Annotated in this window: 47 protein-coding genes and 17 tRNA genes (2 of these 64 cut by a window edge); 37 read left to right on the plus strand and 27 right to left on the minus strand. The window is 38.8% G+C overall.

The features are described 5' to 3' along the window. Positions 1 to 837, minus strand: partial view of a tRNA (N6-isopentenyl adenosine(37)-C2)-methylthiotransferase MiaB gene (miaB, locus tag I6E80_RS14780; RefSeq protein ID WP_024598305.1) — the 5' portion only. Its footprint begins 612 nt before the window's first position; only the first 837 of its 1449 coding nucleotides appear in the window; it begins with the start codon at positions 835 to 837; the stop codon falls past the left edge of the window. Positions 838 to 1081: 244 nt separating this feature from the next. Between miaB and I6E80_RS14785 the strand changes: the two genes are divergently transcribed. Both I6E80_RS14785 and I6E80_RS14790 read left to right on the plus strand, forming a co-directional pair. Further along, positions 1082 to 2263, plus strand: a complete 1182-nt coding sequence (locus tag I6E80_RS14785; protein WP_197185872.1) for an FAD-dependent monooxygenase — start codon at positions 1082 to 1084, stop codon at positions 2261 to 2263. A gap of 154 nt (positions 2264 to 2417) precedes the next feature. Beyond that, entirely contained in the window at positions 2418 to 4001 is a 1584-nt protein-coding gene (locus tag I6E80_RS14790; protein ID WP_197185873.1) for a bifunctional diguanylate cyclase/phosphodiesterase, read from the plus strand. Positions 4002 to 4042: 41 nt separating this feature from the next. Here the strand turns inward: I6E80_RS14790 and I6E80_RS14795 are convergent. The 14 genes from I6E80_RS14795 to lolB all read right to left on the minus strand — a co-directional run bounded on the left by I6E80_RS14795 (position 4043) and on the right by lolB (position 10330). Then, positions 4043 to 4117, minus strand: a tRNA-Gln gene (locus I6E80_RS14795). A gap of 40 nt (positions 4118 to 4157) precedes the next feature. Then, a tRNA-Leu gene (locus tag I6E80_RS14800) sits at positions 4158 to 4242 on the minus strand. Positions 4243 to 4313: 71 nt separating this feature from the next. Next, positions 4314 to 4388, minus strand: a tRNA-Gln gene (locus tag I6E80_RS14805). 38 nt (positions 4389 to 4426) lie between these two features. After that, positions 4427 to 4511: transfer RNA gene (locus tag I6E80_RS14810), tRNA-Leu, on the minus strand. Between the two features lie 90 nt (positions 4512 to 4601). Beyond that, positions 4602 to 4678, minus strand: a tRNA-Met gene (locus I6E80_RS14815). Positions 4679 to 4683: 5 nt separating this feature from the next. Further along, positions 4684 to 4758 (minus strand) — tRNA-Gln (locus tag I6E80_RS14820). Positions 4759 to 4797: 39 nt separating this feature from the next. Then, positions 4798 to 4882: transfer RNA gene (locus I6E80_RS14825), tRNA-Leu, on the minus strand. Positions 4883 to 4928: 46 nt separating this feature from the next. Further along, a tRNA-Met gene (locus I6E80_RS14830) sits at positions 4929 to 5005 on the minus strand. Between the two features lie 332 nt (positions 5006 to 5337). Continuing rightward, the gene (ychF, locus tag I6E80_RS14835; protein WP_007583951.1) at positions 5338 to 6429 is read right to left on the minus strand and encodes a redox-regulated ATPase YchF; all 1092 of its coding nucleotides are present in this window, start codon (positions 6427 to 6429) and stop codon (positions 5338 to 5340) included. 52 nt (positions 6430 to 6481) lie between these two features. Beyond that, positions 6482 to 7066: an aminoacyl-tRNA hydrolase gene (gene pth, locus I6E80_RS14840; RefSeq protein ID WP_024605251.1), complete on the minus strand. Its 585-nt coding sequence runs from the start codon at positions 7064 to 7066 to the stop codon at positions 6482 to 6484. 19 nt (positions 7067 to 7085) lie between these two features. Beyond that, on the minus strand, positions 7086 to 7697 hold the full coding sequence (locus tag I6E80_RS14845) for a 50S ribosomal protein L25/general stress protein Ctc (protein WP_008171830.1): 612 nt from the start codon (positions 7695 to 7697) through the stop codon (positions 7086 to 7088). 149 nt (positions 7698 to 7846) lie between these two features. Continuing rightward, positions 7847 to 8794 carry a ribose-phosphate pyrophosphokinase gene (locus I6E80_RS14850; protein ID WP_007583957.1) on the minus strand — a complete coding sequence of 316 codons (948 nt, stop codon included), beginning with the start codon at positions 8792 to 8794 and terminating at the stop codon, positions 7847 to 7849. Between the two features lie 88 nt (positions 8795 to 8882). Continuing rightward, a complete protein-coding gene (gene ispE / locus I6E80_RS14855) occupies positions 8883 to 9740 on the minus strand; it encodes a 4-(cytidine 5'-diphospho)-2-C-methyl-D-erythritol kinase (RefSeq protein ID WP_197185874.1) in 858 nt (285 codons plus the stop codon). 2 nt (positions 9741 to 9742) lie between these two features. Continuing rightward, the gene (gene lolB, locus I6E80_RS14860) at positions 9743 to 10330 is read right to left on the minus strand and encodes a lipoprotein insertase outer membrane protein LolB (protein WP_170072171.1); all 588 of its coding nucleotides are present in this window, start codon (positions 10328 to 10330) and stop codon (positions 9743 to 9745) included. Positions 10331 to 10413: 83 nt separating this feature from the next. On the opposite strand from lolB, the gene hemA reads away from it, so the two are divergent. The 14 genes from hemA (at position 10414) to I6E80_RS14930 (ending at position 25729) form a co-directional block, all read left to right on the plus strand. Beyond that, positions 10414 to 11670, plus strand: a complete 1257-nt coding sequence (gene hemA, locus I6E80_RS14865) for a glutamyl-tRNA reductase (RefSeq protein ID WP_024605248.1) — start codon at positions 10414 to 10416, stop codon at positions 11668 to 11670. Between the two features lie 7 nt (positions 11671 to 11677). Continuing rightward, positions 11678 to 12763, plus strand: a complete 1086-nt coding sequence (prfA, locus tag I6E80_RS14870; RefSeq protein ID WP_024597763.1) for a peptide chain release factor 1 — start codon at positions 11678 to 11680, stop codon at positions 12761 to 12763. Positions 12764 to 12765: 2 nt separating this feature from the next. Continuing rightward, complete coding sequence (gene prmC, locus I6E80_RS14875) at positions 12766 to 13605, plus strand: peptide chain release factor N(5)-glutamine methyltransferase (RefSeq protein ID WP_197185875.1); 840 nt, start codon at positions 12766 to 12768, stop codon at positions 13603 to 13605. Positions 13606 to 13659: 54 nt separating this feature from the next. Then, positions 13660 to 15204: a response regulator gene (locus I6E80_RS14880; protein ID WP_024597765.1), complete on the plus strand. Its 1545-nt coding sequence runs from the start codon at positions 13660 to 13662 to the stop codon at positions 15202 to 15204. Between the two features lie 29 nt (positions 15205 to 15233). Continuing rightward, on the plus strand, positions 15234 to 15608 hold the full coding sequence (locus I6E80_RS14885; RefSeq protein WP_024597766.1) for a SirB2 family protein: 375 nt from the start codon (positions 15234 to 15236) through the stop codon (positions 15606 to 15608). A gap of 147 nt (positions 15609 to 15755) precedes the next feature. After that, complete coding sequence (locus I6E80_RS14890; protein ID WP_197185876.1) at positions 15756 to 16583, plus strand: tetratricopeptide repeat protein; 828 nt, start codon at positions 15756 to 15758, stop codon at positions 16581 to 16583. A gap of 14 nt (positions 16584 to 16597) precedes the next feature. Further along, the gene (locus I6E80_RS14895; protein WP_076924831.1) at positions 16598 to 17851 is read left to right on the plus strand and encodes a DUF819 domain-containing protein; all 1254 of its coding nucleotides are present in this window, start codon (positions 16598 to 16600) and stop codon (positions 17849 to 17851) included. A gap of 9 nt (positions 17852 to 17860) precedes the next feature. After that, positions 17861 to 18715 carry a 3-deoxy-8-phosphooctulonate synthase gene (gene kdsA / locus I6E80_RS14900; RefSeq protein ID WP_024600663.1) on the plus strand — a complete coding sequence of 285 codons (855 nt, stop codon included), beginning with the start codon at positions 17861 to 17863 and terminating at the stop codon, positions 18713 to 18715. A 121-nt stretch (positions 18716 to 18836) separates the two neighbouring features. Next, positions 18837 to 19739 (plus strand): transcriptional regulator GcvA, encoded by a 903-nt coding sequence (locus I6E80_RS14905; RefSeq protein ID WP_024600664.1) that lies wholly within the window; start codon positions 18837 to 18839, stop codon positions 19737 to 19739. Positions 19740 to 19741: 2 nt separating this feature from the next. Continuing rightward, positions 19742 to 20377, plus strand: coding sequence for an alpha/beta family hydrolase (locus tag I6E80_RS14910; RefSeq protein WP_170072175.1), 636 nt, complete (start codon positions 19742 to 19744; stop codon positions 20375 to 20377). Between the two features lie 20 nt (positions 20378 to 20397). Further along, complete coding sequence (locus tag I6E80_RS14915) at positions 20398 to 20766, plus strand: DUF423 domain-containing protein (RefSeq protein ID WP_024600666.1); 369 nt, start codon at positions 20398 to 20400, stop codon at positions 20764 to 20766. Between the two features lie 17 nt (positions 20767 to 20783). After that, entirely contained in the window at positions 20784 to 21869 is a 1086-nt protein-coding gene (gene rlmM / locus I6E80_RS14920; protein ID WP_024600667.1) for a 23S rRNA (cytidine(2498)-2'-O)-methyltransferase RlmM, read from the plus strand. 16 nt (positions 21870 to 21885) lie between these two features. Then, positions 21886 to 25206 carry a hypothetical protein gene (locus tag I6E80_RS14925; RefSeq protein ID WP_197185877.1) on the plus strand — a complete coding sequence of 1107 codons (3321 nt, stop codon included), beginning with the start codon at positions 21886 to 21888 and terminating at the stop codon, positions 25204 to 25206. A 1-nt stretch (position 25207) separates the two neighbouring features. Beyond that, positions 25208 to 25729: a hypothetical protein gene (locus tag I6E80_RS14930; RefSeq protein WP_197185878.1), complete on the plus strand. Its 522-nt coding sequence runs from the start codon at positions 25208 to 25210 to the stop codon at positions 25727 to 25729. A gap of 73 nt (positions 25730 to 25802) precedes the next feature. On the opposite strand, the gene cysZ is transcribed toward I6E80_RS14930, so the two are convergent. Continuing rightward, positions 25803 to 26531 carry a sulfate transporter CysZ gene (gene cysZ / locus I6E80_RS14935; protein WP_331459339.1) on the minus strand — a complete coding sequence of 243 codons (729 nt, stop codon included), beginning with the start codon at positions 26529 to 26531 and terminating at the stop codon, positions 25803 to 25805. Positions 26532 to 26824: 293 nt separating this feature from the next. Between cysZ and I6E80_RS14940 the strand changes: the two genes are divergently transcribed. From I6E80_RS14940 to speB, 7 genes are all read left to right on the plus strand, one after another. Beyond that, a complete protein-coding gene (locus I6E80_RS14940) occupies positions 26825 to 29077 on the plus strand; it encodes an EAL domain-containing protein (protein WP_197185879.1) in 2253 nt (750 codons plus the stop codon). Between the two features lie 290 nt (positions 29078 to 29367). After that, positions 29368 to 29829 (plus strand): GNAT family N-acetyltransferase, encoded by a 462-nt coding sequence (locus tag I6E80_RS14945; protein ID WP_170072181.1) that lies wholly within the window; start codon positions 29368 to 29370, stop codon positions 29827 to 29829. Between the two features lie 280 nt (positions 29830 to 30109). Beyond that, positions 30110 to 30979: an MYG1 family protein gene (locus I6E80_RS14950; RefSeq protein WP_076924838.1), complete on the plus strand. Its 870-nt coding sequence runs from the start codon at positions 30110 to 30112 to the stop codon at positions 30977 to 30979. A gap of 62 nt (positions 30980 to 31041) precedes the next feature. After that, positions 31042 to 31374, plus strand: coding sequence for a YnfA family protein (locus tag I6E80_RS14955; RefSeq protein ID WP_197185880.1), 333 nt, complete (start codon positions 31042 to 31044; stop codon positions 31372 to 31374). A gap of 72 nt (positions 31375 to 31446) precedes the next feature. Further along, positions 31447 to 31944 carry a hypothetical protein gene (locus I6E80_RS14960; RefSeq protein WP_197185881.1) on the plus strand — a complete coding sequence of 166 codons (498 nt, stop codon included), beginning with the start codon at positions 31447 to 31449 and terminating at the stop codon, positions 31942 to 31944. A gap of 257 nt (positions 31945 to 32201) precedes the next feature. Next, positions 32202 to 34115 carry a biosynthetic arginine decarboxylase gene (gene speA / locus I6E80_RS14965; RefSeq protein ID WP_076924841.1) on the plus strand — a complete coding sequence of 638 codons (1914 nt, stop codon included), beginning with the start codon at positions 32202 to 32204 and terminating at the stop codon, positions 34113 to 34115. A 3-nt stretch (positions 34116 to 34118) separates the two neighbouring features. Continuing rightward, a complete protein-coding gene (gene speB, locus I6E80_RS14970) occupies positions 34119 to 35042 on the plus strand; it encodes an agmatinase (RefSeq protein WP_197185882.1) in 924 nt (307 codons plus the stop codon). A 54-nt stretch (positions 35043 to 35096) separates the two neighbouring features. Here speB and I6E80_RS14975 read toward each other — a convergent pair whose 3' ends face one another. Genes I6E80_RS14975 through I6E80_RS14985 form a run of 3 tightly spaced genes read right to left on the minus strand, consistent with a single transcriptional unit; the run spans position 35097 to position 37623 of the window. Further along, positions 35097 to 35495 (minus strand): DoxX-like family protein, encoded by a 399-nt coding sequence (locus I6E80_RS14975; RefSeq protein WP_197185883.1) that lies wholly within the window; start codon positions 35493 to 35495, stop codon positions 35097 to 35099. Further along, a complete protein-coding gene (locus I6E80_RS14980; protein ID WP_076924843.1) occupies positions 35482 to 36504 on the minus strand; it encodes a M48 family metallopeptidase in 1023 nt (340 codons plus the stop codon). Before I6E80_RS14980 ends, I6E80_RS14975 begins: the two co-directional genes overlap by 14 nt. Positions 36505 to 36513: 9 nt before the next feature. Continuing rightward, on the minus strand, positions 36514 to 37623 hold the full coding sequence (locus tag I6E80_RS14985) for a YjgN family protein (RefSeq protein ID WP_197185884.1): 1110 nt from the start codon (positions 37621 to 37623) through the stop codon (positions 36514 to 36516). A 234-nt stretch (positions 37624 to 37857) separates the two neighbouring features. Between I6E80_RS14985 and I6E80_RS14990 the strand changes: the two genes are divergently transcribed. From I6E80_RS14990 to msrB, 10 genes are all read left to right on the plus strand, one after another. Then, complete coding sequence (locus I6E80_RS14990) at positions 37858 to 38061, plus strand: DUF1656 domain-containing protein (protein ID WP_024600681.1); 204 nt, start codon at positions 37858 to 37860, stop codon at positions 38059 to 38061. A gap of 5 nt (positions 38062 to 38066) precedes the next feature. Then, positions 38067 to 38927, plus strand: a complete 861-nt coding sequence (locus tag I6E80_RS14995; protein ID WP_024600682.1) for an HlyD family secretion protein — start codon at positions 38067 to 38069, stop codon at positions 38925 to 38927. A 10-nt stretch (positions 38928 to 38937) separates the two neighbouring features. Then, a complete protein-coding gene (locus I6E80_RS15000) occupies positions 38938 to 40974 on the plus strand; it encodes an FUSC family protein (RefSeq protein ID WP_197185885.1) in 2037 nt (678 codons plus the stop codon). Positions 40975 to 41050: 76 nt separating this feature from the next. Further along, the gene (locus I6E80_RS15005) at positions 41051 to 41782 is read left to right on the plus strand and encodes an RNA methyltransferase (RefSeq protein WP_024600683.1); all 732 of its coding nucleotides are present in this window, start codon (positions 41051 to 41053) and stop codon (positions 41780 to 41782) included. Positions 41783 to 41850: 68 nt separating this feature from the next. Further along, on the plus strand, positions 41851 to 45252 hold the full coding sequence (locus tag I6E80_RS15010; protein WP_197185886.1) for a chromosome segregation SMC family protein: 3402 nt from the start codon (positions 41851 to 41853) through the stop codon (positions 45250 to 45252). 74 nt (positions 45253 to 45326) lie between these two features. Further along, the gene (gene zipA / locus I6E80_RS15015) at positions 45327 to 46094 is read left to right on the plus strand and encodes a cell division protein ZipA (RefSeq protein WP_197185887.1); all 768 of its coding nucleotides are present in this window, start codon (positions 45327 to 45329) and stop codon (positions 46092 to 46094) included. An 80-nt stretch (positions 46095 to 46174) separates the two neighbouring features. Beyond that, a complete protein-coding gene (gene ligA / locus I6E80_RS15020) occupies positions 46175 to 48193 on the plus strand; it encodes an NAD-dependent DNA ligase LigA (protein ID WP_170072197.1) in 2019 nt (672 codons plus the stop codon). 10 nt (positions 48194 to 48203) lie between these two features. Further along, entirely contained in the window at positions 48204 to 48722 is a 519-nt protein-coding gene (locus I6E80_RS15025; protein WP_076924847.1) for a DUF2919 domain-containing protein, read from the plus strand. Positions 48723 to 48724: 2 nt separating this feature from the next. Then, complete coding sequence (locus tag I6E80_RS15030; RefSeq protein ID WP_024600688.1) at positions 48725 to 49165, plus strand: hypothetical protein; 441 nt, start codon at positions 48725 to 48727, stop codon at positions 49163 to 49165. A gap of 147 nt (positions 49166 to 49312) precedes the next feature. Then, the gene (gene msrB, locus I6E80_RS15035; RefSeq protein ID WP_024600689.1) at positions 49313 to 49753 is read left to right on the plus strand and encodes a peptide-methionine (R)-S-oxide reductase MsrB; all 441 of its coding nucleotides are present in this window, start codon (positions 49313 to 49315) and stop codon (positions 49751 to 49753) included. A gap of 4 nt (positions 49754 to 49757) precedes the next feature. Here the strand turns inward: msrB and I6E80_RS15040 are convergent, their stop codons facing one another. The 7 genes from I6E80_RS15040 to I6E80_RS15070 form a co-directional block, all read right to left on the minus strand. After that, positions 49758 to 51404, minus strand: a complete 1647-nt coding sequence (locus I6E80_RS15040) for a tetratricopeptide repeat-containing response regulator (RefSeq protein ID WP_029750967.1) — start codon at positions 51402 to 51404, stop codon at positions 49758 to 49760. Between the two features lie 523 nt (positions 51405 to 51927). Continuing rightward, positions 51928 to 52003 (minus strand) — tRNA-Val (locus tag I6E80_RS15045). 61 nt (positions 52004 to 52064) lie between these two features. Beyond that, positions 52065 to 52140, minus strand: a tRNA-Val gene (locus I6E80_RS15050). Between the two features lie 33 nt (positions 52141 to 52173). Then, positions 52174 to 52249 (minus strand) — tRNA-Val (locus tag I6E80_RS15055). A gap of 48 nt (positions 52250 to 52297) precedes the next feature. Beyond that, positions 52298 to 52373 (minus strand) — tRNA-Val (locus I6E80_RS15060). 154 nt (positions 52374 to 52527) lie between these two features. After that, positions 52528 to 52603 (minus strand) — tRNA-Val (locus I6E80_RS15065). Positions 52604 to 52652: 49 nt separating this feature from the next. Further along, a tRNA-Val gene (locus I6E80_RS15070) sits at positions 52653 to 52728 on the minus strand. Between the two features lie 1259 nt (positions 52729 to 53987). Between I6E80_RS15070 and I6E80_RS15075 the strand changes: the two genes are divergently transcribed. From I6E80_RS15075 to I6E80_RS15090, 4 genes are all read left to right on the plus strand, one after another. After that, positions 53988 to 54063: transfer RNA gene (locus I6E80_RS15075), tRNA-Ala, on the plus strand. A 37-nt stretch (positions 54064 to 54100) separates the two neighbouring features. Next, a tRNA-Glu gene (locus tag I6E80_RS15080) sits at positions 54101 to 54176 on the plus strand. Between the two features lie 90 nt (positions 54177 to 54266). Continuing rightward, positions 54267 to 54342: transfer RNA gene (locus I6E80_RS15085), tRNA-Glu, on the plus strand. Between the two features lie 382 nt (positions 54343 to 54724). Beyond that, positions 54725 to 57592 (plus strand): pitrilysin family protein, encoded by a 2868-nt coding sequence (locus I6E80_RS15090; protein ID WP_197185888.1) that lies wholly within the window; start codon positions 54725 to 54727, stop codon positions 57590 to 57592. A gap of 21 nt (positions 57593 to 57613) precedes the next feature. On the opposite strand, the gene I6E80_RS15095 is transcribed toward I6E80_RS15090, so the two are convergent. After that, positions 57614 to 57671 carry the 3' end of a hypothetical protein gene (locus I6E80_RS15095; protein WP_158000890.1) on the minus strand. The gene runs 86 nt beyond the window's last position, so the window shows 58 of its 144 coding nt (coding positions 87-144); the start codon falls outside the window, past its right edge; it ends in the stop codon at positions 57614 to 57616.

Below are 57671 nucleotides of genomic sequence, written 5' to 3' on the forward strand. Positions count from 1 at the left end.
TTTCATTAAGTTTAATATACGGTCTGAACCACTTTGTACTGGTAGGTGTAGGTGATCTACAAGCTCTGGTACATCAGCGTAAACGTCAATGATGTCTGGCGTAAATTCTACCGGGTGCGATGTGGTGTAACGAATACGGTCAATACCATCAATAGCAGCAATAAGACGAATTAAATCTGAGAAATAACATATTTCGCCATCGTGCGTGTCGCCGCGGTATGCGTTTACGTTTTGCCCTAGTAGATTTACTTCACGTACGTTTTGCTCAGCAAGCTGTGCAATTTCTAGTAATACGTCATCTACTGGGCGGCTAACTTCTTCGCCGCGAGTATACGGTACAACACAAAAAGTACAGTATTTAGAACAGCCTTCCATAATTGATACAAACGCAGATGGGCCATCCGCTTTTGGCTCTGGCAGGCGGTCAAACTTTTCAATCTCTGGGAATGAAATATCAACAACCGATGAGCCTTTATCGCCTTGCACTTGTTTAATCATTTCTGGTAAACGGTGTAGCGTTTGCGGGCCAAAAATAACATCTACAAATGGTGCACGTTGGCGAATAGAGTCACCTTCTTGTGAGGCAACACAACCACCTACACCAATTATTAAATCTGGCTTGTCGTCTTTTAACAACTTCCAACGACCTAACTGGTGAAATACTTTTTCTTGTGCTTTTTCACGAATTGAACAGGTGTTGAGTAAGATTACGTCGGCATCTGTTGCATCATCAGTTAGCTGGTAGCCGTTGGTGGCATCTAAAAGTTCAGCCATTTTCTGAGAGTCGTATTCGTTCATCTGACAACCCCAGGTTTTAATATGCAGCTTTTTGCTCATTGAAATATTGCCTCGTGTTCAATTCGATAGTGGCACAAAAATGTGCTAGAAACAGGATTAAGGAGCAAGCATGCTCACTTAAAGGAGGCGTATTTTAGCTGGATACCCGCCCAGATCCAAGTATAGTTTTCATGTTTGTGATCTCAAATCAATACAGGGCGAGTTTAATCAGCTGTTAGGGATATCCTCTGGTATAAAACAAATTAATTTTGATACAATCAAAACAGACTCAAGTAATAATAAAATGATGAAAAACATGACTAAAAATAATGTGATAGTAGTTGGCGGAGGCATGGTTGGCGCGGCTATGGCGATAAAGCTGGCTCAACAAGGCTTTGGCGTGCGTATAATTGAAAAACACCTAATTGACCCATCGCACATTCTTAGTAGCGATAAGGTGGATATTAGAGTGTCTGCTATTAATCGTTTTTCAGAAAATTTACTTGATGAATTAGGCGCAATGCCGCTTTTAAGGCAAAACCGCATAGCACCTTATCAACAATTAGAGGCTTTTGAGCGCGGTGGTGACAATTTATTATTTGATTGCGCCGACATAAACACGACACATTTAGGTCATTTGATTGAAAATAGTTTAATACAAGCAAGTTTGTGGCAGCAATTTGAGCATTACAAGATTGAGGTTATTGAGCAATCATTACCGGTAACTAAAATAGAGCAAACGGATGATTTAATTACGCTTGTGTATGGAGATCAAACCTATACGGCTGATTTAGTAATTGCCGCCGATGGCGGGCAATCGCAATTGCGTGATAAGGCGAATATTGGTATTACGGGATGGCAGTACCAACAGCATTGCATGGGGGTATTAATTAAACTCGATGCCCCGCAACAAATTAAAACATGGCAACAGTTTACACCAACCGGGCCATTAGCATTTTTACCAATGCAGGCACCGTACGCTAATTTAATTTGGTACGACAATGCAAATACACTACAAGCATTTAAAGGGCTAAACCCAACTCAGTTAAAAACACACATACTGAATAAATTCCCAGAACTTGCTGGAGACTTTGAAGTACAAACCCATGCGATATTTCCGCTAACTCGCCAACATGCAAATAGCTATTCGCAAGGGCGTTTGGTTTTAGTGGGCGATGCAGCGCATACAATTAACCCGCTTGCAGGGCAGGGCGTTAATTTAGGTTTTCAGGACGTAGTGGCACTTGCTGAAGTTTTAAACGAAGCAGGAGATATAGGTTGCCCTCTGAAACTTAAAGAATACGAACGAGCTCGCCGCAGGGCTAATTTATTAATGATGAGCATGATGGACGCGTGTTACTTTGGGTTTTCAAATCAAATTACGCCACTTAAATGGGCACGTAGCCAGTTTTTAAAAATGGCTAATAATACGGGGCCAATAAAAAACTGGGTTTTAAAATACGCAATTAGCGGTGATTTAGGCTAAATTTAAAGTAGATATTTAAAAGGCTCATTTATGAGCCTTTTTTTATGCCTGTTTTTAAGTCAGCAAATAGTGACTCGGCTATATTGAACACGGTTTTAATTTAACTGGTGTTACATCATTAAGTCACAGTTTAATAACTTTAAAGAGCTTGTGTGTGGATAATTTTTTTACAGTAATAATTATTTTAGGTGCGCTACTGCTTGTTGCTAGCTTAAAAACGACCGTTAAAGTTTGTAAAAAAACATCGCAAAGAGCATGGAGTGTACTGCTATGCGCTATCATTTTTTTTATTATAGGGTATTGGTGGGTACTTTATTATTTTTCAAATCACGACATTGCACCCGTCGTTATGAATATGGTGGCTATGTTGTTACTTGGCGGTGGTGGGTTTGTTTTTTTAGTTATTAAACTGAGCTTAAAAAGTATTCTTAAAATAGAGCAAGCAACGCAGTATCAAAAATATCAAACTGAGCACGATAACTTAACAACTCTACCTAACCGCGATAAGTTTTTTAAATCTCTGAGTAAACAAGTTGAATATCCTTCCCCATTTTCACTATTTTATATCGACTTAAATAACTTTAAACAAATTAATGATGCGTTTGGGCATCAGTGTGGTGACCAACTCTTGGCTGCATTTGCCAATAAACTAAATAAAGAATTATGCGGAATTGCTAAGTTATATCGGATTGGAGGTGATGAGTTCGCATTTTTACTGCATACCGATACAGATGAAAGCATGAATTATTGTGTAAACATTATAAACTCAGCCGTCAAAAGTCCGTTTTGTACGAATGAGCAAATGGTTAAAATACAGTTAAGTATAGGCGTAAGCCGTTTTCCTGATGATAGCCGATTGCCCGATCAGCTATTAAAAAAAGCTGACTTGGCACTGCATGAAGCTAAAAAAACATTTCAACCTTTGGTAAATTACTCATCTGCAATAGGTAAACGAGCTGAGGACTTTTTTGATTTATCAGCCAAAATTAAAGTGGCATTACATAAAGATGAGTTTGAGCTTTATTTACAACCCATAATGGACTCTAAAGATCTGCAATTACATGGCCTAGAAGCGCTTATACGGTGGCCGCAAGATGATGGTAGCTTTATTAGTCCTGAAAAGTTTATAACCGTAGCTGAGCGTACAGGGCTTATTTTTCCTTTATCGAAATGGGTTGTACAAGAAGCCGTTAATCACATTAGAAAGCTAAAACTATTTGGCTTCACCGGTACCATACATGTCAACTTATCGACGAAAGATATTGAGAGCAGCGAGTTTTACGATTTTATAATTAGTTTACTCGCAACGGATCCTACATTAAGCGACTCGTTAATTTTTGAAATTACTGAAGGTGCAATGATGACAAATATACCGGCTGCTAGAAAAATGATGCAACAGTTGAGTATGCGCGGGTTTAAATTTAGTGTTGATGACTTTGGTACAGGCTTCTCGTCGCTGTCGTTATTAAGAGAGCTGCCAATTAATCAAATAAAAATTGATCAGTCGTTTGTCAAAGATATGCTTACTAACTCGCCTGATTACGCCATTGTAGAATCTACATTGTTTTTAGCGGGTCGATTAAATTGCGATGTAGTTGCTGAGGGAATAGAAACTAAAGAAGTAGAACAGGCGTTGTTGAATCTTAACTGTGATTATTTACAAGGGTATTTATATAGTAAACCAATAACAATAGATGAGTTTATAAGTGTTTATTTAAATGCAGAGAAGGTAAGTTGAAGTTAATGAGTTTTGAGAAGTTTTAGACAGGGGAGTCAAATTGGCTGGGATACCAGGATTTGAACCTGGGAATGCCAGGATCAAAACCTGGTGCCTTACCGCTTGGCGATATCCCAACTATAAATTTGATATTAATTTTAGTTCTTAATAAGAACATGGTGCGGAAGGAGAGACTTGAACTCTCACAACCTAAGTTACTGGAACCTAAATCCAGCGCGTCTACCAATTCCGCCACTCCCGCATCAACAATTTGCCAATTTAAACTCTAAGCTAGAGCAATTCTTTTATCCAACTTTCCTTGGTAGAAGAAGTTGGCTGGGATACCAGGATTTGAACCTGGGAATGCCAGGATCAAAACCTGGTGCCTTACCGCTTGGCGATATCCCAACAAAGAATTAATGATAATTTTATTTCTTATAAGAACATGGTGCGGAAAGAGAGACTTGAACTCTCACAACCGAAGTTACTGGAACCTAAATCCAGCGCGTCTACCAATTCCGCCACTCCCGCATCGTTTGTACAATAAAGTACAGGTAGTTATTTTAAACTCTTCATTGAGCTGCAATTTAACTCTTGCAGAGCCATTTCTAAAAGAAGAAATGGTGGCTAAGACGGGATTTGAACCTGTGACCCCATCATTATGAGTGATGTGCTCTAACCAGCTGAGCTACTTAGCCATTGTTGGCTGGGATACCAGGATTTGAACCTGGGAATGCCAGGATCAAAACCTGGTGCCTTACCGCTTGGCGATATCCCAACAATAACAATTGATAGTTTTAATTCTTATCAAGAATTATGGTGCGGAAGGAGAGACTTGAACTCTCACATCCTAAGATACTGGAACCTAAATCCAGCGCGTCTACCAATTCCGCCACTCCCGCACACAAGGTAGTTATTTTAAACTCTTCATTGAGCAACAAAAAATAATGGTGGCTAAGACGGGATTTGAACCTGTGACCCCATCATTATGAGTGATGTGCTCTAACCAGCTGAGCTACTTAGCCATCTTTTTTTGTTAGCACTTCATCGCTGAGTGCGGGGCGTATTATGCTGATATGACCCAAATTCGTCAACACCTTTTTTGCAAAAAAACACTTAACTGTGTTTGTTTGCAGGAAAATTAAGCTAACAGGCTAAAATTTAATAAAAATGCTGTTTTTTTAGCTGCCTTTAAGGCGCGGAATCTTAATTAACCCTGTACTTCTTTCATTAAGCGATATTACAAAGATAGACTAGTTGAGGTTAATTATTATTTTTATAATGCTTAAATACAAAAAAGGCTCGTAAAAACGAGCCTTTAAAAATTATTACCAAGTTAAATTGGTTTAATTTGTACTTATACGTTGAACAAGAAGTTCATTACATCGCCATCTTTAACAATGTACTCTTTACCTTCTTGACGCATCTTACCTGCTTCTTTTGCGCCACTCTCACCTTTAAAGGCAACAAAGTCGTCAAAAGCAATAGTTTGCGCACGAATAAAGCCACGCTCGAAGTCGGTATGGATTTTACCCGCTGCTTGTGGTGCTGTTGCACCTACAGGGATTGTCCATGCGCGTACTTCTTTTACGCCAGCTGTGAAATAAGTTTGTAATTGTAGTAATTCATAACCACCACGAATAACAAGGTTAAGACCCGGCTCTTCTAAACCAAGATCAGCCATAAACTCAAGCTTGTCTTCGTCATCTAGTTCTGAAAGCTCAGATTCGATAGCGGCACATACAGGAACTACAATCGCATCTTCAGCTGCGGCAATAGCGCGTACGCGGTCAAGGTATGGGTTATTTTCAAAACCATCTTCAGCAACGTTTGCAATATACATTGTTGGTTTAATCGTTAAGAAGTTAATAGAACTGATTGCTGCTTTTTCTTCTTTAGTTAGTGCTAGACCACGTAAAGTTAAGCCTTCGTCAAGATGCACTTTTACTTTTTCAAGTACAGCATTTTGCTCTTTAGCGTCTTTATCGCCACCTTTTGCTTTTTTTGAATTACGGAAAAGGGCTTTTTCAGCGCTATCCATATCAGCAAGTACTAACTCAGTGTTGATTACGTCAATATCGTCAGCAGGGTCAATAGTGCCTGCTACGTGGATGATGTTTTCATCTTCAAAACAGCGAACTACGTGGCCAATTGCATCGGTTTCACGAATGTTAGCTAAAAACTGGTTACCAAGGCCTTCACCTTTAGATGCGCCTTTTACTAAGCCAGCAATGTCTACAAATTCCATACTGGTGGTAAGAACTCGTTGAGGGTTTACTATTTTAGCAAGTTCGTCTAGACGAGGATCTGGCACAGGTACCACACCTGTATTAGGCTCAATGGTACAAAAAGGAAAGTTAGCGGCTTCAATACCCGCTTTAGTTAGTGCATTGAAAAGCGTTGATTTACCAACGTTAGGCAAGCCAACGATGCCACATTTAAAACCCATAGTAAGATACCTTGTTTAGATTCGTTTAAACGATGTGCTTGAACCCAAGTTATTAGGGTTTAAACGAATGTAGTCTGTTTTGTGCTTTTAACACACCATCTTTTGCAAGTATTTCCATACAACGAACTGCTTCATCAACAGCAGCATCCATCTTTTCTTGGTCTGCTTTGGCCGCTTTTCCAAGCACCCAACCAGTAACCATTTCACGATGCCCTGGATGACCTACACCAATGCGCAAGCGCATAAAGTCTTTTTGATTTGCCATTTTTGCAATAATGTCTTTTAAACCATTATGACCGCCATGCCCGCCGCCTTTTTTTAATTTGGCAACGCCTGGGTCTAAATCCAATTCGTCATGGGCAACTAAAATGTCCTCGACAGGGATTTTGAAAAAATTAGCTAAACTACTGACCGCTTTACCACTTAAATTCATGTAAGTAGTGGGGATCAATAATTTGAATTCTTGGCCTTGAATGATCACTTTGCCTGTAAGGCCGTGATATTTAGGATCGTATTTTAGGGTGCAGTTGTAGCGTGCAGCGATTTGCTCGATGAACCAAGCACCTGCATTGTGGCGTGTGTTTGCGTATTCGGGGCCTGGATTAGCCAGGCCCACAAGCATTTGAATAGAATTCAAGGTTGCGAGACCTTAAAAATTATTCTGCTGCTGCAGCGTCGTCTTCAACTGGAGCTGCTTTGTTTGCTTTGATAGTCAGGATAGACTGATCATGGCCTTCGCCTTTACCTAAATCTACAGAGCTAACGCCTTTAGGGAAAGTAAGGTCAGAAATATGAACAGAATCGCCAACAACAAACTTAGAAACATCTACTTCAATGAATTCTGGAAGTGCTTTTGGAAGACACGTAATTTCAACTTCAGTTAACTGGTGAACAACAGTTGCGCCAGCTTTAGTTACAATATCTTCACCGATGAAGTGAAGAGGAACTTTAGTTTGAAATTTATGAGTAGCATCTACACGTTGGAAATCAAGGTGAGTAAGCTTAGGCTTGAATGGGTGACGTTGGATATCTTTTAAGATTACTTCAACAGCTTCGCCATCTACGTTAAGCGTAAGGATATGCGTGTAAAAACCTTCGTCTTCTTGTGCTTTGATCATATCTTTATGAGCAAAAGTAAGAGATAAAGCTTCTTTGTCAGCTCCGTAAAGGATTGCAGGAACTTTGTCTTCGCGACGTAGGCGGCGGCTCGCACCAGTACCAGTTTCTACGCGAAGTTCAGCGTTATATGTATAAGTTTTGTTAGACATGATGTCTCCAGTTATTAAAATGTGTAGGGCCTTTGCGACCAAGGTCCCTAGCCAAAAGGCGCGCTATCATACCACCACGCCCAGACAAAATAAACATCGCTTACAAAAAAAGCGCCAAAAGGCGCTTTTATACTCAGGAATGCTTAATTTTAGTGTTCAAACATCGCTGAGATAGATTCTTCGTTACTAATACGACGAATAGTCTCTGCTAACATGTCAGCAAGCGTAAGTACCTTAATTTTATCAAGGGCTTTAAGCTCGTCAGATAGCGGAATCGAGTCAGTTACAATTACTTCGTCAATCATCGAGTCACGTAAGTTTTCTGCTGCTTTACCCGAAAGAATAGGGTGCGTTGCGTATGCAAATACGCGCTTAGCGCCATGTTCTTTAAGTGCTTCTGCGGCTTTACATAACGTACCACCGGTATCAATCATATCATCTACGATAATACAATCTCGACCTTCCACGTCACCAATAATGTGCATTACTTGAGAAACGTTTGCTTGAGGGCGGCGTTTGTCAATGATTGCTAAATCGGTATCGTTTAGTAGTTTTGCAATTGCACGTGCGCGTACAACACCACCAATATCTGGAGATACAACAACGACGTCTTCAAAGTCGCGTTCTTTCATATCTTCAAGTAATACAGGGCTGCCAAATACGTTGTCTACTGGTACATCAAAGAAGCCTTGGATTTGTTCAGCGTGTAAATCAACCGTAAGAACACGGTCAACACCCACACTTGATAAGAAATCGGCAACAACTTTAGCGGTAATTGGAACACGGGCAGAGCGTACACGACGGTCTTGGCGCGCATAACCAAAATAAGGAATGACGGCAGTAATACGACCTGCAGACGCACGACGTAGAGCATCAACCATAACGATAAGTTCCATTAGGTTATCGTTTGTAGGGGCACAGGTTGATTGCAATATAAAAACGTCCGAGCCACGAACATTTTCATTTATTTGAACACTGATCTCACCGTCGCTAAAACGGCCAACAACAGCATCGCCTAATTCAATATATAAACGTTTTGCAACTTTTTGAGCTAACTCAGGTGTTGCGTTACCAGCGAAGAGCTTCATGTCAGGCACGGTAGGGTTCCTCAGGCACTGAATATTTGGACTAACGGGCAATGATAAATACCACTGCGGGTTAACTTATGATTACTTGTACGTTACTTCATTGATCGAATATGGCGGTTAACTCCGTATGAGCAGGTGAGACATTTGCGCTTGAAGCCACAAAACCCTGCCAATTATGGGGGAGATTTTCAAGTACATCTTGTGCTTGAACTTGACTAGCAAATTCGACAAAACAACATGAACCTGTTCCGGTCATCTTCGACGGTGCGTATTTTAGCAACCACTGGAGGGTTTTTTCAACCTCGGGGCAAAGCTTTTTAACTAAAGGCTCACAATCGTTGGTTAAAGTATGGTGTTTCCAATCGCCTATTATTTTTGGTGTGTCGCGTTTTAAATCGGGATGTGTAAATATTTTTGCGGTACTTACATGTTGGTTTGGGTGTACAACGCAGTACCATTTTTGTTCAAGTTTTACTTGGTGTAATTTCTCGCCAATACCTTGCGCTATGGCGCTTTGCCCTTGTATGAACACCGGAACATCAGCGCCTAATTTAAGTCCTAATTGGGCTAGGATTTCTAAATTTAGTTCTAATTTCCATAATTTATTTAGGGCTAATAAAGTACTTGCAGCGTCGGATGAGCCACCTCCAACACCTCCGCCCATCGGTAAGCGTTTAATTAAATTTATTTTTACACCCAAAGAGGTTTTACTGTGTGTTTGTAATAATAAAGCCGCTTTATAGATGAGATTATCGTTTAGGGGTATGTCTTTAGTATCACCACCGACAGAAATACTGCCATCCGTTGTTAGTTCAAAATAAAGCTCATCACCAAAATTTAAAAAAGTAAATAAGGTTTCGAGTTCATGATAGCCATCTTCTCGGCGAGCATTAATATGTAAAAATAAATTGAGTTTTGCCGGAGCGATCAGTGAAAAAGAGGTTTTGTTATTCATATTTATTTAAATTGCCAATCGTAGAGTTGAATTTTTATTTTTATTTGTTGATGCTTTAACGTTAGTTTGGTTGGTAACCAATAGCCTGCGTTTTGTATATAAGTGCCGTAATCTATTTGCCATTTTTTACCTGTGTTATCAAACCATAACACTTGCTTTGCACGGCCTAGCTCATCAACGACTAAGCTTTGATCGTCAATGGTGCCTTTAAGCCAATTGTCGGCGTTATCAACCGGGAGTGTAAAACCCGTTAAACGCTTTAAAAGCTCTGCAGCATTAGTATCAAAGTACTCATCGCCGTCAAACTCTAATTCAGCACCATTTGCTGTTTGTTTAAGCGACAAAATACGCGTACCAATAAAGGTAGTTAGTATTAAATTATTGGAATTTGCTGTTTGCTGCCAATTTAAGTTTGCAGATTGACGCTCTTGTGGACTAATAAACGCGAGTTTACCCTCGACCTGCCAAGTTTTTTGAGCAGCTAAACGTGGTTTCCAATCATCATAAAGTGTTGTTTTTGTATCAATTTGATGAGCACAGCCACCTAAAAACAAAAAAAACATGAATAAAATCAAATATTGTCGAATCAAATGTTGTTCCTTACTTTCCATATTCCGCTGATTTTTGGTAAAATTACCGCCTTTGAAGTAGGGCTCAGCAATATTTGGCAAATATGACCATAATAGCACTAGGTATAAATCACAAAACCGCATCCGTAGAATTACGTGAAAAAGTGGCTTTTTCGCCTGAGCAAATTTCAGAGGCGTTGCAACAATTAAGCGGCCATGCCGACTTTAATGAAGCGGTTATTGTATCTACCTGCAATCGAACCGAGATCTATTGTAGCCTCGCTCAGCAAAATTCCCAAACACTGTTGACTTGGCTTGCCAGTTTCCATGGTTTGGATGAACATGAACTGAGTAATAATATTTATTGTCACGAAGGTAATGACGCTATTAACCACTTAATGCGCGTAGCGTGTGGGTTGGATTCTTTGGTGTTAGGGGAGCCGCAAATTTTAGGGCAAATAAAACAATCGTTTTTTAGCGCTAAAACCCACGATGCTGTAGGTGTTACTTTTGATAGATTGTTTCAAAAAACATTTTCGGTGGCTAAACAAGTTAGAACCGAAACAAATATTGGCGCAAGTGCTGTATCGGTTGCATTTGCAGCTGTTAATTTAGCAAAACATATTTACGGCAAGCTTGATAAAACAAACGTTTTATTAATTGGTGCGGGTGAAACTATTGAACTGGTGGCCAAGCATTTATATCAAAATGAGCCACAAAACATTACCGTTGCGAACCGAACTATTGAGCGAGCTCGAAGCTTAGCTGACGAAGTGTCGGCGGATGTAATTGCTTTAGCGCAATTGCCAGAGCGTTTACATAAAGCCGATATAGTGATTAGTTCTACCGCCAGTACTTTGCCTATTATTGGTAAAGGGGTGGTTGAGCAAGCGCTTAAGCAGCGCCGTCACAAGCCCATGCTATTTATAGATATTGCGGTTCCGCGCGACATAGAAAGCCAAGTAGGTGAGCTAGATGCTGCCTATTTATATTCCGTTGATGACTTACAAACCATTGTAAGCGAGAATATGGCAGCGCGTGAGCAAGCTGCACAGCAAGCGCAAATAATTATCACTGAACGCACCAAAGAATTTGCAATGTGGATGCGCTCACTCGATTCGGTAGATTTAATCCGCCATTATCGAAATGATGTACAAACAATTAAGTCAGAACTTGTAGAGCGTGCTGTTAGTCAGCTTAATACAGGTAAAGATGCAGAAAAAATTATATTAGAGCTCGCCAATAAATTAACCAATCGCTTAATGCACGCGCCTACCCGTGCAATACAAGACGCAGCGAAAAAAGGTGAAGTGGCGCAGCTAAACCAGTTGAAAAAAATGTTAGGTATTGATCAGGAATAACCGTTAAATGAAAGAGTCTGTTTATAATAAATTAGAAACCTTAGTAGAGCGTTACGAAGAAGTACAAGCGCTGCTAAGCGACCCGTCGGTCATTAGTGATCAAAATCGTTTTCGTGGGCTTTCAAAAGAATATTCTGAGCTTGAAGAGATTGTAAAAACGTTTTTAACTTACAAAGAAACGCAAGATGATTTAGCCAGTGCAGAAGAAATGCTTAAAGATTCTGACCCTGAAATGCGTGAAATGGCGCAAGAAGAATATAAAGAAGCTAAAGCGCAAATTTTGGTAATTGAAGATCAAATTCAAGTATTAATGTTGCCAAAAGATCCACGAGATAATAACAACGTATTTGTTGAAGTACGTGCTGGAACAGGCGGTGATGAAGCGGCTATTTTTGCTGGCGATTTATTTCGTATGTACAGTCGTTATGCAGAAACTAAAAAATGGAAAGTAGAAGTTGTGAGCACCAATGAAGGTGAGCACGGTGGTTACAAAGAAGTTATTGCAAATATTAGTGGCGAAGGCGTTTACGGTCAATTAAAGTTTGAATCAGGTGTACACCGCGTACAACGTGTGCCAGAAACCGAGTCACAAGGGCGAGTTCATACCTCTGCATGTACTGTTGCGGTAATGGCGGAAGTACCAGAAGCCGAAGCGATACAAATTAACACAGCAGATTTAAAAGTTGATACATTTCGTGCATCGGGCGCAGGTGGTCAGCACGTTAATAAAACAGATTCTGCTATTCGACTTACACATATACCTACCGGTGTTGTAGTTGAGTGTCAGGATCAGCGTTCACAGCATAAAAACCGCGCTAAAGCGATGTCGGTACTTGCAGCACGCTTGCAACAAGCTGAAGATGAGAAACGCCATGCGGCAGAAGCATCTGAGCGTCGTGATTTAGTAGGTAGTGGCGACCGTTCTGAGCGTATCCGTACTTATAACTACCCACAAGGTCGTATTACCGATCACCGTATTAACTTAACACTTTATCGTTTAAATGAAGTGGTAGCGGGTGATTTAGGCTGTGTTATTGACCCATTAATGCAAGAACATCAAGCTGACTTATTAGCGGCTATGGGCGACGAGTAGTCGTGAGCCAAACTCTTGAACAAGCTATTGCTGCAGGCGCTAATTTATTAGCACCTAGCAGCGAAAGTGCTAAATTAGATGCACAAGTTTTACTTTTACATATTCTTCAAAAACCTCACAGTTACCTTTTCACTTGGCCAGAGCATGAACTTAACGCTGAGCAACAACAGCAATTTAATACATTTTGCCAAAGGCGTTTAAATGGTGAACCTGTTGCACATATTACGGGGCAGCGTGAGTTTTGGAGTTTATCGCTTGAAGTTAACGCAACAACCTTAATACCTCGACCAGATACCGAAACGTTAGTAGAACAAGCACTTGAAATGGCTGTACCTGCTACAGCTAAAGTGCTTGATTTAGGCACCGGTACTGGTGCAATTGCGTTGGCACTGGGTAGTGAAATGCCTAATTGGCAAATTACTGCAGTAGATAGAGTAAGCGATGCTGTTGCACTTGCTACACGTAACCAGCAGCGATTGGCGATTAACAACGTACACGTTAAGCAAAGCAACTGGTTTAGTGAGTTGCACGGTGAAAAATTCAACCTAATTGTCACTAACCCACCTTATATTGAAAGCAGTGATATACATTTAAATCAGGGCGATGTGCGCTTTGAGCCTTTGTCGGCATTAGTGGCTGATGATTGCGGAATGTCTGATATTAAACAAATAATTACACAATCACGTGACTATTTGTTATCTAGTGGCTATCTTTTAATAGAACACGGTTTTGAGCAAGGTGAAGCTGTTCGTCATTTTTTCAAAAAAATGGCATTTGTTAATATTAAAACAGTGAAAGACTTTGGTAATAATGACCGTGTAACGTTTGCACAGTGGCCCTAAAGAATAATAATTGCTTACTAGTGCGTTAAATAATGCCATGAAGGAATTTCGACTATGATGGGTGATTTTTTATTTTCAGATGAGCCAGAAGAACCAATCAATGAGATTGAACTTGGTACCTGGAAAGTCTTAATCGTTGATGACGAACCTGAAGTTCATGCTGTTACAAAACTAGCGTTGAGTGATTTTGAGTTTCAAAATAAACGTTTAGAATTTATCAGTGCTTATTCGGGAGCTGAAGCCAAAGAGCTTATAAAAGAGCATCCGGATGCCGCAATTGTGTTACTTGATGTTGTAATGGAAACCGACGACGCTGGTTTGCAAGTTGCTAAGTTTATTCGTGAAGAAGCTAAAAATAATCATATTCGAATTATTTTAAGGACAGGTCAACCTGGTCAAGCCCCTGAACGACAAGTAATTATTAATTATGATATTAACGATTACAAATCGAAAACGGAGCTAACGGCTCAAAAATTATTTACAGTCATTATGTCAAGTCTTCGCTCGTACCGCGATATTATTTCAATAGAGCAGTCACGCGAAGGGCTTGAGAAGATAATTATAGCGTCTCGTGATATTTTTTCTGCGCATTCAATAGAGCACTTTATTGAAGGCGTTATGCAGCAATTAACATCTTTATTGGGTATTGCTGATCAAGCTATGTATGCAACTACTTTAGTTGCACAAAACCCTGAAGCACAAAATAATAAAAAGCTAATTGTTTGCTCGGGTACCGGTGATTTTGAAAAAAGTGAAGGTAAAGAGCTCGATGAGGTATTACAAGCTGAACAGTTAAGTGCGTGCCATCAGGCGCTTAATGAAAAAAGTATTATTTATAAAGATAATTACTTATTTGCGTATTGTAGCAGTGAGTACAATCATAATTCGATGCTGTTTATATCGGGGATCCCAAAGGATTTGACAGATACTCAGCGTCATTTAATCAAGATTTTTTCTCAAAACGTGCAACTTGCGTTTGAAAATGTACAACTCCAGTCTGAAATAGAAGCAACGCAACAAGAGCTTGTTTATAGGTTAAGTGAAGCGGTAGAGCAACGATCAACCGAGACAGGCAATCATGTTAAGCGTGTAGCCCATATTTGTCATATTTTAGCTCAGGGTTATGGTTTATCTAAGCATGATGCTGATTTAATAAGATTGGCGTCGCCTCTTCATGATGTAGGTAAAGTGGGCATTCCTGATGCGGTATTAAATAAACCAGCAAAGTTAGACGCCCAAGAATGGGAAGTGATGAAAACCCACACTGATAAAGGCTATACTATTTTAAAAGACTCGCCTCATGAAATTGTGAGTACAGGTGCAATTATCGCTAAAGAACATCATGAAAAATGGGATGGTTCTGGTTACCCAGAAGGTTTAAGCGGTAATGCAATCAATGTATTTGGTCGTATAGTCGCACTTGCTGATGTATACGATGCACTTCGCCATAAACGATGCTATAAAGAGCCTTGGACTTTGCAAAATGTAGTTGATGAAATTAACGCTCAAAAAGGTACTCATTTTGAACCAAAATTGGTTGAAGTATTTAACGAGAAGCTTGATGAGTTAGAAGCGGTTCTTAGCCGTTTTCCTGATTAAATTTTTATAAAACAGAAGTACAGGGGCATATGGATTATTTAGCAGTAAAGCATTCACACATGGCAATTGCGATGTTGAGTGTAATTTTATTTTATGTTCGCGCTTTTTCGCGAATGGGTAGTGGCAATATAGCAAAAAATAAAGTGGTAATGATTGGCAGTCACAGTATAGATACTTTGTTATTAGTGTCTGCACTTACGCTTATATTTATGGCTAAAATAAACCCATTTGAACAATATTGGCTATTGGAAAAAATAGTTTTAGTGGTTATATATATTGGTATTGGGGCTAAAAGCGCCAGACAAACTAAAATGACGGCTAAAATTGCTTACATTTTGGTTAATACCGCTGTTATTTTAGCGATAGGTTATTTAGCGACGTCTAAATCAGCTTTTTTGCTTTAAAATACCTGACTATTTGAGCTTTATAATTATTTTATAAAGCTCAAATAAGACTCCTTTTCAGAAAATATTCAAAAACTCCTCTATATTGGTATATAGCTTTAAAGTTAGGTAAACTACGCCTTCGTTTTCTAAAATGTTGCAGTATTAATGACTACCCTCGGGTTTGACGAACACGATGAATCTTATCTTGATGATGCTTACGATGAATTTACACCTCCAGCAATTTACCGCTGTATTAAAGCAGAATCAAAATGGGACCCTCAAATAGATTTAACACCATGTTATGAGACTTTAACTGACTTTGAAGAGCAAATCTCAGCGCTGTGTCTAAAAGTGAGTGATGAGCACGATCGTCTCGAAAAATTATTAGATATGTTTTACAGCGATTGGCTATTTAGTGCCTCAGGCTTAAAAGTGCCTGAATATAAATTAAATACATTAAGTTATACGCTTTCTATGCGCAGTGGCTCACCTACCACACTGGCAATTATACTTTGTCATTTTTTACAACAAGCTAACTTTGACGCAAATCTTAGTCTTACGCAGGGTGATGTTGGTGTACATGTGGCGATTAGTGATGAAGAAGGCTACATAATAGAGCCAAGCAGTGGACAACAAAGCTGGTATATCATCCCTGAAAATGCAGATGAAGATGATGGCCAAGAACAAGAGCCTCTAGAGCTCATTTTTGATGACGAGGTATATAAGTTATTTTTAGCTCAACAAAAATGGTCTTTCATTAGCGAAAACAAATTTGGTCATGCTTTGACCTGTGTAGAGATGCTAATGGAGCTAATAGGCGACGACCCGTATGAGAGACGCGACAGAGGTTACTTATTAAATCAGCTCGGTTGCCCTAAAATGGCACGTGATGATTTACAGTTTTTTGTCGATGAGTGTCCGGACGATCCTGCAATAGAGATAATTCAACACCAGATAGAAGAACTAGAAGATAATAATAAAACGCACCATTAAGAATAGGAATAATTATGGTTGAAACTCAAAGCGCATTAATTACAAATGATGCCGTTGTGCTTGGTTTACTTGCTGTTATTTTGGGGTTTATTTTTAAAACCTCAAACAGTGAACGTCCAGCTTTAAAACGATTTTATAAATATGTACCAGCTTTACTACTGTGTTACTTTTTACCTTCGTTATTAAATACATTTGGTATTGTAGATGGTAACAAATCCAATGTTTATTATGTGGCTTCACGCTACTTACTGCCTGCTTGTTTAATACTGCTCACCATTAGTATTGATTTAAAAGCGATTATTAATTTAGGTCCTAAAGCGCTCATTATGTTTTTAGTGGGGACATTAGGTATTGTTATCGGTGGGCCATTAGCTATTTTAGTAGTGAGTGCATTTGATCCAAGTATTGTTGGCGGGCATGGACCTGATGCCGTATGGCGCGGTATGACAACCGTTGCGGGTAGCTGGATCGGCGGTGGTGCTAACCAAGCATCAATGAAAGAAATGTTTGAAGTTGGCGGTGATATATTTTCTGTAATGATTACAGTCGATGTAATAGTCGCGAATATTTGGATGGCTGTTTTATTGCTAATGGCAGCAAACCACAAAAAGATTGATGCAGCTACGGGTGCCGACACGAGCGCAATTGAAGATCTGAAAAAACGGGTTGAAGCCTATCACGCAGAACATGCACGCATTCCTACTCTTAACGATTATATGACGCTGCTTGCAATTGCATTTGGTATAACAGGTTTAGCACATTTTTGTGCTGACTTTTTAGGTCCGTACTTTGGCACTACTTATGAATGGGCAAAAGAATATAGCTTAAACAGTAAGTTCTTTTGGCTAATAGTTATATCGACAACGATTGGTATAGGCTTATCGTTTACTAAAGTTAGACAAATAGAAGCGTTTGGCGCTTCAAAGGTAGCCTCTAGCTTTTTATATATTTTAGTCGCATCAATTGGTTTGCACATGAACGTAACCGCTATCTTCAATAACCCTGGGTTATTTTTAGTTGGCGCAATTTGGATGTTAGTGCATGCAAGTATAATGTTACTCGTGGCTAAACTTATTAAAGCTCCGTTATTTTATATGGCCGTAGGCTCTCAGGCTAATGTGGGCGGCGCAGCGTCTGCACCTGTTGTAGCATCAGCGTTTCACCCGTCATTAGCGCCAGTTGGCGTTCTGCTAGCTGTACTTGGCTATGGTGTGGGTACTTATATGGCTTATATTTGTGGATTAATGATGCAAGCAGTTGCACCGTAAGGAATTTAAATGAAAGACCAAATTATTAAAATTAATGAAATTGAGCTAGCAAACAACAAACCGTTTGTATTGTTTGGTGGTATTAACGTATTAGAATCTCGCGATTTAGCTATGCGTGTTGCAGAGCATTACGTAGAAGTAACGACTAAATTAAATATTCCTTATGTATTTAAAGCGTCATTTGATAAGGCTAACCGTTCTTCAATCAATTCGTACCGTGGTCCTGGTATGGAAGAAGGTTTAAAAATATTTGAAGAGATTAAAAACACGTTTAAAATTCCACTTATTACTGATGTACATGAACCGCATCAAGCAGCGCCTGTTGCTGAAGTTGTTGATGTAATTCAGTTACCCGCTTTTTTAGCACGTCAAACAGATTTAGTTGTGGCGATGGCTAAAACAGGTGCAATTATTAACGTGAAAAAACCACAGTTTTTAGCGCCACATGAAATGCGCCATATCATTACTAAATTTAATGAAGCGGGTAATAATAACATCGCACTTTGTGAGCGTGGCTCTAGCTTTGGTTATAACAACCTAGTGGTTGATATGCTGGGTATGGATGACATGAAAGCAATGGCGCCTGTTATTTTTGATGCAACACATGCACTTCAGCGCCCTGGTGGCCGAGCTGATTCTGCTGATGGTCGTCGTGCACAAGCAGCAGAGCTTGCACGCAGCGGTATGGCGCTAGGTATTGCAGGTTTATTTATTGAGGCGCATCCAAACCCTAACGAAGCTAAATGTGATGGCCCATGTGCGCTAGCGCTTAGTAAGTTAGAGGGGTACTTAACGCAAATGAAAGCGGTTGATGATTTAATTAAAAGCTTTGCTCCACTTGATACAAGTGCAAGCGATTTATAATTAAGCATGATGTTTATTAAAAAGCGACTCAGGTCGCTTTTTTTATGCCTTTAATATACACAAACTTATATGATGTATATAATCTCACGCATAAGAAAAACTAATTCTAAGCTTGGTTATTATGTCAAGACGGGTACCTCCACTAAACGCATTAAAGGCCTTTGAAGCGGCTGCGCGTCATTTAAGTTTTACTAAGGCAGCAGAAGAGCTTTATGTAACGCAGGCGGCAGTAAGTCATCAAATAAAAACACTTGAAGAGCATTTAGGTTTAAAGTTGTTTTTACGTAAAAACCGCTCATTATTATTAACTGAAGAAGGCCAAGGCTATTTTTTAGATATAAAAGAGATTTTTACTCAGCTTATTGATGCCACTGAAAAGCTATTAGCCCGTGGTGCAAAAGGCTCATTAACAGTAAGCCTAACGCCAAGCTTTGCTATTCAGTGGTTAGTGCCTCGTTTGAGTTTGTTTAATGAGTTGCACCCTGAGATAGATGTGCGAATAAAAGCGCAAGATCAAGATGAAAACTCACTGACTGATGACGTAGATATTGCTATTTACTATGGAAGAGGTCATTGGAATGGCGTACAAGCGTACAAACTTCATACTGAATATTTAGTACCACTTTGTAGCCCTATGTTATTAAGTGGGCCAAAGCCGCTTGACCAACCAAGTGATTTAGCGCATCACACCTTATTGCATGACACCACACGTAAAAACTGGAAAACGTGGATGAAAACTGCAGGTGTGCGTAACATCCAGGTAAATCAAGGGCCTATTTTTAGTCACTCATCAATGGTGTTACAAGCTGCAGTACATGGGCAAGGTGTGGCAATTGGTAATAGTGTATTAGCTAAACCCGACATAGATGCAGGGCGTTTGGTTATTCCGTTTAATCACAGTTTAGAAAGCAAGAATGCATATTACTTAGTGCTTCGCGAATCGCAAACAGAGCTTGGTAAAATAGTTTCGTTTAAAGAGTGGATGCTGAGCTTAGTAGAGCATGAGCAAGAACATGAGTATTAATAATGATTGAATGGTTTAAAAGCACCGCACAACCTGCAATTGCACAGTTTATATTTGCACATGGTGCAGGTGCCGGTAGCGATTCTGACTTTATGCAACACATGGCAAAATTAATAAGCGAGCAAGGTGTTGATGTAGGTTTATTTGATTTTGAATATATGCAAGTTGCTAAACAAACCAATAAACGTAGGCCTCCCGAGCGAGCGCCAAAACTACTTATTTATTATGAGCAAGTGCTTACGAAGGCGCAGCCAGATTTACCGTTATTTATAGGCGGTAAATCGATGGGCGGACGCATGGCATCAATGCTTGCGTGCAGCACCGAGCAAAAACTTTCGGGTGTTATTGCATTTGGTTATCCATTTCATCCGCCGGGTAAGCCAGAAAAGTTACGCACCGATCATTTTGCTGATATTGTTTGCCCTTTTTTAGTATTACAGGGCGAGCGAGATACATTTGGTACACGTGAAGAACTGCTTACTATGGAAATGCCAAAACAGCCTTTACTCACATGGCTGCCTGATGGCGATCATTCATTAAAACCACGTAAAAAAAGTGGTGTAACTGAACTGCAAAATAGAGAAACAGCAGCGTTAAGTGCCGTTGAATTTATTAAGCAACAAGTTGAGATGTGTTAAAACTCGATTAGGGGGGTTAAATGATTAAATTATTTTTAATGACCGGCAGTGTTTTTTGTATGCTCTCGGTTATGTTAGGTGCATTTGCTGCCCATGGTTTAAAAAGCCGTTTATCGGAGTATTCATTAGGGGTTTTTAAAACAGCTGCTGAGTATCAAATGTTGCATGGCCTTGCACTTATTGCGGTGGCTATTTTAATTAAATGGGGCATAAATCTGAGTTGGGCTGGTGGCTTTTTCATAACTGGCACACTACTTTTTAGTGGCAGTTTATATTTACTCGCTCTAACAGATATGAAGTGGCTAGGGCCGATAACACCGCTTGGTGGATTGTGCTTTATTATTGGTTGGATTGTTATTTTAGTGCAAGTTGCACGATTTAAGTTTTAAAGAGTTTAAGGGTTAATATGTCTAGTGTTGTGATTTATTGTCGTAGTGGTTTTGAAAACGATGCCGCTGCTGAAATAACGTTTCATGCTGCAGAGCAGGGTTTTGCAGGGTATGTAAAAGCAAAGCCAAATACAGGTTATGTTGTTTACGAATGTTTTGAAGCGCATCACAGCGACGAAATAATCAAAAAAGTCGATTTTAAAAATATGGTGTTCGCACGCCAATGGTTTGCCGGTACATTGCTTGAAAACATGCCAGTAGAAGACCGTGTAAGTGCAGTAGTTGAAGCTGCTAAAGATTTTACATTGTGCTCAGAGCTGCGCGTTGAAACGCCAGATACCAATGAAGGCAAAGAGCTTTTAACGTTCTGTAAAAAAATCTCAACGCCGCTTAAAAAGGCCCTCGAAAAACAAAATACAGTACTGCGTGAGCCAAAAGCAAACCGCCCAGTAATGCATGTCATGTTTTTAACAAACAATACGGCTTATGTGGGTTACTCGTATAGCTTTAATAATTCTCCATTTTTCATGGGTATTTTACGCCTTCGTATGCCAAGCGATGCACCGAGTCGTTCAACGTTAAAACTCGATGAAGCGTTTAATGTATTTATTCCTGAACAGCAACGTGAATCACGTGTGGCAGCAGGTATGCGCAGTGTTGATTTAGGTGCATGCCCGGGTGGTTGGACTTATCAGCTTGTACGCCGTGGTATGTTTGTAAGCGCGATTGATAACGGTCCAATGAATGACGATTTAATGCAAACTGGGCAAGTTAAACATTTTAGAGCCGATGGTTTTAAATATCGTCCAGAAAAAAGAAATATTACTTGGTTAGTGTGCGATATGGTGGAAAAACCAACCAAAGTGACTACGCTAATGATTGACTGGGCAGTAAATGCATACGCAAAAGAGTTTATATTTAACTTAAAACTCCCTATGAAAAAACGCTTTGATAGTGTTTATGAATGTCTTTCGATGATAAGAAAAGAGCTTGAGAAACAAGGTATTAATTACGAGTTACAAGCTAAACATCTATATCATGATCGTGAGGAAATAACCGTTCATTTAAACGTTACTAAGGTGCCACAAAATTTGTATAGTTAATATGTAGAGGCTAAAAGTGGTAAAAAACAATATTAATAAATGGCTAAGTTTACTTTTTTTATCACTTTTAATCACAGGTTGTGGCGGCGGCGGAGAAGGTAGTGATTCAACTACGCCCTCTGGTAACGCTGCGCCCAGTGTTACGCTCTCTGTTAGTAGTAACGTTATTGCTTCTAACCAATCATTTACTATTACTGCGCTTGCAAGTGATAGTGACGGACAAATAGCCAGCTATCAATGGCAACAACTTAGCGGCCCTGAGTTTACGTTCACCTCTAACGGTAACACGCTTACCGCCACTGCACCAAGTGTAACCACTGACACGACCTTTAGTTTTTCAGTTACTGTTACTGATAATTCAGGTGCTACTGCACAACAGGTATTTTCAGGTATTATCACTTCTCAAAATAATGCTCCTACAGTTAATATTACAGGCCCAAGTAGTGCACTTGCTAACGCACAGGTTAGTTTGGTTGCTAACGCTCAAGATACAGATGGAACAATAAGTAATATTAATTGGATTCAGTCTGCTGGGGACAATGTTGAGTTTACACAAGCAGATGGAGTCCTTAGTTTTACTGCCCCTAATGTATCTGAAAATACAACGTTAGGTTTTAGCGTAACCGTAACTGACAATGCCGGTAAAAGCACTCAAGCGAGTAAAACGGTTTTAATTAATCAAGTAAATAGCGCGCCAACAGTTATTGTTACAGGCCCTGAAGAAGCTGAAAAAGGCGTTAGTGTAACTTTAGTTGCAGATGCACAAGATAGTGATGGGAGTATTAACAGCATAACTTGGCAGCAAATAAGTGGCCCTGTAGTTGAACTTACTCAAGCAGAAACAAGTATTAGCTTTAACGCGCCTACTGTTGCACAAAACACCAATGTTACCTTTGTAGTAACTGTAACTGATGACGATAACGCAACAAATAACGCTCAAAAAACAGTTATGATATTAGCACCAAACAATCCACCAACTGCAGATGATGTAAGTATTAGCGTGCAATATAATCAAGCCACTGAATTTAGTTTAGTTGTTAGCGATGCTGATAACGATAGCGTACAGATTGACTTTGGTGATGATTTAAATGGTGCGCAAATTAGTGTTATTGATGCCCAAGCCTTACGTTTTAGTTACACACCTCCCGCAAATAGTATCACTCCACAAAGCTATACGTTAACGGCGACTGATACCAAAGACACAACCGAATTTGTACTAAGTATTACCGTTATTGATTCAACGCCCGCTACGATTAGTAATGTAACACCACAAAATAGTAATGAACCAGTATTTGTAGATAGCCCTGTTAGCATTACATTTTCAGATATTATGCTTGTGAGTACTTTAGCCGTTAATTCTAGTAATGGTACTTGTACTGGAAGCATACAAGTGTCAGCAGATAACTTTACTACTTGCTTGGCTTTAACTATTGAAAGTTTGTCGGGTACTACCAGCGACACAAGTACTTATTTTCATACTGTAAATTTAAGCGCAAGCTTTGATGAAGACACTCAATATATTATTCGTGTTACAGCTGATTTAGCTAATTTTGATAGCACAACTATTTTGGCGCAAACTGCCACCTCCTTTACAACTTCTAGCCAAAATATAAAAATAACAGAGCTTTCATCTGTGCAATTTAGTAACGACTTACCTTGGGTTGAACTTTATAATGGCACCGGTGCAACAGTAAATTTACAAGACTACTCTCTTAAAGCTCGCAGTATTAATATGTCTGATAGTACGCTGAGTGAAGAGCAAGTATTTGCGCTGCCTGATAAAGAGCTTTTAAATGGCGCCTATATTATTTTACAAAGTCGCTTTGGTGATGACTTTTTAGCAAGTGCGTCATTAAATAATACAAAGCTTGTACTTGTTGGTAACGCGAATGATCAAATTAGGCCTTATTGGTACATAAATGGTTTTGCAGAATTACTTAATAGTGCGAGTACACAAACTATCGATTTTGTTAAGTTTGGAAATTCAACCCAAGAGCCAGTAACAGCCTCGCAGTGGCAAGGAGAAAATGCTGCACAAATACTGCCAGAGCAGGGCGCCAGCTTAAAGCGTACGCTCGGCGCAACCGATACCAACCAAAATACAGACTGGAACTACTCAGTATTCAACACTCCGGCAGGGCCTAACGATATAACTTGCTCAATAGATGATGATAAAGACGGTATTCCAGATTGCGCAGAGGTAGAGGGAGCAACATTTGCTGGGCTGCCTCTGTATGAATGGGGGGCGCGTACTTCACAAAAAGATATATTTATTGAAATAGATTATATGGATAGTAGTGATGTTGGAATAACGCCTCATCGAACTGCACTTGAAAAAATTGTTAGTGTATTTGCAAATAAAGGCTACACCGTTCATTTTGATGTAGGTGATTTATTTGATCAAAATAGCGATATTGCGCCGGAAAACTTTGATTTAGGTGGCGGAAATGTTGTCCCTTTTAATAGCTATACTCCGTTTGAGTACGATTTAAGTAGCCCTAATTTATTTACTTATAAAATGGAATATACCGATATAACCCGCAGACCCATTTTTCATTACTTATTAATGGCAAGTAGTGGAAATGAAGATGGCAGTATTAGTGGGTCGGGTATTGCTGAGATCAGCGGTAATGATTTAATGGTAACTATGGGAGGGTGGGGCTTAACTTTGGATACACAAACAGCAACCAATGTAACTTATAATTATCAAGCATCAACTATCTTTCATGAGCTAGGCCATAACTTAGGCTTATACCATGGTGGAGATGAAGAGGTTAACTTTAAGCCTAATCATTTAAGCTCTATGAATTATTTATATCAATTAGCGGGTTTATCAACAATAGGTAATAACGAAGGCGATCGTTATTATGAGCGCTTTTATCCAGGCAATGTTAGTTGTGATATTACACCAAATACTAATAGTCATTTAGGCTCTACAGATGATTTTATTATTGATTATTCAAGTGGTAGTTCAGCAGATTTAAATGAGAGCACAATACTTGAAGCACAGGGGTTAAATCGAAATGGATCACTACCTGTTGATTTTAACTGTAATGCAATTAGCACAGAAAGCTTAACTGGCTTTGATACTAACCAAGATAATACAATATCAATACTTAGTGATGTAGATGAGTGGAGTATGCTTAATTTGCAGTTTTATATGCAAAGTGCAGGTAATCGATTTGGCGTGCCAAATACCAATAATAGTAAGGTGTATAATTTACAAAGTAATTTACAAAGCTCGCCTACGTATATTGAAACGCTGCCCAGTTATATAAAAGAAGCGCAACCAAGTAGTGCAATTATTGCTGAGTTAAAAGCAATTAAAGAGCATTAATATGAAACTAGGGTTAAGTATTAAGTTTATTGTTTGTAGTAGTTTTTTAAGCTTACTCATAGCGTGTAGCGATACTAGCAATGCACGTGAATGGTTACTAAAAAATGACAATTTATATTATAAAAATACAGCTATTGACTGGCGAGTTGAATCAGTAGAGGGCTGTAAGACATGCGTGATAAGCCAAGATGTTGTTTATCAGCCTGAAGGCATTAGTAGTTATAATACGTTAATGCAGAGTCAAAATTGGGTGGCGGTACATGAGTTAAGTAAAATCAATGTTATCCGTTTAAAGATGCCAGATCAAACACCTTACTTATTCGTAGAGCGTATAAACGGGCGAACACTAACGCTGTTTAATCAGCAGCAAAACTACAGTATAAAAATTGGTGAAGTTACAGCCGTTAATTTTAACAATCAGCGCTTTAATATTTTGATTAAAAACTTCGAAGAAGTAGATAAACAAAGCGTTGCATTACCAAGGCGTGCATCGCTTGAGTTTATTGCTTTAAAAATAGATTAAAAAAAGCACCTTAGGTGCTTTTTTATCTCGGGTGCGGTGACCTTTGAATATTGAAAAGTCAGCAACCTATTAATTAATTGCGGTATTTTGACCGATAATTATCGACCCACAAACGTGTTGCACCACACACAGCTACAGGCATAACTATTAAGTTTACAAAGGGTATAGCGGTTAATAACATAACGGCAAAACCAAACCCATATGATAAACCTTGCTTAGATTTTAAATCGTCTTTCATCTGCTTAAAGCCAATTTTATGGTTATCAAATGCATAGTCTTCATACTGCACCGCATACATCCAGCAGGTAAATAAAACCCATAGTATTTGACCTATAACAGGTAAAATCCAAAGAAGTATAAAAAAGCCAATAGCGCGAGGAAGGTAATAGCACAGCTTTGTCCACTCACGGGCAAGCATTCTAGGTACATCTTTAACTAATTCGGAAAAACCGTCATCATTAATTTTTTGACCCGTTAAATAGAGCTCAACTTTTTCACTTAATAAAGCATTAAAGGGTGCCGCAATAAAATTAGTGATGACAGTAAAGAGCATGCTGTAGCTAAATAATACGACTAAAACTGCAATTGGCCACATTAGCCATTCAAGCCAGCTTAACCACTCTGGCAGCATATTATTAATGTAGCTAAAGCTATCACTTAGCCATCCAAATAAGAAAAACAACGAGCTACCAAATAGTAAAACATTAATTAAAAGTGGGATAAGTACAAAACGCTTTAACCCTTTTTGGCTAATTAATTTAAACCCCGAAAAAAAATATTCCATACCTTGTGTGATCTGCACTGTAACCTCAAAAAATATTTATCACTAGCTACAGTATAAATAGCTTAATAATTTTGAACAGTATTTTTAAGTAACAAAGTGTTAGCTTTAATGTTGCGGTTTTGGTTATATAGTACCTACAGGTGTTTAGTAATATGCAATTATGATTAATCAATGTAGATCAGGTTAGTTTTTTATTAATAAAAGAATAAACTTACTAATCATGACTATACTGAACTTTACTACATAGAAAAAAGCATCTGCATGAGACTTTTTGTTGTATCAATATGTATAAATAATGCGAGCGAGTGGAAATGGGTACGGATCGGTTAAAAAAGTTATTATCTCACCAGCAAGGCATTTTATCTAAAATTGCATTAGGGGTACCCTTAAATGTGGTGCTTACTGAAATTTGTTTATCAATAGAGCAGATTATTGATGATGAGTCTGCAAGGTGTTCCATTTTATCAATTAAAGGCCAGCAGCTCTTTCATTGCGCAGCCCCTAATATTCACCCAGAGTACTGTGAATTGCTTAATGGTATTTACATAGGGCCAAAAGTCGGCTCATGTGGTACTGCCGCATTCTCGAAGACGCGCACAATTGTAGAAAATATTGAAACCTCACCGCTGTGGGAGGACTTTAAAGATTTAGCGCTAAAGTTTGATCTTAGGTCATGTTGGTCAACACCTATTTTTTCGACTCAAGCTGATTTGTTAGGCACCTTTGCTATTTATCACAGCACACCTAAAACCCCATCAGAGCAAGATTTAGAATTAATAGATTTTTTTGTACACTTTTCAAGTATCGCTCTTGAGAAAAGTAACGAATTTGCGAAGGCAAAACAGCTTGTCGTTAATTTACAGCACAGTAATGAAAAATTTAAAGCCTTCACCAAAGTAATGCCCGATCTCATCCTCATTTTAAGTGAAGATGGCACATATACCGATGTTTATGGTACCTCTAATGAGTTGCTGCTTGATTCGTCGACGGATCTTATTGGTCAAAATGTTAAAGACCTGCTTCCTCAAAAAGATGCGCAGATGATAATTGACGTTATTGAAAAAACACTTTCGACTAACGAGATGCAAATTTTTGAGTACGAATTAGATGTACCAAAAGGAAATATAGTTTTTGAGGGACGGGCTGCGGTTTTAGATCATTACAATCCCAATAGCCCTACAAAAAGACATGTAATATGGATGGCCAGAGATATTTCAATAAAGAAAAAAGCTGAGCAAGAAGTCCACAAACTCGCCTTTTACGATCCATTAACTAAACTTCCAAATAGAAGAATGCTTAGTGACAGATTAAGCGCGTGTGTAGAGAGTATCAAGCGCAATAAAAATATAGGGGCGTTATTGTTTTTAGACCTAGATAACTTCAAGCGTATTAATGATTCACTTGGGCACAGTGCCGGGGATGAAGTACTTGTGGAGCTATCAAAAAGGTTAAGTGCAATAATAAAAGGCTCAGATACACTAGCCAGAGCAGGTGGTGATGAGTTTATTATTTTACTTAAACACATAGGGCAAGACACAAAGCAAGCAATGCTAGAATGTAAATCAGTTGCTCAAGAAATTCAAAGGGCTTTTCATGATAAATTCGAATTGGGAAACCTTGCATTCCAAGTAAGTTGTAGCATAGGTATTTGCCTAATTGATAGCGTAAATGCACAGGCTGGAAATATATTAAAATTTGCAGATACAGCTATGTATCATTCTAAAAATAAGGGGGGGAATAGCAGTAGCTTTTACGATCCAGCCTTGCAAACACTGCTCGAAAAGCAAGCAGAACTAGAAACCGATATAGTGAGGGCAATTGCGTCTAATGAGTTTTGTGCTTACTTTCAGCCACAAGTAAATACGCAAGGTAACGTTGTTGGTGCTGAAGCACTCATTAGGTGGAACCATCCTCAAAGAGGGCTGATAGCGGCAAACGAATTTATACCTATAGCTGAGCAATACGGTCTTATTCAAAAACTACAAAATATTGTTTTGCATGATATATGTATTTTAATTAATGAACTTAAAGCAAACGCTATAATTGACAACTCGTTTAGTGTTTCAATTAATATTAGTCAAAGTCAGTTCAATTCATCAAATTTAAAAGGTGAGTTGTTTAACATTATTAATAAATTTGATATTCGAGCATCACAAATTAAGTTAGAAATAACTGAGTCAATGCTCTCTAGCGATATAGATTATACAATTAGGCAAATGAAAGAGCTCATTGCTGCTGACTTTTTATTTTCGATTGACGACTTTGGAACAGGGTATTCCTGCTTAGCTTACTTAAGTGCGTTTCCTGTTAAAGAATTAAAAATAGATAAGAGCTTTGTTGATAAGATTTTAGATAATGAGATTGGCTTTAATATCGCACAAACAATTATCAGTTTAGGTAAAAGCTTAAACTTAGTGGTCGTTGCAGAAGGCGTAGAAACAATAGAGCAGTATGACTTACTTACAAAAATGAATATTGATACTATGCAAGGCTACTTAGTTGCAAAGCCTATGGATAAAGAACGTTATTTAAAATGGCATAGGGCTAATAGCAATCCGCAATAATACTTAATCGTTTAGAGGGATTAAACCTGGCGGTAACTATGTTAAAAATTCTGCCTTGTTATCGACACGACTTTCTTACCTCAAAATAGATCATTTAATTAAGCTAATTGGTAATAACCAAATAGAAAATCTCTATATACAAGGACATTTTGCATTTTCTAGCTGTTAAAATTCCCCAAACTATATGCTAAATAAGGACTAAAGATTTTTTGGTTAAATAATGCTAAGCTATGCCCGCTTGAATATATTATTTAAAGCTTAATAAACTTATAACAATGAATGGAAGCTTTATGCAGTTAGTTGATTTGAACCCTAATGATCCCGATGTAGTAAATGTATTTGACGATATAGACCGACTTATAAATTCTTTATATCCTGTTGCTACAGCGCAGTCTCTGGAGCTAAACGAATTAACCTTACCTAATGTGTATGCTATTGGTTTAAAAACTGATGAAGGTATTATTGCCTGTGGTGCGATCGTAGAGAAATTTGATACTCAACCTTATGGCGAAATAAGACGTTTATACGTAAAACCAAGTCATCGTGGTAAAGGGCTATCAAGACGTATTATGCAGATTTTATTACATCAAGCTGGCGAAAAGAAAATCCCGTTAATACGTTTAGAAACAGGTCCAAAACAAATAAAATCAATCAATTTATATGAAAATTTAGGCTTTAAACGCTGTAGCAGTTTTGGCTCATATATAGATAATCCACAAAGTGTATTTATGGAGTTAGGGCTTAGCCAATAAGCTTTTTAACGCTACGACATGTTAAACCTCAATATGTCGTAAATATCAGGTCCATGATCATTCGTTTTATTCTAATTTAGAGTAGTTTTAAGAAGCTACTTATTATTGCTTTGCAATAAACGGCATAACCACGCTAATCACTTTAAGAAAGTCTTTTATAGTGATGCAAAAAATACTTCACTGTTTTTCACATCTGTCTTCGTATAAAATCTGCCTCGATAATTAGTGACTAACTTACAAAGCGAGAATTTTTATCTTTTCTAAAAGTAGCAATAAACAAATGAGCGAAATAACAGTAGTAACCCACAATGGTAATTTTCATGCAGATGACGTTTTTAGTATTGCGGTACTTAAACATGTTTTGCCAACGTTTAAACTGGTACGTACTCGCGATAAAGCGCTTATAGAGGGTGCCGACTTTGTAATTGATGTAGGTGGCGAATACGACCCCGAAACTAATCGCTTCGATCATCATCAACGTGGTGGTGCAGGCGAACGAGAAAATGGCATTCCTTTTTCATCATTTGGCTTAGTGTGGAAAAAATATGGCTTAGCGCTGTGTGATGATAACCAAGCCGTTGCTGATAGAGTTGATTCGGGCTTAGTTTCAACAATTGACGCCATTGATTGTGGTCATGTTGAAGGTGTGTCAAAAGGAATAAGCTTGAGCCAAACAATCTCAATGTTTAATCCTACATGGGAAGAAGAAAGTAACTTTGATACTTGCTTTGATGAAGCTGTTGAATTTGCAGCTCGCATGCTCATTCGTTTTATCGCATCAGCTCACGGAAGTGTAAATGCAAAAGAGATTGTTGCCAAAGCAATTGAAAGTGCAGAAGATGCCAGAGTTATAGTGCTTGAAAAATACACTCCGTGGAAAAAAACAGTGCATATTTTATCAAGCGATGCACTATACATGGTTTACCCATCGCATTCTGGGCAATGGATATTACAGACTGTGCCAGTTGAGCCAGGATCGTTTGAGGATAGAAAATCGCTTCCTAAAGCGTGGTCAGGCTTATCTGATGAAGCGTTTGTAGATGAAACAGGTATTGATGATGCCGTATTCTGTCACAATGGTTTGTTTATAGCGGGTACTAAATCGTTTGAGAGTACAATGAAGCTTGCCGCAATGGCATTAGCTGAATAAGTAAAATAGCTAAGTAACAACATTTGTATGTTACTTAGCTAATTAAATTACGTGAGAACGTTATGTTTGAAGTAAAAACTATCGCGCTATTTGTCATAACCGCTCTTGCCGAAATTATTGGCTGTTACCTTCCTTATCTTTGGCTTAAAGAGGATAAAAGTATATTACTTTTAATTCCTGCGGCTTTAAGTTTAGGTTTATTTGCTTGGCTATTATCTCTTCACCCTGATGCAGCTGGTCGTGTATATGCAGCTTATGGCGGCGTATATATTTGCGTTGCGCTATTGTGGTTATGGGTTGTTGATGGCGTAAAGCTCACTATGTGGGATGTTATTGGTGGAGCTGTTGCTTTACTTGGTATGGCCATTATTATTTTTGCACCTAAAAGTGTTTAATCTCGTCCAATTTCCTTTTGTTAAAATATCCTATACTCAAATAAATTAAACTGCAGAGATAGGAAGCCAATTATGAATATTTACAAATCACTGCTTTTACTCTTTGGCTGCCTTGTTTTGATAGCTGCTTGTAGCAAAAATCCTTTAAAAACCAATGTTACTACCTCGCTACCTACGCCTTGGTGGGAGCCATTAACGCCTGATGTTGTTATTAATAACTATGAATTTTATTTACAAGGTTGCTCGTCCATCACTCGAGTTGCTAGTGAAGGCAGTATAAAAACAGCAAGCATTGTTTTAAATATCCCAACTCGGTTATTGTCTAGTTGCCCAGAAAATCAAAGCAATAAACGCCTTAAATACGATGGCACGTATCTTACATTAACGCTTTGCAGAGTTGCATTTGGCGCTGGTGGCTGCGCAGATGAGCGCTATAAAACTCTCGATTTTGTTAATTGGGAAGAGTACATAGGTATTACATGGCTCAAAAGTGAAAAGTACGAAGCATGGCGCAAACTTGGATCTACATCTTCAAAAGCAGACTCAATAACCAAAGTAGTAATCAATTGAACAAAAACTTATATAGTTCTGGAAGTGAAACTCACCTGCATAGTCCACTATATACTGCTAAATCATAAAGTTAATTAGCAGCTAAGCCTTATTAATTAAGGGCTCGTTGGCTGTGTAATAAAATGGGTATTTGTAATCTTAAAAATTACTCGTTACGAGTAAAAATACTTGTTGGACTTGAATCCCTATTTTTCTTTTAATGCGCGCAATCAGCCGATACTCACTATTGGCATTCATCAAATAAAAGAGAAAGATAAATGAAAGAAACAACATCACTAGAACAAGCTCGTACGAGCTACAATGTTCGTCATTGGAGCCAAGGTTTTTTTGGTATTAATGATCAAGGTGATGTGTATGTGGCGCCCAAGGCTCATGCCCCAGAGCAAACCATTGCATTAACAGATATCGCAAAGCAACTACAAGATAAAGGTTTAAGCTTACCTGCTTTAGTTCGTTTTCCGCAAATTTTACACCACCGTGTACACAGCTTATGCGGCGCATTTAATACTGCGATTGAAAACTATGGTTACCCTAAAGACTACTTATTAGTTTATCCAATAAAAGTAAATCAACAACGTGAAGTAGTTGAAGAAATAGTAGCAAGCCAAGCACAAGTTGAAAAAAAGCAACTTGGTTTAGAAGCCGGCAGCAAGCCTGAACTACTTACAGTATTAGCATTGGCTGAAAAAACCAGCGCCGTAATTGTATGTAATGGCTACAAAGATAAAGAATACGTACGTTTAGCACTTATTGGCGAAAAGCTAGGTCATAAAGTGTATATCGTACTTGAAAAGCTTTCTGAGCTAGATATGGTGCTTAGCCAAGCAAAAGAGCTTAACGTAAAACCGCGCATTGGTATTCGCGTACGTTTAGCGTCGCAAGGTAAAGGTAAATGGCAAGCGAGTGGCGGCGAAAAATCAAAATTTGGTTTATCTGCATCGCAAGTTTTGCATGTAGTTAATCGTTTAAAAGACGCAGGTCAACTTGATTTATTACAGCTAGTACATTTTCACTTAGGGTCGCAAATGGCGAACATTCGTGACGTACGTTTAGGTGTAAGCGAAGCTGCGCGTTTTTACTGTGAGTTACGCAAATTAGGCGCAGAAATTGATTGCCTTGATGTAGGTGGTGGCTTAGCTGTTGATTACGACGGCACACGTAGCCAATCGCATAACTCTATGAATTACAGCTTAGCTGAGTACGCAAATAACATTGTGTACACCATTGGTGATACATGTAAGCAATATGAGCAACCAATGCCGACTATTATTTCTGAGTCAGGTCGTGCGCTTACGGCGCATCATGCTGTGCTTATTTCTAATGTTATTGGTACTGAAAGTTACACGCCAGAAGAGTTAGTAGCGCCAGCAGCAGATGCACCCCTGTTATTAAAAAACATGTGGGCGTCGTTTGTACAGTTAACTGATTTAACGGATGACCGTGCATTAATTGAGATTTATCACGACAGCCAAGGTGATTTAGCTGAAGCGCATAACCAATTTGCACTAGGTTTACTTGATTTATCGCAACGTGCATGGGCTGAGCAAATTAATATCCGTATTTGTTATGAACTTAACAAGCACATGGATAATAAAAACCGTTTTCATCGTCCTATTATTGACGAGTTAAACGTACGTTTAGCCGATAAGTTTTTTGTAAACTTCTCGTTATTTCAATCGCTTCCAGACGCATGGGGCATTGATCAAGTGTTTCCGGTACTGCCATTAAGTGGCTTAACTGAAGCACCAAAAAAACGTGCTGTATTACTTGATATAACCTGTGATTCAGACGGCGCACTTGAGCATTACGTAGATGGACAAGGTATTGAAAGCACATTACCTGTACCAGAGTTTAGTGCTGACAAACCTTATTTAATGGGCTTTTTCTTGGTGGGTGCTTATCAAGAAATTTTAGGTGATATGCATAACTTGTTTGGTGATACGCACAGCGCGATTGTTAATATGGATGAGCAAGGCGTTGCAAGTATTACCGAAATAAACCAAGGTGACACTGTTGCCGATATGATGCGCTATGTACATTTAGATGTTGAAAGTTTTCAGCAATCATACGAGCAGTTAGTAAGCACTAAAATTGAAAAACACGAACAGCAAAGCGTTTTAGACGAGTTGCAAAGCGGCCTTGACGGCTACACTTATTTAGAAGAGTTATAAGCAATGTCAACTTTGTTTGGTCACGCAGATCACTCATTGTACTCAAATGGGATGACGTTTTTACGTCGTCCTATGGTGCAAAACATTAATGTAATTGATGCAGACGTAGTGGTTTTAGGCTTACCATTTGATTTAGCGACATCGGGCCGTCCAGGTGCGCGCTTAGGCCCTGATGCAATTCGTCGTGCATCGGTTCATTTAGCATGGGAAGACACTAAATACCCGTGGACGTTTCCGTTGTTTGAGCGCTTAAAAGTGGCCGATGCAGGGGACTTTACTTACCCTGTTGGCGACCCTGAGTATTTTACTGCGCAATTAGAAATGGCTGCTGAGCAAATACTTCGTCAAGGTAAAACGCTATTAGGTTTAGGGGGGGATCACTTTGTGACGCTTCCGCTATTACGTGCTCATGCAAAAATACATGGCAAAATGGCGTTAGTGCATTTTGATGCGCACACTGATACCTACAGTAATGGATCGCGATTTGATCATGGCACTATGTTTTATCATGCACCAATGGAAGGGCTTATAGATGTTGAGCACAGTATCCAAATAGGTATTCGTACCGACTTTGATCAAAGCAAACATGAGTTTGCCGTGATTGATGCAATGCAAGCCAACGATTTACATGCAAATGATATTGCAGCGCAAATACTTGAACGAGTAGGTGACCTACCGGTTTACTTAACGTTTGATATAGATTGTTTAGACCCTGCGTTTGCGCCTGGTACAGGCACTCCTGTGTGTGGTGGTTTAACGTCAGATAAAGTACTTAAAGTACTGCGTGCGCTAAAAGGCATAAATATGGTGGGTATGGATGTGGTAGAGGTATCACCTTCGTATGACCAAAGCGAGCTTACCGCCATTGCCGCAGCAACAATTGCCAGTGAATTATTACATTTGTGGACGCATAAAAATAAGTACTAATTTTACAAATTAAGTACTACAAAAAAGGGTATGCATTTGCACACCCTTTTTTATTTAGAGATATCGATTATTCAACAGCTTAATCTCTTTTAACCAAATAAAGCTTAGCCCAATAAGCGGCAAGTTGGTGGTTACAGGGTTAAATGCTTCAATAAGTAATTGTGGCTGCATAACAACTACAGCGAATAAAAGCCCAATAAGCGCTAATATATTTAAAGTGACTAGATGTTTATTTTTATAAAACACAAATAAACACAGTCCAAATATAATTTCGCCAACACCCGCCGAGCGTGTAATTAAGTCAGACACTTCTGCTGAAAAGCCAGCACTGCCCGTCATTAACTTTTCAAGTGGCGCTACGTGATAAAGCTTTGGAAAAAAACCGTGGTATATCCAACTTAAACTCACTATGTAGCGAGCAAGTTGAATATAACCACGATTATTTCCTAGCATTGTCAATACGCTCTTGTGCACTTGGATGGCTAGATAAATATTCTAATAAGTTATTCACTTTTTCTAGGTGTTCGTTTTCGCTGGTATGGCTTTCTTGCAGGGCTTCTATTGCATCAGCAAAGTCATTGCTCGAATACCCCAATGATTCTAATTGGGTAAGTGCAAAGCTGTCGGCTTCGCGTTCCATATCACGTGAAAACCCTTGCTGAGCAAACGATGCACCGGTACCTAGCGCAACCTCTGCAACACCCTCTAAATCACCAAATACAACCGCTAATACAATCGTACTTGCGGCAGATTGTGCTGTAATACGTACGCTATGTTGATGCACTACATGGCCCATTTCGTGTAGCAATACCGCTTTTAGCGCATTGGGTTTATCGGCAAGTAGATTAGCTAACTCATCGGTGACCACGATACGACCATGGGGCAGTGCAAATGCATTAGCGCCAAAGCTGTCTGACTTATAAAATGATAATCTATAAACCGATTGATCAAGCGATAACGCCTTAAGCATACTTTTGAAATGCGCTTGTACTTTAGCTTGCTGCTCTGCGGGCAGCTCACTTGGGTCAAGCGCAATCTTTTTAATTAATGTAAAGCTCTGCTCACCCATTTGCTCTACAACATTACGTGGCAGGGTATCAACACTGTAAACAGCAATGGCCGGTACGGCTTTATAAAGCACTAACCACATAAACAATGGTGTAAATATGACAGCGGCTAAAATGGTCCATTTACTTTTTTCGAGGCGTTCCATTACGTGATGGTTATTTTCTTTAAATGGCCATCTGTAATTTACATCAAGTGGAATAAAACGACTGCCATCTTCGAAGTCTAGTTCGTCAGCAAGTCCAGCCATTCCCGAACTTAAGTTAAGACTTGTGATTGCGTGGCGAGCAATAACATATTCATCGTCAATAATTTCAATGTGTGTGTCGCTAATAGTTGCCACACACACCTGATAATTACTCGATGCTTTGGGAAAAAAATGCCCCTTTACATGCATGGTGAGCTCTTAAGTTAAAGAAAGGTCAATATCGAATACGTTTGCAGCTTCTTCAGCAAATGATGATTGCTGATCCTGCTCGGTATCAATCAGATTCAATGCACCAGGATAAATAGTGACGTTAGTTACATCTGCAAGCATTTTTGATGTGCGTACTTTTGTCCATGGGTATGCAAGCCCTAAAGAAAATACAATAGCCAACATATTAGTGAGTAATAAAACTGCGAAAGGAATTGGTTTTAGCTCTGATTTAAATGTAGCAACGCCTTCAAAATGGCTGTTATCAAAAATGTGATTACGAATAGCGGCGTGCCATACAGCTGAAACAATAGCAATCATCAGCACGTAGGCAATAGTCATAAATATAGGAAGCATAACCATAGCTGCAGAGTTTTCTAAATTTTGTTGATTTTCAATATCTATTAAATTGAGGCCAAATAATCCTAAAATCCCCATAAATACCACCATAGTGATAGAGCTCACTACAAAGCAAATAAGCGCTGTTAGGTAATAGGTTTCGCCTTTTAGATTTACAGTAAGTGGTTTGTCACCGTAACTAATGTTGCTATGGATATAGCTATCAATACGTTTTATAACATAAGGCATTAATAAATAAAGTGTAAATACGCTGGCAATAGGTAAAAGTATAAAGTTAACAAAAGCTTCGCCATAACTGCCTTTAAAAGCAAAGCGAACATTACGATGGCGCGTCATACGTAGATTAAAACGTAAACCTTGGTTAATAATCCATGGCATTAAAAAGATAAAACCAATCGCAATAAACAGGCCTAGTATAGGCATAAAGCTGATAGAGAATGTGTAAATAAAAAACACAATAACCGCTAAAATCCGGCCTTTTAAAATTTGTATTGGCGTTGCTAGATAGTCAAAGCTATGTCCATCTATACGAATATGGCCGTAGAAGTATCGGTGTGTACGTACTTTAGCCCACGCTGAGTATATGCCGAGAGTAATAACACTAAGTAATATATTTACAATCCAAATGCCAAAAAACTCACCACCTTTACCGCTAAATTGCACTTTACCGCTAAAAATTGGTTCAGCGGGTTCATTTACTGGAGGGTTTGTTTTAGGGGGAGTAGGGTGTATTGATTCCATTAAAATTATATCCATGTTGTTTTTTTGTTAACTTACCTAAATTTGGTGCAAAATTCAATGTTTATAATTACACCACAGTTTTGCAAGTGGCTGATTAAAAGACTATAAGTAATACCATTAGGCTTAAAACTGTGTGGCTATTAATTTTAAATTAAGCACAAAATTAATATAATCAGTTATCTGCTTTATCGCACTCTACTTTTAACCGTTTTTAAACACGTATGGACTTTTATTATGCTGCAAGCTGTTGTTTTAGGCGGGGTCGAGTTTAGCCCTTTGATTATTTACTTTCCTATCGCTTTTATTTTAACAGCCATTACACGTTTTATATTACATCGTTTAGATTGGCACGACCGTATTTGGAAGGTGGCTTGGTTTGAGGTGTCTTTATTTATTTGTTATTTGGCCTTAACCGTTTACCTACTCAGTGGAAGATAAATTAGATGACAAAATATCTACGTACACTTTTAACCATAATCGTTGTTATAGCCGCTGTATTTGCTGGACGATGGGTATGGACTGATTACATGCATACTCCTTGGACTCGAGACGGCCGTATTCGAGCTGAAGTAGTCACCGTTTCGCCCGATGTGTCGGGATGGGTAACTGGGCTAAACATTAAAGATGGTCAAAATATAAAAAAAGGTGACTTACTTTTTAGTGTTGACAACAAACGCTACCAAGCGGCACTTGATAGGAGTAAAGCGACTACTGAAAATGCTTTATACACCTGGGAGTTGGCAAAACATAAACTAGAGCGCCGAAAAGGTTTAAACACTCAGCAAGCAATTAGTGAAGAAGGGCTTGAGTCAACACGCATTAATTCAAAAATAGCAAAAGCCAATTATGAACTTGCAAAAACAGATCAAGCTATAGCTCAACTTAACTTTGATAGAACAAAAGTGTATGCCCCCGTTAGTGGGCAAATTATTAATTTAAACTTACGCCAAGGTAATTACGTAGCTCAAGGCACATCAGTATTTGCCATTGTAAAATCAGGCTCGTTTTACGTTACGGGTTACTTTGAAGAAACTAAAATCCCTTTAATACATGATAATCAAAAAGCTAAAATATCACTGTTAAGCGGTGGCAAGGCTTTAACCGGCCATGTGATTAGTGTGGGTAAAGCTATTGCAAATACAAACACACAAAGTAATACACAACTTTTACCCGTGGTGCAGCAAACATTTAATTGGGTGCGTTTATCTCAGCGAATTCCTGTTGATATAAAGCTAGATTCGGTGCCAGAGGATATACAACTTAGCGCCGGAATGACCGCCACAATACATCTAAATACTCAATAGGGAGAATGCTTTGGGTGATGTATTGAGGAATTTGTTTTTTCCTAAAAAACAGGCAATTATTTTTGCTGTTAAGGGCGTTATTGCGATGGTAATGGCGCTGACTATTGCTATGTCACTTAATCTTGATAGACCTTATTGGGCGCTAGTATCAGCTATATTTTTGCAATTACGCCCACAAAGCGGACTCGTTATTGAAAAAGCAATATGCCAAATAATAGGCACCATAATAGGTGGTTTATTTGGCATACTGCTTTTAACCCAGTTAATTCTTTATCCTTATTTAGCGTTAAGTGCACTTGCTTTATGGTTAGGGGTAAACTCTGCCTTATCGGCAATGGTGCGCCAAGCAAACTTTATTTATGCATTTGCTATGGCAGGGGTTACCGCCGCTATTATCGTACTTTTAGTTATGGTTACACCGGCAATGGTGAGCAGTCAAAGTATATTTGATATTGCTCAGGCGCGAGTAAGCGAAATAGTGATTGGGTCGATTTGTGCGGGCATTGTTAGCCATTTATTTTGGCCAGTAAAAGTTAAACATTTACTGCAAGCACAAGCACGGTCGGTTATAAATCAAACTTTAGATTATTTAGTAACGGAACTTGATTCTAAAGGATCGCACGAAAATCGCCATCACCAAATAGATGGCATTATGGCAACGTTAGGGTCTATAAATGAAGACTCTAGCGCAGTGAGGTACGAAGGACCGAAAGGCCCCGGACGCTCGCGTGCGGCAAATCAATTGTCGCAAAAAGTACTTTCTTTACTGGCTTCAATTCAAATAATTGGTCGCTTGCAACGAAACCACTCAGACCTCATTACTCCTACATTAGACAAATTAATAAGTAAACTTAAAAACGTATTCGCACAAATTAAAGAATCTGACGATTTTGATTACTGCGCCGAGCAGATTAAAGTCCTGCGCAAAGAGCTAACCGACTATAGAGCAAATACGGTGTGTGATTCGCCATTTGAATCTCACATGCTCAATGTGAGCATGGAAGTGGCTAACGATTTAACAATTTTACTGCGGGCTTACAGAGCTTTAGAACAACGCGATAAAACATTGTTAAATGCACCTAGTATGCTTACATATCGCGACCCATTGGCTGGCATTATAGTAGGGTTTAGAACTGCTTTGGTCTTTTCTATCGGCGCATTTATTTGGGTTAATACAGGGTCTTCAGCTGCATTATTAATAATGATTTTACCGGTGATTTTTTCGATAATGTTAGCGCGAATACCGTTAGCTATTTTGCAGGTGGTAATAAAACGTTTATTGGCAGGTATAATTGTTGCTACTTTTGTGACTGTTTTTTATGCGCTAAATTTACTGTCGCAAAGTGGTGGGCAACTAGAAATATTATTACTTGTATTAGCGGGTCCGTATTTTCTTGGTTTACTGCTTTTAGCTGAGCAACAAACATTGCCATACGGCTTAGGGTTTTGTATTCCATTTACTATTTTGGTTAGACCCAGCACGGATATGAGCCTAGCGTTTTCAATTGATTATACATTAAGCTCTGCAATCGCTATTTTTGCTGGCGTGAGTATTTTATTTTGGATTTTTCAGTTATTTACCGGCCCCAGTGTTCAGTTACTTGTTCATCGTGTTTTTAAAGCAACTTACAAAGATTTACTCGAAATAAATACTCATCAAACTCCTACTATTTGGTATAACCGCCGCATGGCAGATAGATTAATACGCTTAACTAATTATGATCAGGGCTCACACACACGGGCCATTACTGACCTTGCATTAACAGGTTTAAACTTAGGGCATGCTTCAATACGATTAAACTCAATTTGCGAGAACCTTGCTGGTGGTACCACACTCAAATATTTAAATGAGTGGCAACGCACGTTGGCTAGTGCATTTATGTTGGCAACCAAAGGCAAGTTTGATGAAAACTTTAAGCAAGCGTCTGATAATCTTTATAACGAATTAGCAGCAACCGTTGATGATTCAAACCAATTAGAAGCAATTAAAGGTATGTTTATTCGTATTAACCTGACCTTTGAAAGAAGTGCCAGCAAGATTAATTAACCCTATTCGCTGCTTTTCGAGTTCAGATGTTATAACGAAATCTGTTATACTTAATGGACAATTTTATGGGGCTGTTATGATTTCAAAAAACCAACTCAAACTTATTCGCCAACTTGGCCAAAAAAAGTACCGAAAGCAATATAATCAATACCTTGTACAGGGTGAAAAAAACGTACTTGAGTTATTAAACAGCCCATTAAATGCGGTTAATATTTTTGCTACAAACGAATTTATAAATGCGTATCAAGGTGAGTATCAGCACGCTAATTTTATTGAAGCGGATGAAGAGACCCTCACTAAAGCCAGCACGCTAGTTAGCAATAATGCAGCCATTGCTATAGTTGATATGCCAAATGCAGAGCTACCTAAAGCAAGTGGCTTAATACTCGCGCTTGATGGCGTATCAGACCCTGGTAACTTAGGCACAATAATTAGAGTGGCAGACTGGTACGGTATTAAACATATAGTAACTAGCACCGACAGCGCTGACGCTTACAACCCTAAAACAATTAGCGCCACAATGGGCTCATTTGTAAGGGTATCGGTAAGCCAAGTAGATTTACCTGATTACTTACGCTCTTTAAAGTTACCTGTTTACGGTGCTTTTTTAGATGGACAAAGTGTACATAAAACCCAATTTACGGGCTCAGGCGTTTTACTAATGGGCAGTGAATCGCATGGAATACGCGAGCAGTGTGCAAAATTAGTGAGCGACAAAATAACCATACCTGCTTTTGGCGGTGCAGAGTCGCTAAATGTGGCAATGGCCACCGGTATTATTTTAGATAACTTTAAACGCCAAGCTTAACAATTTAACTATTTATGAGTTAAATTGTTTGTAGTCAATAACAATAATAAATTGGTAATAACAATAAGATGCGCTTAAGCACTATTAAATTAGCGGGCTTCAAATCGTTTGTAGAGCCCACTAAAATTCCATTTCCTGATCAAATGACATGTGTTGTAGGCCCTAATGGCTGTGGCAAATCTAACGTTATTGATGCAGTGCGATGGGTGCTAGGTGAAAGCTCTGCTAAAAATCTGCGTGGCGATGCCATGACCGACGTTATTTTTAATGGTTCAACTAATCGAAAAGCCATATCGCAAGCCTCTGTAGAGCTTGTTTTTGATAACGATAAAGGTAGCCCTTCAAATACATTTGCCGATCGAAACCAAATTGCCATTAAGCGTCTAGTAACGCGCGACGGACAGTCACTGTATTTTTTAAACGGTAGTAAATGTCGTAAGCGCGATATTACCGATATATTTTTAGGTACCGGTCTTGGTCCGCGAAGTTACGCAATTATTGAGCAAGGGATGATCTCGCGCTTAATAGAAAGTAAACCACAAGAATTACGCGTATTTTTAGAAGAAGCCGCCGGCGTTTCTAAATACAAAGAACGCCGCCGCGAAACCCAAACACGTATTAAAAGCACCCGCGAAAACCTTGAGCGTTTACTTGATGTGCGTAAAGAGCTGCAAAGCCAGTTAGATAAATTAGCTGTGCAGTCGGTTGATGCAAAAAAATACCGGGAGCTAAAAGCGCAAGAACGCATGCTAAAAGGGCAAATTGCGGTTTTAAAATGGCAAAAGTTACACCAGCAGCAATTAGAAAAAAGTACTCAAATTAAAAAACTGAACGACCAAGTTTCGTTTTTTAAAACCGCTAACTCAGGGCATGACGATGTACTTGCAAGCTTAGAAGGTCAAGTACAAGCTCAGCAAGACAAATTAAGCGATGCACAGCATCAGCAACATGTAATACACACCGAGCTTACCCGCGCTGAGCAACAACAAATAAATGTAAAGCAACAAACTCAAACGCTTAAACAAAATTTAATTAAATTACAGCAGCGCCAAACTCATAGTACGGAGATTAAAACGCAGCAGCAGATTGTGTGTGAACAACTAAATGAAACCCTGCAAGAAGCAAGTGAAAACGCTTTAATTTGCGAAGAGCAAGTTAGGACGTTAACACATGAACTTGAAGACTTATTAGCACTGAAACTGCGCCACAATACACACTGGCAAACTTTGTGTGAGCAACAGCAACAACTTAATAATAATGCACAACTGCATAGCAGTCACATCAAACAAACTCAGCAGAAAATAAGTCACGTTAACGAGCAAGTTGATCAGTCAAATGCGCAGCTTACTGACTTACAAAGTAGTGATGTAGAGCAACAATTAACAGAGCAAAAACAGCAAACACAAACATTAACTCAAGAACTTGCCGTTAAACAAACAGCGCACACGCAGTGCAGTGCTAAGCTTGAATTACAAAATGAGCTTGTTAATAACTCACAGAAGCAATATTCGACGCTTACTCAAACAATAAATGAGTTAAAAGCCAGTATAACGGGGCTTAAAAGTACATTAGGGCTTGATGAAGAAAGTGAAAGTACTCATTGTTTGTTTAATCAGCTAAGTGTTAAAGAAGGCTTTGAGCCCTTAATAGAGCAAGCACTTAAATCGCTAGAGCACTTAAATGTCAGTGAGCAGCAAGCTGATAATAGTGTGTGGCCAATGAGTGGTAAGCATATTGCTGAAAATAGCTTAGCGGCACTCATAACAAGCGGTGTTTATCCAGAACATTTAACGCGTATTGCTTATAGCGAGAGCGGTGATTTAACGCTCTTAAACGATGCTTTTTATACAGCCGTTATGGATAAAAACGGTGCTCTATATGGTCGTAACTGGCATGTAAGTGCTGATCGAAGTGCAGAAAACTCATTGCTTTTAAAACATAAGCAATTGCAGGATAAAGCTCAGCAGTTAACCAATACCGAGGATGAGCTAAAACAAGTAACGCGTACTCGTGATGAACATACAGCCGAGCAAGTAAAGTTAATTAACGACCAAAACGAGCTTAAAGAAGGCATACATGAGCTTGCGCAAAATATAGCAGTAGCCGGTACTCGCAGTGATATGCTTAAACAGCAAGTAGCGCACTTTAAGCTGCAACTAGAAAAGCTACAGCAACAAAAACAGCAATTAACCACTGTGCTTTTGCAATTAAATACCGTGCTTGATGAGCAAACAGAGCAATTTGAAGTGTTAAATGAGCAGCAACTCAACTTAACGGATGAGGTAGACACTGCAAATAGCCTGCGCTCACAAAGTGATAAAAGTTATAGCGAAGCAGTAAGCATGCTTGAGCAATATAAAACGCAAGCGCATAAGGCAACGCTCTTAGAGCAAAAGGCACGCAGTGAATGGCAGTTAAGCCAAACCAAATTGAGCCATGCAGAGCAGGAGCACATTAGTGCATCTGAAGGTGCGCAAGAACTACTTAATGAAATAGAAGAGCTGCTTATACCAGAGCAAGAACTGGACGATAAAATAACGCAGCTTTTAGCGCAACATCAAAAAGGTGAGCAGGCGCTGATATTACTACAAAAAGAATTAGCTCAGGCTAAAGAAAGCTTAAATACCAAACAGGCAAGCCTTAAAAGTTCGCAAAGCGAGCTGGCGGGCTTGCAAGAGCAGCATCAAAAGTTAACAATTGAAGAGCAAAGCTTGCTAATAAAAGCGCAAGTTGCGCTCGAGCCATTAGAAGAATTGAAACAAAGCTTAAAAGCAATACTTGATGAATTACCAGATTCATTGAATTTAAGTGCGGCGCAAAATCAGTTAACCGGATTCACTAATCAGTTAAATAAATTAGGTGCAGTAAACTTAGCGGCAATAGAAGAGTTTGATTTAGCCAAAGCTCGTAGTGATTATCTTGATAATCAATTAGATGATTTAACAAAAGCGTTAAGTACCCTTGAAGGTGCAATTCGTAAAATTGATATTGAAACCAAAACACGCTTTAAAGCGACGTTCGATCAAGTTAACGAAGACTTCGCTGAACTATTTCCTAAAGTTTTTGGTGGTGGTAGTGCGTATTTAGAATTAACCAGTGACGATTTACTCGAAAGTGGTGTTAGTATAATGGCACGACCACCTGGTAAGAAAAATTCAACAATTCATTTGTTAAGTGGTGGAGAAAAAGCGCTGACCGCATTATCATTAGTGTTTTCTATATTCAGGCTCAATCCAGCTCCTTTCTGTATGCTGGACGAAGTAGATGCCCCATTGGATGATGCCAACGTTGTGCGTTTTTGCCGTTTGGTTGAAGAAATGTCACAATCAGTGCAGTTTATTTATATTAGTCATAATAAAATTGCGATGGAAATGGCAGGTAGATTAACAGGTGTTACTATGGCAGAACCTGGCGTATCGCGAATGGTTGCTGTAGATATAGAGCAAGCTGTGCAACTTGCACATGCATAAATTTTTATAACAAGTATATTAGTTTTTGATTAATATACAGGTTTTAGGCATATCAAATAATAAAAGGTGAGGGGATGGCCGAACAATTAAGATGGGTTTTAATCATTATCAGTGTAGTTGTCATTGGTGGTTTATTAATACATGGATTGTGGTCTGTTAGAAAAAAAGACCGCCCAGAAGTATCTGATAACGAACGGGTTGAGCCATTACAAGAAAGCGCATCAGCTTCATCTAAACCGTTTCGTACTGAGGCTGAGCCAACAGAGCCAATGCAAAACGAACGAGATGAGCCACAATTTGGTGAGCTTAACTTTGATGCAAATGAGCCGCAAATTGATACAAGCGTGCCAGAAGTGCCGATTGAAGATGACCTAGAAATAGTGGATGACCAAGAAGAAAAAGAGCAAAGCGCTGAAGATGCACCAGCTCAAATGTCTGACTTTGTTATTGTACATATTCAAATGCCAGAAGAGCTTAGCATGCAGGGTAGTAAATTATTGCCAGCAGTTAATACTTTAGGTTTTAAATATTCTGAGGAAGGTTTTTTTAATCGCCACTTAGATCCGGCTGGTCAAGGCCCTGTTTTATTTAGATTAGTAAATATGTACAACCCAGGTACGTTTGATATTGATAATATGGAACAATTTAGTACCGCTGGGGTAAGCTTATTTATGACGTTACCGTGCGACGGCGATGGCCTAGCTGCATTTAATATGTTGCACAGCGCAGCTAAAAAGTTAGCGGATGAATTTGGTGCACAAATTTTAGATGCTGAGCGAAATGAAATGACCGTAGATCGCGTAAGACAATATGTTGAGCAGGTCCGTTCTTTTTCAGCGTAAATAACGCACACATTATATTTTTATAAGCCACTGGACGGTGAATCGTCAAAGTGGCTTTTTTTATGTTTATTGAGGTTTAAATGTCTAGCAGCATTAGTGAGCAAGTTAATCATCTTCGTACTATATTAGAGCAACACAACTATAACTATTATGTGCTCGACACCCCCAGTATTCCTGATTCTGAGTATGATAGGTTGTTACGCGAACTAAGTGCATTGGAAACCGAGCATCCAGAATTTTTAACCGCCGACTCGCCCACACAAAAAGTAGGCGGTGCAGCACTGAGTAAATTTGAGCAAGTCGCGCACCAAGTACCCATGCTGTCACTTGATAACGCCTTTAGTGAAGAAGAGTTCACAGCGTTTAATCGCCGTATAAAAGAGCGTTTAATGAGTACCGATGAGCTTACTTTTTGTTGTGAGCCAAAACTTGATGGTTTAGCTGTATCAATTATTTATCGTGATGGTGTACTTGTACAAGCGGCTACGCGAGGTGATGGTTTTACCGGTGAAAACATTACTCAAAATGTTAAAACCATTCGTAATGTACCGCTTAAGCTGCGTGGTGATTACCCGAAAGAGCTAGAAGTGCGCGGTGAAGTATTTATGGACAGCGCTGGCTTTGATAAATTGAATACTGAAGCAGAAAAACGCGGTGAAAAAGTATTTGTTAATCCGCGTAACGCAGCGGCAGGTAGTTTACGCCAACTCGACTCTAAAATTACCGCTAAACGCCCACTCATGTTTTATGCCTACAGTACTGGGCTTGTGGCTGATGGCAATATTCCTGAGGATCATTATCAGCAATTAGAAAAACTGACTGATTGGGGGCTACCTTTGTGCCCAGAAACAAAATTAGTTGAAGGTCCAAAAGCCGCGCTTGCGTACTACAGCGATATTTTAACGCGTCGCAGTGAGCTTAAATATGAAATTGATGGTGTAGTAATAAAAATCAATCAAAAGACCTTACAAGAGCGTTTAGGCTTTGTAGCACGTGCTCCTCGTTGGGCCATTGCATATAAGTTCCCGGCGCAAGAGGAAATAACCCAATTACTTGATGTTGATTTTCAAGTCGGTCGTACTGGCGCCATTACACCGGTTGCACGTTTGAAGCCTGTTTTTGTGGGGGGAGTTACCGTATCAAATGCAACGCTTCATAACAGTGATGAAGTTGCACGTTTGGGCGTCAAAGTAGGTGATACAGTTATTATTCGCCGCGCTGGGGACGTGATCCCGCAAATAACACAAGTTGTACTTGAGCGTCGCCCTGATGATGCTAGAGACATTGAATTCCCGACGACTTGCCCAATCTGTGATTCTCATGTTGAAAAGGTTGAAGGCGAAGCTGTAGCCCGGTGTACGGGTGGGCTTGTATGTCCTGCACAGCGAAAGCAAGCTATTAAGCACTTTGCTTCGCGCAAAGCGCTTGATATAGACGGTCTTGGCGATAAAATTGTTGATCAGCTAGTAGATAGAGAACTTATAAAAACACCTGCGGATTTGTTTATTTTAAAGCAAGGACATTTTGAGTCGCTTGAACGTATGGGACCTAAGTCAGCTAAAAACTTAGTAACAGCACTTGAAGAGGCTAAAGGCACTACGCTTGCTAAGTTTTTATATTCACTGGGTATTCGTGAGGCGGGCGAGGCGACGGCACAAAATTTAGCTAATCACTTTCTAACCCTTGAAAATGTAATAAATGCCAGCATTGATAGTTTAACGCAAGTAAGTGATGTGGGCGAAATAGTAGCTGCTCATGTTCGTGGTTTTTTCGATGAGGAGCATAATTTAGCGGTTGTTAATGCGCTTATAGATCAAGGCGTAAACTGGCCAGCGTTGAGCGCACCTTCTGAGGAAGAACAACCGCTTGCTGGGCTTACATATGTGCTTACAGGTACGCTTAATACACTTAATCGCAATGATGCAAAAGCACGATTACAACAATTGGGCGCTAAGGTGTCTGGTAGCGTATCGGCTAAAACAGATGCGTTAGTGGCGGGTGAAAAAGCAGGTTCAAAACTCACAAAAGCACAAGACCTAGGCATAGACATACTAACTGAAGATGAATTAATTGAGTTACTTATAAAGCATAACGGTTAGGAAAACGATAATGAGCCGATATGGGCCTGAATACTGGGATAAGTACGGAAGTTACCGTACGCCTATTGCATTTCATTTAAGTGTGATTGTGCTTTTACGTGGCTATTTTATTTGGGTTATAGCGGCTTTAAGCCGCAGACCTGAACTGGATTTAATGTCGTTATTTTTTAAAAATAAAAATGATTTTTTTATCGCAATAGCAATTGGAAGCGTTGCAATAATACCGACTATTTTATTTTGCTTACGCAGGCCGCGAGATTCACACAGTGCGAGCGACAGGTTAGCAAAAATATGGCGACATATGCGTTGGCCCCTTATTTTATGTGCCGTTGTTGATTTAACATGGTTAAGTATTCAAGCTGCACATAGTCATTATCGGTTTTCATCTTTTTTAGCAGTACAAATGATGATTGTTTTATGGGTGCTGTGGTATTTGATGAAAAGCCGCTATTTAACTGTTTTCTTTAATGATTGGCCTGAGCCGACAGAAAAAGCATCAGAAGAAAAAAAGCGACTTAAAAAGGATTAGTTGTGGACGCTGTAAATAAAAAAATAGCGATAGCTATATCGCTAATAGGCTTAGTGCTTATTATTTTAATGATTAGCACTGATTTTTTAGAGTTTATGTGGTTTAAAGCGCTATTTGGGTTGTGGGTATTTGTTTTTTGCTCAAGCGTTTATAGGCTAACGCCTTTATTTAAATCAAGGAACAGGTTAGAGGATTTTATTCAGCGAGACGCCCAACACCTATTACTTTTTAGTTTGATGGGGTTTTTTGATAAAAAGCACGGTCCAGATTGGTTATTTATTGAGAGTATTGAACGCATAACGACAAAGGATGACGAGCTAATAATTTACAGTAATAACGAGCGCCAAATAAGTGTTAGTTTACCTGCAAAAAAAGCAGAACTAGATAGTTTTATTAAACGAATACTTACCGACTCAGAAAAGCAAAATATTACCTTTAGCTAAGGCGATTTAGCTTTGCGGCTGGGCAATTTCAGCCTTAAACGGTCAACACTCTTTAGCTGATCTTTAGAGTATTCAATAACGTAATAATTAACCGTACTTTTTATAAATTTATTAAGTATGGTTAATCAACTATTCAATGAGGCTATTATGTTGAAGTGGAATGATGTTATTAACTTTGCCACCAACGGCAATCCTACCCCAAGTAAAAAAGTAGTCAAAACTGACGAGCAGTGGCGGATGCAATTATCAGAAGATGAATATTACGTAACACGTAAAAAGGGAACAGAGCGCCCAGATAGCTCGGGTAGTTGTACATTACTTGAGCCTGGTAAGTATGTGTGTATTTGCTGTGATAATCTATTGTTTGATGCTGATGAGAAGTTTGATAGCGGTACTGGTTGGCCGTCATTTACGCAACCTGCGACAATTGAAGCGATTGGCTATGTAAGCGATACAAGCCATGGTATGGAGCGCATAGAGGTGGTTTGTAACGTGTGCGATTCGCACTTAGGCCATATTTTTCCAGATGGTCCATTACCAACGGGTTTACGTTATTGCGTTAATGCCGCATCAATGAAAAAGCTCTAATATTTTATTTACTAGCGCTTTGAATATCTAAATTCATTTCTTTTGCTATGTGCAAAATCTTATCTAAACGCTGCGTCTGATCTGCTTGTAATTTAGCTTTATCAAGAAGGACGTAGCATCTTTTCGCAAGTTCCATATTAAATGAACTACCTGATTGCTTAGTTGAATCAAATAGGCACTGTAATAAATTAAGTGCGATACTTTGATTACGAGGCATGACTCTAAACGCTTGTGTAAAAGCTTCTAGCGCAGTATTTAATTGGCCTTTATTAAATTGATTAACTGCATGGTTATTAAGCTCTTTCGGCCCCATTTTAATATCGCGTCGCTCACTTTGTTGCTGCTGAATATAACGCAAGTAGGTTGTGTCGCTAACTGCAGGGTGTCTTTCACAGTGGGTAATTATTTGTGTAAATAAGGTTTGCGCCTTTTGATGAAACCCCAGTTCATGAAATGCTTTTGCCTTATCAAGTGCGCCATCAACCGATCGGATATGAGTATCGTCATCATCAAGCTGTTCAATTAGCTTTTTCGCTTTTTGGTGCTCATCTTTTAAATAATGAAGCCGTGCATTAAGTACATCAATTTGAGCTTGGTTTGTATTATTAGGAAACTGTTTTTTTAAATCATTAATGTATTGATTAGTTTGCCTAGAAATTCGTTGAATTTGATCGGTTTGATCAGTTGTTAGCGCAAAGTCGATACCTGCACGTGCTGCATTTAAATATACATCGGGGTGGTCGTGTATGGAGTGCTTTGCGAAGGTGGCAATATCTTTTTGAGTTAAATAGCTTTTTTCATAGTCGTGATTAATTAGCGAGACATTACTTAGCGATTTTTGACGTGTGATATTTCGCGGTGCAATTTCCGCGGCTTGGCTCAAAAACTCTTGTGCTAGCTCAAACTGATTTAGCTTTATTTCTAATCGGCCCAACAAATCCAAGGCTACTAAACGAGTTTCTTGGCGCTCTAACATTGTTTTGAGCATTCGCTGCGCCAAAATATGTTCGTTATTCGCTATAAGTGCCTCTACTAAGCCTACTTTTGCCCAAGCAAATTTTTGAATGTCGAGAACAGACTTAAAAAAGTCTTTTGCATCCTGAGCTCGTTTTAAACGAAGTAAGGCATCACCTTTTAGGCGAAGTAATATAGGGCTGTAATTACTGTTTTTTTTATCTAGAGCGGTATCAATAAATTTAATAGCTTTTGAATCGTTACCATCATCAATTAATGAATACACTGTTTGTAAGTCGTGTTTACGCTTTAAAATTCGTTCAATGCGTGTTTTGAGCTCTTGCACTGTAAAAGGTTTAACTAAAAAGTCATCAGGTTGGAGTTCAAGAACACTATGAACTAGTGAACCACTTGTTTCTGCTGAGATGAAGATAAAGCCAGTCGAGCTTTTTATAAGATGTTTTACACGTAGCTCTTCATAAAGTTGGTAGCCATCTTGGTGTTTATTTAAGTTAAATGAACAAACTATTAGATCAAACTCTTCACTTAAACACTGATCTTTTGCAGAGTTTGCATGATCGGCAAAGCGCAACTGCCGAAAGCCAAGCCTTTCTAACGATTGTTTCATATAGCTTTGGGCAAGTGGTTGCTCCTCGACTATAAGTATTTTGGCTTTTGAATAAATCTTAGTTGGCATTGGCTTAAGCGTAATTGTATTTAACACAGACTATAATCAACAGTTTAACTGCTTACAAGGGAATTTAAATGATAGCTGTATTTATTAGGTACTTAACTTTGCCTAATACGTTTATCTAACTACGAAAGTACTGAGCCGAATAACATAATTAAAAACTACATAAGCAAAATGGATAACTCTAATTTGATGAGTGCTTTGATATAGAAACTTAGATTTTAATAAAAATATGAAATGTATTTAATATGGAAAGAAAGAGTTATTACTAGAGAAGTTATCATTAAAGGAGTTATTAGAGAAATTATCTGATGGTGCTTATATGTGGTGGGTGATTACTTGGCTTGATACCAGTGACCCTCGCCATTACTTGTAAAGGGTGGCGATGCTCTTTTTCTTAAGGCTAAGTTAATTACATACGATTTATATATTGAGTTTTTATAAAGTTATTAAATACTTTTAACATAGGAAAGAGGATTTATTACTAGAGAAGTTATCATATAAAGAGTTGTCTGATGGTATTTATATGTGGTGGGTGATACTGGACTTGAACCAGTGACCCTCGCCTTGTAAGGGCGATGCTCTCCCAACTGAGCTAATCACCCACATATAATAGGTATGCCTGTTATTTAATTCTTTGTTATCAATTAACCGCTTAATGTAATTTGGTGGGTGATACTGGACTTGAACCAGTGACCCTCGCCTTGTAAGGGCGATGCTCTCCCAACTGAGCTAATCACCCAAATTACATTTTAATATGCACCACTGTAAATAGTGGTGGGTCGTACTGGACTTGAACCAGTGACCCTCGCCTTGTAAGGGCGATGCTCTCCCAACTGAGCTAACGACCCATATTAAATTTTAAAACGCGACTATTGATATAATAATAGGTTTATATGTGGTGGGTGATACTGGACTTGAACCAGTGACCCTCGCCTTGTAAGGGCGATGCTCTCCCAACTGAGCTAATCACCCACATATAAATTAAAACGCTACTATTAAAATAAATAGTACTGGACTTTAACCAGTGAACCTCGCCGTTACTTGTAAATAGCGGTGATGCTCTCTTTTTTCTAACTGAGCTAATCACCCATTTAGATTTTTGTAATATACACCATTTTAAAAAAAATGGTGGGTCGTACTGGACTTGAACCAGTGACCCTCGCCTTGTAAGGGCGATGCTCTCCCAACTGAGCTAACGACCCATATTACAATTTTATAACGCGACTATTAAATAATAATAGGTTTTATATGTGGTGGGTGATACTGGACTTGAACCAGTGACCCTCGCCTTGTAAGGGCGATGCTCTCCCAACTGAGCTAATCACCCACATCTAAACAACATCACATTGCTGCGTTGTTGTGGGGCGCTATTATAGATAGAGTTGGAAATGTGTCAACACTTGAATGATAAAAATGTACTGAGTGAAGCTTTTATAAACAATAGGATACTTTGGAAGTCTATTTTATCATCAAATTCAAGATGGCAGTTCAATTAAGCACCTAAAAGAGAGCAGGAATTATAACTCTATTAATCTTAAATTTAGTTTTACGATACTCATTGTTTTTTTATTGGAGTCGTTTTTATGATTATAATCCAGATGGATTAATATTAGGGCGAGTTATTTAGTGAATAGAGCTGGCCTTTAAAAATGAATTTAATTTAAACTTCCCCAAACGAATGATATTTACAGTACTCTAAACTTTATTTTTGTACTTTTTTTATTTTTTATAAGCCAACCTAGCCAATTCGAAAGACGCACTCCTCACTAACAGCCTTTCGGGTTAAGGCTAGGGCGTGTTGATCTTTCGAGGTTAAATTTGCAGCAGTATGTTAGGTGTTTAGACAAGGCAGAGCCTATTCGTGTGGTTATTCCCGATAAATAGGCGATAACGCAGAATAAAGACCAGACATGCGCTGCCCGAAGGGTTCTGCCCAGAGGGAATTACTCTTTGTTGCTCGGTTTTTAGTTAGCCCACTAGGTTACAAACCTCGCGCCGCGATTAAATCGCCCCTAGATTGAACAAATTTCAATCCACAAAGGTCAACATGCCCTAAATAAATCACACATAGCTAAAGTTTTGTACATAGAATTACGAAGCTACAATGTTCTTTAAAAAATGTTCTTCAAACAATAATCGACTTTTCTCAGTACGAGCTACGCTGGCTATTAAGCGAGTGAAAGTTGTGGGTACTCTCAAACCCACATTTAAACTTTGGTTATTATAAGTAATTATAACTTTTAAAAGATTAAGGCTATTGGCGAGGCCTTAATTGGTAGTTTTTAGATAAATTCAATTTGCATATAAATGTATACCTTTGCTTTGATGTAGTTTTGTTGCATTAATTAGGGGGAGTAGGGTGTTGTTGAGTATTCGCTGCGATATAGTGATGTTATTATAAGCAGTAGGGCTAGAATATTATTCAAATTGTATTTTTTAGCACGCTTGATAGCCAGTTTGTTGAAAATTAAACCATTTAAATAAAGCTAGGTAAAAAACTGTTGACTTTATTTTGGGTGGTGCATAGAATGCGCCCCGCACTAAGCGATACACGATGTGTTTATCACGACGGGTATTGATTAAGTTGGGGCCATAGCTCAGCTGGGAGAGCGCTTCGCTGGCAGTGAAGAGGTCTGCGGTTCGATCCCGCATGGCTCCACCAAAAATTAGTGTTTTGTCCTAGGGTAGCAGTTTTCTGTGTCCCCATCGTCTAGAGGCCTAGGACACCGCCCTTTCACGGCGGTAACAGGGGTTCGAATCCCCTTGGGGACGCCACTTACTATTTTTATAGTGAATGTAGTGTTATTAAGAAAGCTCGCCTGAAACGAGTCTAAAAATTCAGTTGTCCTAGTGACACATTTATGTGTCCCCATCGTCTAGAGGCCTAGGACACCGCCCTTTCACGGCGGTAACAGGGGTTCGAATCCCCTTGGGGACGCCACTTACTATTTTAAGTACTGTATAAAGCAGTGTGACACCGCACTCTCTATACACGACGTTATCAAGAGTACTAATCTTTTGGGGATGCCATTTACTTATTTTAAGTAATGTATAAAGCAGTGTGACATCGCACTCTCTATGCACGACGTTATCAAGAGTACTAATCTCTTAGGTATGTCATTTACTTATTTTTTAATAGGGAAGTGCAGTGTTATTAGAATAAAACTCAAAAATAAATATCCTCATTTTACCCCAACTTTGTATTTTTATATCAATCTATTTACACTTCGTTACAAAACCAAACCGATAATCGCTCCATATTCCTTGTTGTACTTTTAATTAGTCTTTAAACTCATTGAGTTAATTTAAATATGGACTAAAAAATGAAACTCACAAAAATTGCACTCGCTGTTTTACTTGCATCAGGGTTAGCTGCATGTAATAGCTCAACTCAAGCTGTTGATAAAAATATTGTTACAGAAACATCAATTCCTGGCGTTACACTTATTGAATCAGTGAAATCTAATGCAGGTGAAATCAACATACCGTATAAAAAATATAAACTAGATAACGGTTTAACAGTAATTGTGCATGAGGATCATTCAGACCCCTTAGTACACGTTGATGTAACATACCATGTTGGTTCTGCTCGCGAAGAGTTGGGTAAGTCAGGCTTCGCTCACTTTTTTGAGCATATGATGTTTCAAGGTTCAGAAAATGTTGCTGATGAGGAACATTTTAAAATAATATCTGAAGCAGGCGGTACTTTAAATGGTACTACTAACTCAGATAGAACAAATTATTTTGAAACAGTACCTGTAAATCAATTAGAAAAGATGTTGTGGCTAGAAGCTGATCGAATGGGCTTTTTACTCGATGCTGTAACCCAAGAAAAATTTGAAGTACAACGCGAAACAGTAAAAAATGAGCGCGGCCAACGCGTTGATAATCGCCCCTATGGTCGCTTAGGTGAGCGTGTTGCTCAAGCAATGTACCCAGATAGTCATCCATATTCATGGCCTGTAATTGGTTTTATGGACGATCTTAATCGCGTAAATGTAAATGATTTAAAAGCATTCTTTTTAAAGTGGTATGGTCCTAATAATGCAACGCTTACTATTGGTGGCGACATCAACGCTAATGAAATACTGCCTTTAGTTACTAAATACTTTGCGCCAATCCCAAAAGGCCCTGAAATTCCTACAGTAGAAAAAACAGCTGTAACACTAGATGCTGATAGATATATTTCAATGGAAGATAAAGTTCATTTACCTTTATTAAGCATGAGCTTCCCAACGACTTACGCTCGCTCTGAAGATGAAGCACCACTGGATATACTTGCTGAAATATTAGGTGGTGGTAATAATTCACTACTATACAAAAACTTAGTTAAAACTCAACTTGCTGTTCAAGCAAGTGCAAATCACCCATGCCAAGAGTTAGCGTGTTCAATTAGTCTTTATGCTTTACCAAATCCTACAGCTGGGAAAACGTTAGCTGATATGGAAAAAATCATTCGTGATTCATTTGTTGAATTTGAAGAGCGAGGCGTTACACAAGATGATTTAGATAAAGTAAAAGCTAAAATAGAATCGGGTGCAATTTTTGGTCTGCAAAGCGTATCAGGTAAAGTCTCTCAACTAGCCGCGTCAGAAACATTTACTGGTAATCCAAACTCAGCTAAAGATGAGATTGCACGTTATAACAAAGTTACAAAAGCTGATGTTATGCGTGTTTTTAATCAATATATCAAAGATAAATCTGCCGTTATTATGAGTGTTGTGCCAGAAGGGCAGACACAGCTTATAGCTGCACCAGACAACTTTACTCCTAAAACGCATGATTTTGGAGGTCCATCTACAACTTCAGCTGATGATTTAGTGGCACGAAGAGCTGTTGATACATTTGATCGAAGTGTTCATCCAGAGGCCGGCGCAAATCCTGCTGTTGATGTTCCTACTCTTTGGCAAACTAAGACCGAAAACGGTATTAAAATATTAGGTACTCAAAGTACAGAAACACCAACTACCGCTATTTTCATTAAAGTTCCCGGTGGCCTGTACAGTGAGCAAGCTAGTAAAGTTGGTTTATCATCAATAACTGCATCGTTAATGAGCGAGTCAACGCAAAACTACACTACAGAGCAGATGAGTAACGCGCTTGAAAAGCTAGGTAGCCAGGTAAATATCTACTCAGATAAAACACATACAAATGTGTATGTTTCTAGCTTAACCAAAAATGTCGATGCAACGCTAAAGCTTGTCGAAGAAAAGTTATTTAAACCAGCATTTAATGCAGATGACTTTGAGCGTAATAAAAAGCAAATCATTCAAAATATTCAACATTCAATGAAGGATGCTGGGTATTTAGCATCTAATACATATAGTAAATTACTATATGGAAACAATATAGCCGCACTTCCAAGCACTGGAACGCTTAATAGTATAGAGGCTATTACACTTGCTGACGTTAAAGCTTTTTATAGCGCAAACTTTAAACCGCAGGGCGCTCAAGTCATTATTGTTTCTGATTTAAAAGAGTCAACAATTGAACCAAAAGTTAAAGCTACACTTACAAACTGGAAAGGTAAATCGAGCTCAGTAGCGGTTGATTTCAGTGAACCTAAAGTAGAAACTAATGTGATTTATTTGGTTGATAAACCTGATGCTCCTCAATCAGAAATTCGTATTGGTAAACGCGATATGGTTGAAGATATTACAGGTGAGTTTTTTAAAGCTAACTTGATGAACTTTGCACTGGGCGGCACGTTTAACAGCCGTATCAATTTAAATTTACGCGAAGATAAAGGCTACACTTACGGTGCTCGCTCTCGTTTTTGGGGTGATAAAACATCGGGTGGCTTTACTGCTTCTGCAGCGGTGAGAGCCGACTCTACTGCAGCGTCTATTACAGAGTTTACTAATGAGCTTAATAACTATGCTCAAAACGGTGTCACTGACGAAGAGCTTATGTTTATGCGTAAAGCTATCAATCAAAAAGATGCGCTTAAATACGAAACGCCTAATGCAAAACTTGGCTTTTTAGCACAAATATTAGAATTTGATTTAAAACCTAGCTTTGTAAAAGAAAGAAATGAGATTGTTAGCAATATTAGCAAAGAAGAAGTTAACGCCTTAGCTAAAAAACACTTAAATACTAAAGACATGATTTATTTAGTTGTGGGTGATGCTAAAACACTCCGCCCAGAGCTCGAAAAATTAGGTATGAAGGTTGTTGATTACAGCCTTTAATATTTAAATAAATAATTTGAATTATAAAGCAGCTTTTTTAGCTGCTTTTTTTTGCCTAATTGTAGAGTGTTGATCTTTT

Source organism: Pseudoalteromonas sp. NSLLW218, from assembly GCF_015864775.1.
Classification (GTDB): domain Bacteria; phylum Pseudomonadota; class Gammaproteobacteria; order Enterobacterales; family Alteromonadaceae; genus Pseudoalteromonas.

What these genes read in the sequence shown, in the direction of transcription:
- I6E80_RS14785 (WP_197185872.1), top strand. Translation starts at nt 1,082, where the DNA reads ATGATGAAAAACATGACTAAAAATAATGTGATAGTAGTTGGCGGAGGC.
- ychF (WP_007583951.1), bottom strand. Translation starts at nt 6,429, where the DNA reads ATGGGTTTTAAATGTGGCATCGTTGGCTTGCCTAACGTTGGTAAATCA.
- I6E80_RS14845 (WP_008171830.1), bottom strand. Translation starts at nt 7,697, where the DNA reads ATGTCTAACAAAACTTATACATATAACGCTGAACTTCGCGTAGAAACT.
- ispE (WP_197185874.1), bottom strand. Translation starts at nt 9,740, where the DNA reads ATGAATAACAAAACCTCTTTTTCACTGATCGCTCCGGCAAAACTCAAT.
- hemA (WP_024605248.1), top strand. Translation starts at nt 10,414, where the DNA reads ATGACCATAATAGCACTAGGTATAAATCACAAAACCGCATCCGTAGAA.
- prfA (WP_024597763.1), top strand. Translation starts at nt 11,678, where the DNA reads ATGAAAGAGTCTGTTTATAATAAATTAGAAACCTTAGTAGAGCGTTAC.
- I6E80_RS14880 (WP_024597765.1), top strand. Translation starts at nt 13,660, where the DNA reads ATGATGGGTGATTTTTTATTTTCAGATGAGCCAGAAGAACCAATCAAT.
- I6E80_RS14885 (WP_024597766.1), top strand. Translation starts at nt 15,234, where the DNA reads ATGGATTATTTAGCAGTAAAGCATTCACACATGGCAATTGCGATGTTG.
- I6E80_RS14890 (WP_197185876.1), top strand. Translation starts at nt 15,756, where the DNA reads ATGACTACCCTCGGGTTTGACGAACACGATGAATCTTATCTTGATGAT.
- I6E80_RS14895 (WP_076924831.1), top strand. Translation starts at nt 16,598, where the DNA reads ATGGTTGAAACTCAAAGCGCATTAATTACAAATGATGCCGTTGTGCTT.
- kdsA (WP_024600663.1), top strand. Translation starts at nt 17,861, where the DNA reads ATGAAAGACCAAATTATTAAAATTAATGAAATTGAGCTAGCAAACAAC.
- I6E80_RS14905 (WP_024600664.1), top strand. Translation starts at nt 18,837, where the DNA reads ATGTCAAGACGGGTACCTCCACTAAACGCATTAAAGGCCTTTGAAGCG.
- I6E80_RS14910 (WP_170072175.1), top strand. Translation starts at nt 19,742, where the DNA reads ATGATTGAATGGTTTAAAAGCACCGCACAACCTGCAATTGCACAGTTT.
- I6E80_RS14915 (WP_024600666.1), top strand. Translation starts at nt 20,398, where the DNA reads ATGATTAAATTATTTTTAATGACCGGCAGTGTTTTTTGTATGCTCTCG.
- rlmM (WP_024600667.1), top strand. Translation starts at nt 20,784, where the DNA reads ATGTCTAGTGTTGTGATTTATTGTCGTAGTGGTTTTGAAAACGATGCC.
- I6E80_RS14930 (WP_197185878.1), top strand. Translation starts at nt 25,208, where the DNA reads ATGAAACTAGGGTTAAGTATTAAGTTTATTGTTTGTAGTAGTTTTTTA.
- I6E80_RS14940 (WP_197185879.1), top strand. Translation starts at nt 26,825, where the DNA reads ATGGGTACGGATCGGTTAAAAAAGTTATTATCTCACCAGCAAGGCATT.
- I6E80_RS14945 (WP_170072181.1), top strand. Translation starts at nt 29,368, where the DNA reads ATGCAGTTAGTTGATTTGAACCCTAATGATCCCGATGTAGTAAATGTA.
- I6E80_RS14950 (WP_076924838.1), top strand. Translation starts at nt 30,110, where the DNA reads ATGAGCGAAATAACAGTAGTAACCCACAATGGTAATTTTCATGCAGAT.
- I6E80_RS14955 (WP_197185880.1), top strand. Translation starts at nt 31,042, where the DNA reads ATGTTTGAAGTAAAAACTATCGCGCTATTTGTCATAACCGCTCTTGCC.
- I6E80_RS14960 (WP_197185881.1), top strand. Translation starts at nt 31,447, where the DNA reads ATGAATATTTACAAATCACTGCTTTTACTCTTTGGCTGCCTTGTTTTG.
- speA (WP_076924841.1), top strand. Translation starts at nt 32,202, where the DNA reads ATGAAAGAAACAACATCACTAGAACAAGCTCGTACGAGCTACAATGTT.
- speB (WP_197185882.1), top strand. Translation starts at nt 34,119, where the DNA reads ATGTCAACTTTGTTTGGTCACGCAGATCACTCATTGTACTCAAATGGG.
- I6E80_RS14975 (WP_197185883.1), bottom strand. Translation starts at nt 35,495, where the DNA reads ATGCTAGGAAATAATCGTGGTTATATTCAACTTGCTCGCTACATAGTG.
- I6E80_RS14980 (WP_076924843.1), bottom strand. Translation starts at nt 36,504, where the DNA reads ATGCATGTAAAGGGGCATTTTTTTCCCAAAGCATCGAGTAATTATCAG.
- I6E80_RS14985 (WP_197185884.1), bottom strand. Translation starts at nt 37,623, where the DNA reads ATGGAATCAATACACCCTACTCCCCCTAAAACAAACCCTCCAGTAAAT.
- I6E80_RS14990 (WP_024600681.1), top strand. Translation starts at nt 37,858, where the DNA reads ATGCTGCAAGCTGTTGTTTTAGGCGGGGTCGAGTTTAGCCCTTTGATT.
- I6E80_RS14995 (WP_024600682.1), top strand. Translation starts at nt 38,067, where the DNA reads ATGACAAAATATCTACGTACACTTTTAACCATAATCGTTGTTATAGCC.
- I6E80_RS15005 (WP_024600683.1), top strand. Translation starts at nt 41,051, where the DNA reads ATGATTTCAAAAAACCAACTCAAACTTATTCGCCAACTTGGCCAAAAA.
- I6E80_RS15010 (WP_197185886.1), top strand. Translation starts at nt 41,851, where the DNA reads ATGCGCTTAAGCACTATTAAATTAGCGGGCTTCAAATCGTTTGTAGAG.
- zipA (WP_197185887.1), top strand. Translation starts at nt 45,327, where the DNA reads ATGGCCGAACAATTAAGATGGGTTTTAATCATTATCAGTGTAGTTGTC.
- ligA (WP_170072197.1), top strand. Translation starts at nt 46,175, where the DNA reads ATGTCTAGCAGCATTAGTGAGCAAGTTAATCATCTTCGTACTATATTA.
- I6E80_RS15025 (WP_076924847.1), top strand. Translation starts at nt 48,204, where the DNA reads ATGAGCCGATATGGGCCTGAATACTGGGATAAGTACGGAAGTTACCGT.
- msrB (WP_024600689.1), top strand. Translation starts at nt 49,313, where the DNA reads ATGTTGAAGTGGAATGATGTTATTAACTTTGCCACCAACGGCAATCCT.
- I6E80_RS15040 (WP_029750967.1), bottom strand. Translation starts at nt 51,404, where the DNA reads ATGCCAACTAAGATTTATTCAAAAGCCAAAATACTTATAGTCGAGGAG.
- I6E80_RS15090 (WP_197185888.1), top strand. Translation starts at nt 54,725, where the DNA reads ATGAAACTCACAAAAATTGCACTCGCTGTTTTACTTGCATCAGGGTTA.